This is a genomic window from Thalassococcus arenae (assembly GCF_019104745.1).
Taxonomy (GTDB): domain Bacteria; phylum Pseudomonadota; class Alphaproteobacteria; order Rhodobacterales; family Rhodobacteraceae; genus Thalassococcus_B; species Thalassococcus_B arenae.
In genome coordinates, this window is the sequence record NZ_JAHRWL010000001.1 from 950,878 (window position 1) to 1,007,657 (window position 56,780).

General features: G+C 66.0%; 50 protein-coding genes and 1 tRNA gene (2 of these 51 only partly in view). 33 read left to right on the forward strand and 18 right to left on the reverse strand.

The window, feature by feature from the left end; genetic code table 11:
* From KUH32_RS04805 to KUH32_RS04815, 3 genes are all read right to left on the reverse strand, one after another.
* Positions 1–1,363: the 5' portion of a peptidoglycan -binding protein gene (locus KUH32_RS04805; protein ID WP_217776920.1), read on the reverse strand. It extends 668 nt beyond the left edge of the window; only the first 1,363 of its 2,031 coding nucleotides appear in the window; its start codon is at positions 1,361–1,363; its stop codon lies off the left edge, out of view.
* A gap of 3 nt (positions 1,364–1,366) precedes the next feature.
* A complete protein-coding gene (locus KUH32_RS04810; RefSeq protein ID WP_217776921.1) occupies positions 1,367–2,587 on the reverse strand; it encodes a biopolymer transporter ExbB in 1,221 nt (406 codons plus the stop codon).
* A 66-nt stretch (positions 2,588–2,653) separates the two neighbouring features.
* On the reverse strand, positions 2,654–3,184 hold the full coding sequence (locus tag KUH32_RS04815; protein ID WP_217776922.1) for a gamma-glutamylcyclotransferase: 531 nt from the start codon (positions 3,182–3,184) through the stop codon (positions 2,654–2,656).
* Between the two features lie 66 nt (positions 3,185–3,250).
* Here KUH32_RS04815 and KUH32_RS04820 point away from each other — a divergent pair, with 66 nt between their 5' ends.
* On the forward strand, positions 3,251–4,228 hold the full coding sequence (locus tag KUH32_RS04820; RefSeq protein ID WP_217776923.1) for a DUF2125 domain-containing protein: 978 nt from the start codon (positions 3,251–3,253) through the stop codon (positions 4,226–4,228).
* A 195-nt stretch (positions 4,229–4,423) separates the two neighbouring features.
* On the opposite strand, the gene KUH32_RS04825 is transcribed toward KUH32_RS04820, so the two are convergent.
* Positions 4,424–7,312: a DNA/RNA non-specific endonuclease gene (locus KUH32_RS04825; protein WP_217776924.1), complete on the reverse strand. Its 2,889-nt coding sequence runs from the start codon at positions 7,310–7,312 to the stop codon at positions 4,424–4,426.
* 166 nt (positions 7,313–7,478) lie between these two features.
* On the opposite strand from KUH32_RS04825, the gene KUH32_RS04830 reads away from it, so the two are divergent.
* Together KUH32_RS04830 and KUH32_RS04835 are read left to right on the forward strand one after the other, a co-directional pair.
* Positions 7,479–8,753 carry an acetylornithine deacetylase/succinyl-diaminopimelate desuccinylase family protein gene (locus KUH32_RS04830; protein ID WP_217776925.1) on the forward strand — a complete coding sequence of 425 codons (1,275 nt, stop codon included), beginning with the start codon at positions 7,479–7,481 and terminating at the stop codon, positions 8,751–8,753.
* Between the two features lie 96 nt (positions 8,754–8,849).
* Complete coding sequence (locus KUH32_RS04835; protein WP_217776926.1) at positions 8,850–9,383, forward strand: hypothetical protein; 534 nt, start codon at positions 8,850–8,852, stop codon at positions 9,381–9,383.
* Between the two features lie 266 nt (positions 9,384–9,649).
* On the opposite strand, the gene panC is transcribed toward KUH32_RS04835, so the two are convergent.
* Complete coding sequence (gene panC, locus KUH32_RS04840; protein ID WP_217776927.1) at positions 9,650–10,492, reverse strand: pantoate--beta-alanine ligase; 843 nt, start codon at positions 10,490–10,492, stop codon at positions 9,650–9,652.
* The gene (gene panB / locus KUH32_RS04845; RefSeq protein ID WP_217776928.1) at positions 10,489–11,322 is read right to left on the reverse strand and encodes a 3-methyl-2-oxobutanoate hydroxymethyltransferase; all 834 of its coding nucleotides are present in this window, start codon (positions 11,320–11,322) and stop codon (positions 10,489–10,491) included. Before panB ends, panC begins: the two co-directional genes overlap by 4 nt.
* 132 nt (positions 11,323–11,454) lie before the next feature.
* On the opposite strand from panB, the gene KUH32_RS04850 reads away from it, so the two are divergent.
* The 11 genes from KUH32_RS04850 (at position 11,455) to KUH32_RS04900 (ending at position 23,495) form a co-directional block, all read left to right on the forward strand.
* Positions 11,455–12,924 carry an ABC transporter substrate-binding protein gene (locus KUH32_RS04850; RefSeq protein WP_217776929.1) on the forward strand — a complete coding sequence of 490 codons (1,470 nt, stop codon included), beginning with the start codon at positions 11,455–11,457 and terminating at the stop codon, positions 12,922–12,924.
* 761 nt (positions 12,925–13,685) lie between these two features.
* Positions 13,686–14,171, forward strand: coding sequence for a GNAT family N-acetyltransferase (locus KUH32_RS04855; protein WP_217776930.1), 486 nt, complete (start codon positions 13,686–13,688; stop codon positions 14,169–14,171).
* A gap of 529 nt (positions 14,172–14,700) precedes the next feature.
* Positions 14,701–15,645, forward strand: coding sequence for an ABC transporter permease (locus tag KUH32_RS04860; protein WP_217776931.1), 945 nt, complete (start codon positions 14,701–14,703; stop codon positions 15,643–15,645).
* A complete protein-coding gene (locus KUH32_RS04865; protein WP_217776932.1) occupies positions 15,642–16,457 on the forward strand; it encodes an ABC transporter permease in 816 nt (271 codons plus the stop codon). Before KUH32_RS04860 ends, KUH32_RS04865 begins: the two co-directional genes overlap by 4 nt.
* Positions 16,454–18,067, forward strand: a complete 1,614-nt coding sequence (locus tag KUH32_RS04870; protein WP_217776933.1) for an ABC transporter ATP-binding protein — start codon at positions 16,454–16,456, stop codon at positions 18,065–18,067. Before KUH32_RS04865 ends, KUH32_RS04870 begins: the two co-directional genes overlap by 4 nt.
* Complete coding sequence (locus tag KUH32_RS04875) at positions 18,045–19,487, forward strand: aldehyde dehydrogenase family protein (RefSeq protein ID WP_217776934.1); 1,443 nt, start codon at positions 18,045–18,047, stop codon at positions 19,485–19,487. The genes KUH32_RS04870 and KUH32_RS04875 overlap by 23 nt, the downstream gene beginning before the upstream one ends.
* Positions 19,488–19,491: 4 nt before the next feature.
* Entirely contained in the window at positions 19,492–20,358 is an 867-nt protein-coding gene (locus tag KUH32_RS04880) for an alpha/beta fold hydrolase (RefSeq protein WP_217776935.1), read from the forward strand.
* Positions 20,359–20,368: 10 nt separating this feature from the next.
* The gene (locus KUH32_RS04885; protein WP_217776936.1) at positions 20,369–21,058 is read left to right on the forward strand and encodes an SDR family oxidoreductase; all 690 of its coding nucleotides are present in this window, start codon (positions 20,369–20,371) and stop codon (positions 21,056–21,058) included.
* A gap of 54 nt (positions 21,059–21,112) precedes the next feature.
* Entirely contained in the window at positions 21,113–21,652 is a 540-nt protein-coding gene (locus KUH32_RS04890) for a hypothetical protein (RefSeq protein ID WP_217776937.1), read from the forward strand.
* Entirely contained in the window at positions 21,649–22,389 is a 741-nt protein-coding gene (locus KUH32_RS04895; protein WP_217776938.1) for an SDR family oxidoreductase, read from the forward strand. Before KUH32_RS04890 ends, KUH32_RS04895 begins: the two co-directional genes overlap by 4 nt.
* A gap of 98 nt (positions 22,390–22,487) precedes the next feature.
* A complete protein-coding gene (locus KUH32_RS04900) occupies positions 22,488–23,495 on the forward strand; it encodes a P1 family peptidase (protein ID WP_217776939.1) in 1,008 nt (335 codons plus the stop codon).
* A gap of 60 nt (positions 23,496–23,555) precedes the next feature.
* Here the strand turns inward: KUH32_RS04900 and KUH32_RS04905 are convergent, their stop codons facing one another.
* Positions 23,556–24,347 (reverse strand): SseB family protein, encoded by a 792-nt coding sequence (locus KUH32_RS04905; RefSeq protein ID WP_217776940.1) that lies wholly within the window; start codon positions 24,345–24,347, stop codon positions 23,556–23,558.
* Positions 24,340–24,930: a uracil-DNA glycosylase family protein gene (locus KUH32_RS04910; RefSeq protein ID WP_217776941.1), complete on the reverse strand. Its 591-nt coding sequence runs from the start codon at positions 24,928–24,930 to the stop codon at positions 24,340–24,342. Before KUH32_RS04910 ends, KUH32_RS04905 begins: the two co-directional genes overlap by 8 nt.
* A gap of 104 nt (positions 24,931–25,034) precedes the next feature.
* On the opposite strand from KUH32_RS04910, the gene KUH32_RS04915 reads away from it, so the two are divergent.
* From KUH32_RS04915 to KUH32_RS04930, 4 genes are all read left to right on the forward strand, one after another.
* On the forward strand, positions 25,035–25,373 hold the full coding sequence (locus KUH32_RS04915) for an ArsR/SmtB family transcription factor (protein WP_217776942.1): 339 nt from the start codon (positions 25,035–25,037) through the stop codon (positions 25,371–25,373).
* Complete coding sequence (locus tag KUH32_RS04920; protein ID WP_217776943.1) at positions 25,366–26,397, forward strand: permease; 1,032 nt, start codon at positions 25,366–25,368, stop codon at positions 26,395–26,397. Before KUH32_RS04915 ends, KUH32_RS04920 begins: the two co-directional genes overlap by 8 nt.
* 151 nt (positions 26,398–26,548) lie before the next feature.
* Entirely contained in the window at positions 26,549–27,208 is a 660-nt protein-coding gene (locus KUH32_RS04925) for an ABC transporter ATP-binding protein (RefSeq protein WP_217776944.1), read from the forward strand.
* Complete coding sequence (locus KUH32_RS04930; RefSeq protein ID WP_217776945.1) at positions 27,186–28,811, forward strand: KpsE/RkpR family capsule polysaccharide export protein; 1,626 nt, start codon at positions 27,186–27,188, stop codon at positions 28,809–28,811. Before KUH32_RS04925 ends, KUH32_RS04930 begins: the two co-directional genes overlap by 23 nt.
* 15 nt (positions 28,812–28,826) lie before the next feature.
* On the opposite strand, the gene KUH32_RS04935 is transcribed toward KUH32_RS04930, so the two are convergent.
* Complete coding sequence (locus tag KUH32_RS04935) at positions 28,827–30,074, reverse strand: lytic murein transglycosylase (RefSeq protein WP_217776946.1); 1,248 nt, start codon at positions 30,072–30,074, stop codon at positions 28,827–28,829.
* A 347-nt stretch (positions 30,075–30,421) separates the two neighbouring features.
* Between KUH32_RS04935 and xsc the strand changes: the two genes are divergently transcribed.
* Entirely contained in the window at positions 30,422–32,200 is a 1,779-nt protein-coding gene (gene xsc / locus KUH32_RS04940) for a sulfoacetaldehyde acetyltransferase (RefSeq protein ID WP_217776947.1), read from the forward strand.
* A gap of 4 nt (positions 32,201–32,204) precedes the next feature.
* Entirely contained in the window at positions 32,205–33,365 is a 1,161-nt protein-coding gene (locus KUH32_RS04945) for an acetate/propionate family kinase (protein ID WP_217776948.1), read from the forward strand.
* A 7-nt stretch (positions 33,366–33,372) separates the two neighbouring features.
* Here the strand turns inward: KUH32_RS04945 and KUH32_RS04950 are convergent, their stop codons facing one another.
* Positions 33,373–34,224, reverse strand: a complete 852-nt coding sequence (locus KUH32_RS04950; RefSeq protein ID WP_217776949.1) for a phosphate acyltransferase — start codon at positions 34,222–34,224, stop codon at positions 33,373–33,375.
* Positions 34,225–34,260: 36 nt separating this feature from the next.
* Between KUH32_RS04950 and KUH32_RS04955 the strand changes: the two genes are divergently transcribed.
* Together KUH32_RS04955 and KUH32_RS04960 are read left to right on the forward strand one after the other, a co-directional pair.
* Positions 34,261–35,394 (forward strand): citrate/2-methylcitrate synthase, encoded by a 1,134-nt coding sequence (locus tag KUH32_RS04955; RefSeq protein ID WP_217776950.1) that lies wholly within the window; start codon positions 34,261–34,263, stop codon positions 35,392–35,394.
* Positions 35,395–35,534: 140 nt separating this feature from the next.
* Entirely contained in the window at positions 35,535–35,939 is a 405-nt protein-coding gene (locus tag KUH32_RS04960) for an OsmC family protein (RefSeq protein ID WP_217776951.1), read from the forward strand.
* 45 nt (positions 35,940–35,984) lie between these two features.
* On the opposite strand, the gene KUH32_RS04965 is transcribed toward KUH32_RS04960, so the two are convergent.
* Positions 35,985–36,074, reverse strand: a tRNA-Ser gene (locus tag KUH32_RS04965).
* Positions 36,075–36,172: 98 nt separating this feature from the next.
* Positions 36,173–37,027, reverse strand: a complete 855-nt coding sequence (locus KUH32_RS04970; RefSeq protein WP_217776952.1) for a shikimate dehydrogenase family protein — start codon at positions 37,025–37,027, stop codon at positions 36,173–36,175.
* Between the two features lie 229 nt (positions 37,028–37,256).
* Here KUH32_RS04970 and KUH32_RS04975 point away from each other — a divergent pair, with 229 nt between their 5' ends.
* Positions 37,257–38,084: a CPBP family intramembrane glutamic endopeptidase gene (locus KUH32_RS04975; RefSeq protein ID WP_217776953.1), complete on the forward strand. Its 828-nt coding sequence runs from the start codon at positions 37,257–37,259 to the stop codon at positions 38,082–38,084.
* 17 nt (positions 38,085–38,101) lie between these two features.
* Here KUH32_RS04975 and KUH32_RS04980 read toward each other — a convergent pair whose 3' ends face one another.
* The gene (locus KUH32_RS04980; protein WP_217776954.1) at positions 38,102–38,776 is read right to left on the reverse strand and encodes a helix-turn-helix domain-containing protein; all 675 of its coding nucleotides are present in this window, start codon (positions 38,774–38,776) and stop codon (positions 38,102–38,104) included.
* A 183-nt stretch (positions 38,777–38,959) separates the two neighbouring features.
* Between KUH32_RS04980 and KUH32_RS04985 the strand changes: the two genes are divergently transcribed.
* A complete protein-coding gene (locus KUH32_RS04985) occupies positions 38,960–39,745 on the forward strand; it encodes a response regulator (RefSeq protein ID WP_217776955.1) in 786 nt (261 codons plus the stop codon).
* Here KUH32_RS04985 and KUH32_RS04990 read toward each other — a convergent pair.
* From KUH32_RS04990 to KUH32_RS05000, 3 genes are all read right to left on the reverse strand, one after another.
* A complete protein-coding gene (locus tag KUH32_RS04990; RefSeq protein ID WP_217776956.1) occupies positions 39,688–41,196 on the reverse strand; it encodes an ATP-binding protein in 1,509 nt (502 codons plus the stop codon). The genes KUH32_RS04985 and KUH32_RS04990 overlap by 58 nt on opposite strands.
* Before the next feature lie 42 nt (positions 41,197–41,238).
* A complete protein-coding gene (locus tag KUH32_RS04995; RefSeq protein ID WP_217776957.1) occupies positions 41,239–42,378 on the reverse strand; it encodes a CBS domain-containing protein in 1,140 nt (379 codons plus the stop codon).
* Positions 42,379–42,439: 61 nt separating this feature from the next.
* The gene (locus KUH32_RS05000) at positions 42,440–45,034 is read right to left on the reverse strand and encodes a cation-translocating P-type ATPase (protein ID WP_217776958.1); all 2,595 of its coding nucleotides are present in this window, start codon (positions 45,032–45,034) and stop codon (positions 42,440–42,442) included.
* Positions 45,035–45,158: 124 nt separating this feature from the next.
* Between KUH32_RS05000 and KUH32_RS05005 the strand changes: the two genes are divergently transcribed.
* From KUH32_RS05005 to KUH32_RS05035, 7 genes are all read left to right on the forward strand, one after another.
* Positions 45,159–45,506: a phasin family protein gene (locus KUH32_RS05005; RefSeq protein WP_217776959.1), complete on the forward strand. Its 348-nt coding sequence runs from the start codon at positions 45,159–45,161 to the stop codon at positions 45,504–45,506.
* A gap of 34 nt (positions 45,507–45,540) precedes the next feature.
* On the forward strand, positions 45,541–46,047 hold the full coding sequence (locus tag KUH32_RS05010; RefSeq protein WP_217776960.1) for a hydrolase: 507 nt from the start codon (positions 45,541–45,543) through the stop codon (positions 46,045–46,047).
* Positions 46,048–46,077: 30 nt separating this feature from the next.
* Positions 46,078–46,449 carry a hypothetical protein gene (locus KUH32_RS05015; protein ID WP_217776961.1) on the forward strand — a complete coding sequence of 124 codons (372 nt, stop codon included), beginning with the start codon at positions 46,078–46,080 and terminating at the stop codon, positions 46,447–46,449.
* Between the two features lie 93 nt (positions 46,450–46,542).
* Positions 46,543–47,571: a BMP family lipoprotein gene (locus KUH32_RS05020; RefSeq protein ID WP_217776962.1), complete on the forward strand. Its 1,029-nt coding sequence runs from the start codon at positions 46,543–46,545 to the stop codon at positions 47,569–47,571.
* A 9-nt stretch (positions 47,572–47,580) separates the two neighbouring features.
* Positions 47,581–49,089 carry an ABC transporter ATP-binding protein gene (locus KUH32_RS05025; RefSeq protein ID WP_217776963.1) on the forward strand — a complete coding sequence of 503 codons (1,509 nt, stop codon included), beginning with the start codon at positions 47,581–47,583 and terminating at the stop codon, positions 49,087–49,089.
* Positions 49,086–50,204 (forward strand): ABC transporter permease, encoded by a 1,119-nt coding sequence (locus KUH32_RS05030; protein WP_217776964.1) that lies wholly within the window; start codon positions 49,086–49,088, stop codon positions 50,202–50,204. Before KUH32_RS05025 ends, KUH32_RS05030 begins: the two co-directional genes overlap by 4 nt.
* Complete coding sequence (locus KUH32_RS05035; RefSeq protein ID WP_217776965.1) at positions 50,201–51,436, forward strand: ABC transporter permease; 1,236 nt, start codon at positions 50,201–50,203, stop codon at positions 51,434–51,436. The genes KUH32_RS05030 and KUH32_RS05035 overlap by 4 nt, the downstream gene beginning before the upstream one ends.
* A 72-nt stretch (positions 51,437–51,508) precedes the next feature.
* Here the strand turns inward: KUH32_RS05035 and KUH32_RS05040 are convergent, their stop codons facing one another.
* Together KUH32_RS05040 and ppsA are read right to left on the reverse strand one after the other, a co-directional pair.
* On the reverse strand, positions 51,509–52,192 hold the full coding sequence (locus tag KUH32_RS05040; RefSeq protein ID WP_217776966.1) for a phosphoribosyltransferase: 684 nt from the start codon (positions 52,190–52,192) through the stop codon (positions 51,509–51,511).
* 54 nt (positions 52,193–52,246) lie between these two features.
* Entirely contained in the window at positions 52,247–54,634 is a 2,388-nt protein-coding gene (ppsA, locus tag KUH32_RS05045; protein ID WP_217776967.1) for a phosphoenolpyruvate synthase, read from the reverse strand.
* A 160-nt stretch (positions 54,635–54,794) separates the two neighbouring features.
* On the opposite strand from ppsA, the gene KUH32_RS05050 reads away from it, so the two are divergent.
* Together KUH32_RS05050 and KUH32_RS05055 are read left to right on the forward strand one after the other, a co-directional pair.
* On the forward strand, positions 54,795–56,561 hold the full coding sequence (locus KUH32_RS05050) for an SLC13 family permease (protein ID WP_217776968.1): 1,767 nt from the start codon (positions 54,795–54,797) through the stop codon (positions 56,559–56,561).
* Positions 56,562–56,691: 130 nt separating this feature from the next.
* A protein-coding gene (locus tag KUH32_RS05055; protein ID WP_254899090.1) for a terminase gpA endonuclease subunit crosses the window boundary here: on the forward strand, positions 56,692–56,780 show its 5' portion. The gene runs 220 nt beyond the window's last position; only the first 89 of its 309 coding nucleotides appear in the window; its start codon is at positions 56,692–56,694; the stop codon falls past the right edge of the window.

Genomic DNA, 56,780 nt, shown 5'->3' on the forward strand with positions numbered 1-56,780 from the left:
GGTTCAGCAATTCGGTCTGCCTCTGCGCTGCGCTGGCGCGCTCTTCGCTTTGCGCCAGGTCGCTGCGCGCGCTGGCCAGAAGCGCCTCGCGCCGTGCGGCCTCGTCCAGCCGCTCCGCCAGGCCCGCCTCGGCGGCCCGCTGCGCCGCCAGCGCGGCGGCCAGCCGTTCGCGGGTCTCGGCGATGGTCGCCTCGGCACCGACCTTCTCGGCCAGCGCCGCCGCCAGCCGGTCCTCCAGGTCGCGGGCGTCGCCGCCACGTTCGGCAAGCCGCGCCTCGGCATCGGCCAGGGCCTGTCGCAAGGCGGCGATCTCGGCATCGCGGCCGGCGCCGCGATCCCGCGCCGCGTCCAGCTCGGCCTGCAACGCCTCGGCCTCGGTGATCCGCGTCAGCGCAGCGGCCAGTTGCGCCGACAGCGCCGAGGCCTCCGACCGCGCGGCCTCTCGCTCGCCGGCCAGCGCCTCTTCGGCGACCAGGGCCGCCGCAAGCCGTGCGTTCAGATCGCGTTCCGCCTCGCGCGCTGCGGCCAGCAGCGTCAGCGTGTCCTCGGCGCGCTGGCGCTCGGCTTCCAGCGCCAGGGTCATCGCGGTCAGCTCGGCATCCGCGTTTTCCAGCCGCGCGCGCAGCGCCGCGGCCGCCTCGGCCTCGGCCAGCCGCTGCGCTTCCTCGTCCGTCAATGCCGCCTGCAATCCCTCGAGCTCGGTCGACAGGGCGCCGATCCGGTCGGTGTTTTCGGCGTTCCGCGCCCGCAGGTCGGCGATCAGCGCCTCCAGCGCTTCGCGGCGGCTGGCGGCCAGCCGCGCCGCTTCGGCCTGGGCGTCGATCTCCTGCCGGGATTGCGCCAGCGCCAGGTTCAGCGCGTCACGCTCGCTGACCAACGCGTCGCGGGCCCGCTGCAAGTCCGCCTCGGTGGCGCGCAGTTGTGCCGCATCCGCGCGTGCCGTGTCGCGCTCCGACAGCAGCACCGCCACCTGGTCCTCGAACGATGCGATCCGCCCCTCGGCCTCGGCCAGTTGCTGCGCCTGCCGGTCGCGGGTGGCGGTCAGGGCGGCGATGATCGCGGTCTGCTCGGCCAGCCGGTCCTCGTTGTTCTGCAGCGTTGCCTGCAATTCGCCCAGCCGGGTGTTCAGCGCGGTGTTCCGCCGTTCCTGCACGCCCAGGGCCTGGGCCAGCGCGGCGATCTCGCCCGACAGGGTGTCCAGTTCGGTTTCCTGTCCGCTGATCGTTTCGCGCAGCACGTATTGCACGATCATGAAGATCGACAGCACGAAGGTCAGCACCAGCAGAAGCCCGGTCATCGCATCCACGAAACCCGGCCAGATCGAGGCCTGGAACCGGGTTCCGTTGCGGCGGGACAGCGCCATTGCCTAGCCCTCCGAGCCCTGGCTCTTGGGCGCCGGCTTGACCGGGCGCACGGTGATGTTCGACGCGGGCTTGGCGATCTGTTGCAGCGTCCGGGTCAGCGCCGACAGGTCGGTGCGCAGCTCGGCCATGCTTTCCTGCCGGCCGGCGGCGATTTCCTCGAGGATGCGCAGCATCTGCACATCGATCGACCGCAGCCGCATCCGGCTTTCGGCGTCCAGCCCCTCGGACGCCTCCTTGTTGGCAAGCACCTCGGCCAGCCTTTCCTGGCCCTCGGCGATGCGGGCAAAGGCGCTGGCGGACGGCGCGGTGGCCTCCATCCGCTCGGTCATCCGCTCGACGCTGTCGGCCAGCTGCGCCAGCCGGCCCTCGATCTCGGACCGGCCGCTTTCGCTTTCGGCAAAGATCAGCTCCAGCCGCTCCATCTGTTCGGCCATCCGGTCCAGCACGATGCCCGCCGCGCCCAGGTCGGGCCCGGCCTCGCCCTCGCCATGCGAGAAACCCAGCTTGGTGATCGAGGACAGCCATTCCTCGAGCTCGCGGTAGAACCGGTTCTGGCCGTGGCCCGCGAACAGCTCCAGCAGGCCCACGATCAGCGAACAGGCCAGCCCCAGCAGCGAACTGGCGAAGGCCACGCCCATGCCGCCCAGTTGCGCGTCAAGCCCGGTCATCAGCCGCGCGAAAACCTCGGTGCCGCTTTCGCCCTCCTGCGGGTTCAGGCTGCGGATCGTGTCGACCAGCGCCGGCACCGTGGTGGCCAGGCCATAGAAGGTGCCCAGCAGCCCCAGGAAGATCAGCAGCGACACGATATAGCGGGTGATCTCGCGCGCCTCGTCGATCCGGGTGGCGACGGAATCCAGGATCGACCGGGTCGAGGTGGTGGTGATCTGCATCCGCCGGTCGCGCCGCGCCAGCAGCGTCGCCAGCGGCGCCAGCAATTGCGGCGCGGCGGAATGGCGCGCGGCCTCGCGGTCGGCGGCAAAGCTCTCGATCCAGCGCACCGAGTTGATCAGCGACGCGACCTGCCAGAAACAGGCGACCACCCCGATCAGGAAGACGAACAGGATGAACCCGTTGAGCCAGGGATTGGACTCGAAGACCGGCAGCACCCGCGGCAGCGCGACGACGGCACCGGCCACCGACAATCCAAGCACCAGCAGCATCAGCAGAACCTGACGCACCGGCTGGCTGAAAAACGGCACTGCCTCGATCTCGCGACGGGCCATGACGCGGCGCCCCTGCGTGTTGTCGTTCGTGCGGACCCTAAGCCTTTGCCAGACCTTAGCCAAGGGCTATCGCCGCAGCGCCTCGACCCGGTCGGTCAGCCAGTGCAGGTCGTCGTCGGGAATGCCCAGCTCGGCCAGGTGGCGGGCGGTGTTGGCCAGGTATTCGTGGTTCGGCCCGCGCCCACCCACCGCCGTGGCGATGATCCGCGCCTGGTCCTCCAGCGCCAGCCCGCCGCAATACTGCACGTGATGCGGGTCGATCACGTAGGTCACGGCCTCGACGCGGCGGCCATCGTGCAGATCGACCGCCAGCATCTTTTCCAGATAGGCCGACGAGATCAGCTCGCGCTCGCGCAGATAGCGCAGCGTCGCGTCCTCCGAACCCGGCGCGGCCCGCAGCGCCAGCCCGTCGCAGACATGGCCCGGTGCGGCATCCAGCGCCAGCACCAGGCCGGGATCGGTTTCCGTGCCGCGGTGATGGATCGACCGCATGCAGAAACTGCGCGCCCAGCCGGTCAGCCGCGCATGCGCCTGCTCGGCCACCTCAAAACCGGGATCCCACAGCAGCGATCCGTATCCGAACACCCAAAGCGTCATGCAACTGGTCCTTTGTTCCGGGCGCCTGTAAACACCACCTCGTGCGCGAATTCAAAGGGGTCGTTGGTGAAACGTCTGGCCATCGTGATCATTCTCGCCGGGCTGGGATGGTCCGGTTACTGGTTCTGGCAATCCACGACCCTTCGGACCGAGATCGAGCGCTGGTTCGAAGACCGCCGGTCCGAAGGCTGGCAGGCCGAATACGGCGATCTGGCGATCCGCGGCTTTCCCAACCGGCTGGACATCACCCTGACCGACCCGGTGCTGGCCGATCCCGACACGAACCTGGTCTGGTCCGCGCCGTTCCTGCAGATCCTGTCGCTGGTCTACAAGCCCGGCCACCACATCCTCGCCTTCGCCGACAGCCAGACGGTGTCCGGGACCGACGGCGCCTGGCAGATCACCTCGGACGGGCTGCGCGCCTCGGTGATCTCGGAACCCGGCGGGCGGATCATGCGGCTGGGGCTGGAAGCGGCCGTGCTCAACCTCGACGGGCCGGACCAGGCGCTGGCGCTGGCCGGGCTGGCCGGCGCCCTGCACGAGGTCGAGACCCGGCCCCGCACCTACCGCGTCGCGCTCAGCGCCGACGCCGCCGCCGGCCGCCCAGGCACGCTGCCGCAGATCACCACGGGGCGCTTCGACGCGCTGGCGCTGGATGCGCAGGTGCGCTTCGACCAGGACTGGCAGCGCGCCAGCGTGCAGGACGGCCGGCCGCAACCGGAACGGATCGAGCTGCGGCTGGCGGAATACAGGTCGGGCGGGCTGGAACTGAAACTGGCGGGCGACCTGGATGTCGACGCGCGCGGCCGCGCCGACGGGTCGCTGTCGCTCAAGGCGGTGAACTGGCGCGAGATGCTGGCCCAGGCGCGCGACGCGGGCCGGATCGGCGACGGGCTGGCGCAGACGCTGGAACAGGGGCTGGGCCTGCTGGCCGGGCTGTCGGGCAATGCCCAGACGCTGGACCTGCCGCTGGGTTTCGACGAAGGCCGGGTGTCGCTGGGGCCGATCCCGCTGGGCAAGGCGCCGTTGCTGCGGTTGCCGTAGGGCGACACGAGCCGCGCCATCGCCGGGCCGCGGTGCGGCGATCACACCGCCGAACAGCGCGCTTCATGGTGCAATCGCGCGCCAGGCCGACTGCCGCGCGCATGGTGACAAATCGCCGTGCCGGGTGGCGGCCCGGCAATGGCACGGCGGCTGCGCCGCCATTCGCGCCCGGGGGGTCTTGGCCGCCCTCCCGCCTCAGAACCCGATATCCTCGGGCCCGCGCACGATCCGCACCGCGCCTGCCGCCTCGAACCCGCCGGCGGCCACGTCAAAGGGCTGTACCGTCTCGAACCCGATCCCGGTCAGCTGTTCGATGACATGGATCGGCACCCGGTGCGTGCGGTAATCGCCGAACGCCTCGTCCACCGTGGGGATCAGGTTCTTCTGCGTGTGCAGATAGCCCACCGCCCGCAGCCCCGCCGGCGTGTCGGCCACCGCGACCTTCCAGTAATCCGCCGGCACCTGCACGATGCCGCGATAGACCGGGTCGTCGGCGCGGAACACCGGTCCGGTAAAGATCGACACCCGGAACTGGTGCGCCTCGGCCCATTCCAGGATGTAATCCTCCAGCTCCAGCCAGATGCCCTGGTTCAGCCGCGCATGCTGCGGCGCGCAGACGGTATAGTGGAACGTGTCGGCCATGGCGGCGCGGGCCTCGGCCTCGGTCCCCCACATCGGCGCCACCCGCCGCACCAGGTGGCCGCGGTCATAGGCGTTGTCGACATAGGCGGCGTTGTCGACCTGCGCGTCGACGGGCAGGCGCGGGTCCAGCCGCCAGCGCCCCGACCGCCGCAGCCGCCGCAACTGGGCGCCGTCGGTGTTGCAGGCGGTCAGCATCGCCAGCCGCCGGTCGCGATGCATCACGACCGAGAAATGCTTGTAGGGCAGGTCGGGCCGGCCGCCGACCCGGCGCACGCCATCGCCTCCCGCGGGCAGCGGCAACGGAACCGGCCGCGACAGGAAATCCGGGTCATAGCCCTGTTCGCCCTCCCAGCGGTCGGGGCTGAAGGTCTCGTCGCTATGGGTGACGTCCAGGTCGGGCCCGGTGGGCGCCAGTCCCGGCATGAACCGGTCCTCCTTGGGCCGCAGCCGCCCGGCCGGTTCCGGCGCCGGCACCGGCACCGCCGCCGGTTCCGCCCCGATCAGCCGCAGGATCGTCACCGCGTCCAGGTCGCCCTCGGCCGCCGCGTCGCGCAGCACGCGGAAGATCTGGCTGATGCGGATGCCGCGGTTGGCGATCCAGCGCCCCTCGATCTCGGGATGCGGCACCGACCGGTGATGCAGCGCCACCGGCAGCCATTGGTCGTTCAGCACCGGCGCGCCGGAACTGCCGGGCTCGGTATCGGTGCTGTAATAGATGAAATCGCCCTTCACGCCGACGATGGTGCTGTCGCGCAAGGCGATGGATTTCCGGTCGCCGCGCGGATGCTGGATGATCGACACCGGTTCGCCCTTCACCGCCTTGCCCGATTCCTCGATCAGCGTGAAATGCCCGAACGGCTCGAGGCTCTCGCCGCGGTCGTTGTCCATCCGCACCGAGACAAAGGTGAAATCCAGCGCCGTCCGGTCCGAGGTGAAAAAGATCTCGGACGTGATGTCGAAGGTCTGCGTCGGCAGCGGCTGGAACTTGTCGTCGTCCTGGAAGTTGAAGATCGCCTTGGCCCGCGCCGCCGCGTCGCGGCTGGCCAGAACGTGGTTGTTGGTCAGCATCAGCCCCGGCCCCACCAGGAACCCCGACCCCGATCCGATGGGGATATCGCCCCGCACGAACAGCTGCACCTTGGCCACCGACTGCGCCTTGCGCGCGCCGCGCGACAGGAAATTGACCGGGAACAGGTTGGACTTGCCCAGGATGCGCTCAAACGCGTTGTCGTCGTCCTCGGGCACCATGTGGCGGCGCGCGCGCAGACGCTTGTTCTGCTCGGGTTCGCGCATCTCGGATTGCAACGCCTGGTATTCGTCCAGGATGCGCAGGTCCATCGCGCTCAGATGCGCGCCGCGCGCCTCTCCGATCACCGCGCCCGCCTCGGGCCCGATGATCGCCTCCTCTGGCACCGCCGCCTCGGCCCAGGCCAGGTCCTGCGGCGTCACCGGCTCGCCCGGCAATGCCAGTTCGTCGAACGGCATCGGCGGCACCGGCAGCGGCGGCGCGATCTCGTCGACGGCGCGGATCTGCGCCTCGAACTGTGCGGCGACGCGGCCATAGCCGGGATTGCGGGGATGCAGCTCGTCATACCAGGAATTCACGCTGGCCCCCACCCGCCCGCGGCAATCGACATGGTGCGCCCGGCCCGGAAACCGCGCCGCCAGCTGGTGCAGCCGTGCGTTCAGCAGGTCGATCAGATGGCCGACGATGATCGTCTGCAAGCCCTGCGGAATGCCCAGGCCCGCCATCGGCTTGCCCAGCCAGGTGCCGCCCTTGCGCGGCACCGGCCGGTCATAGCCGTGAAAGAACACCTGCAGCCCCGGCCGCACCGCCAGCGCCTCGCGGATCACGGTGTCGTAACCCTGTTCGATCCCCGCCAGCATCGCGCCCACCCGGTCGTGGCGCAGCACGTCGTCCAGCTCCATGCCCGGCTGATACCGGTTCAGCAGGTTGGCCAGGTCGCCACCGCCCAGGGCGTCGTTGCCGCTGGCCGAGAACAGGAAGACCCGCGCGCCGGTATCGGCGATCGCGGCGCGGTATTCCGCCATCGCCAGCATGTTGGCCAGCGTGTCGCCCGCCGCCCCCAGCGAGTTGATCGCGTAGGGCTCCATCAGGTGGTCGATCACGTCATGCAGCAGCCAGGGATACTGGAACCAGCTGTCGCCCTCGCTGACGATCACCGGCCCGGCATAGCCCGCGCGGATGCGCCGCCGGAACACCGCCAGCCGGTAGCTGCGCGCCCAGCCATTGGCGATGTTCATCGCCAGCGCCGATTCCTCCTCGCTGTCGACGACCTGTCCACGCAGACGGATATCGGGCTGGAACGGCAGGGCGGGCTGGCCACCCTCGGTGAAATGCTGACCCAGCGCCTCCAGCGCCTCCACGTCATCGGCCTCGGCCGCCGCGGCAACCTGGTCCAGGAACTCCTCGGGCGTCATCGCGCAACTCCTTGTCGTCACAATCCATCTGTGCCGGCCCTGCGGACCGGGCGCCGGAAATACGGCGCAAGGACAACCTTAGCACGAAAAACGGCGCCGATCATCCCTCAACGATCGCCTTGCCCTGCCCGCCAAATCGCCTGACAGTACCCCCCCGGAGGTTCCCATGTCCGACGCCCTCTTCGCCCGCATCGACGCCCGGCGCGACGCCCTGGTCGCGCTGACGCAAGAGCTGATCCGCATCCCCACCCTAAACCCGCCGGGCGAAAACTACCGCGCGATCTGCGACCTGCTGGCGCGGCGCCTGGAACACCGCGGGTTCGCCTGCGAGATGATCCGCGCCCATGGCGCGCCGGGCGACAGCGACCGCTTTCCGCGCTGGAACCTCGTGGCCCGCCGCGACGGCGCCGCGCCCGGGCCCTGCGTGCATTTCAACTCGCATACCGACGTGGTCGAGGTCGGTTCGGGCTGGACCCGCGACCCCTTCGGCGCCGAACAGGACGGCGACCGCATCTATGGCCGCGGCGCCTGCGACATGAAGGGCGGGCTGGCCGCCTCGATCATCGCGGCCGAGACGTTTCTCGAAGAATACAACACGTATACAGGCGCGATCGAGATCAGCGCCACCGCCGACGAGGAATCCGGCGGCTATGGCGGCGTCGCGCATCTGGCCGAACAGGGGTATTTCGACCCCGCCCGCGTGCAGCATGTCATCATCCCCGAACCGCTGGGCAAGGACCGCATCTGCCTGGGTCATCGCGGCGGCTGGTGGGCTGAGATCGAAACCAGGGGCGAGATCGCCCACGGTTCCATGCCCTTCCTCGGCGATTGCGCGGTGCGCCACATGGGCGCGGTTCTGGAAACCTTCGAGGCCCGGCTGTTCCCCGCCATGGCGCAGCGCCGCACCGACATGCCGGTGGTGCCCGACGGCGCGCGCCAATCGACGATGAACATCAATTCGATCCATGGCGGCCAGCCCGAACAGCCCGCCGATTACACCGGCCTGCCCGCCCATTGCGTGCCCGACAGCTGCCGCATCGTGATCGACCGCCGCTTTCTGATCGAGGAAGGCGTCGACGGCGTGCGCGACGAGATCCTGTCGCTGCTCGACCACCTCAAGGCCACCCGCCCCGGCTTCGACTACGCCATCCGCGAGATCAACCGCGTCATCCCCTCGATGACCGACCGCGACGCACCGGTCGTCACCACCGTCGCCCAGGCGATCCGCGACGTGATGGGCCGGGATGCCGCCTATGTCGCCTCGCCGGGCTCCTACGACCAGAAGCACATCGACCGCATCGGCAAGCTGCGCAACTGCATCGCCTACGGCCCCGGCGTGCTGGAACTGGCCCACAAGCCCGACGAATGGGTCGGCATCGCCGACATGCTCGACAGCGCCAAGGTCATGGGCCGGACGCTGGAACGCCTGTTGCTGGGCTGAACCGAAAGGACTTGCACAAAGCCGACATACCCCCGCTTGCAGCCCTCTCTCGACATTCGCAATGCAGACGCGGGCCGGATCCGCCAGCAGGTTTTCATGCCCCACACGAAAGACAACCAACCGCTCAGGGACGAACTCGTCCGGCTTCTCAAGGGCCTCGACCTCTACCGGGCCTGGCGGCTGTCCCGGCTCAAGCGCCAACATCCCGGCGTGGACGAAAGCGCCCTCGCCGATGAGGTCGTCCTGCCCGGTTCCCACTTCCTGCACCTGTTCGACACCGCCACCGACAAGAACCGCCTGTCCGTCCTCAGGGAGGTTCGCGCCTGGTACGCACATGGCGCAAGCGATCTGGCCAACATGGCAAGGCTGAGCGATGAAACCCGGCGCGAAGTGGATCGGTTTCTCGATGAATTCAGGGAAACGCTGGGGGTCGGCTTTCACAGCCAGGCGGGAACGCTGCGAAAAACCGCCGACCGCGTTTTGAAGCGCGGCAAGGTTCGCACCGAAGACGAATACCACCTTCTCAAGGAACTCGAGATCGATCTGTCGCAAACGGTTCTGGATGCCGACGCGCTGGAACGCCTCTCCGCGATGCTCCGTCTGTTCGAATGCACTGCGCAAGCGCGCTGAACGACGGCCCCGTCCCGCATGGCGGCCGTCCCGCAACGCAATACCCTGTCGATCCACCGCGATCCGCAACCGCATCCGGCACGTCGACAGCCGCCCCCTCGGCGGCTTCCGCATCCCCCCGTGCCCCCGATCGGGGGTGTCGCCGATCCGCCCCTTCATCTGGCCATAAATATCCCGGAGCGCGAGGCAGCGCCTCGCATGGGGTCTGGGGCAAGGCCCCAGCGGGAAAGAGCGCGCCGCAGGCGCACGATCGGCTCGGGCGCCGATCACACCGCGATGTTGTCGATCAGCCGCACACCGGCCAGCCAGGCCGCCGCCAGCAGCCGCGCCGGGCGCTCGGGGGTCTCCAGCGCGCTCAGGTCGTCCACCGCCCGCAGGTCGAGATAGTCGATATCGGTGAACCCCGCCGCCGCCAGCCGCGCCTCCGCCGCCGGGCGCAGTTCTCCTAGCGTCTGCCCGCCGCGCAGCCCCGCCGCGACCGCCTCCAGCGCCTCGATCAGCGCCGGCGCCCGGCCGCGCGCCTTGTCCGACAACAGCAGGTTGCGCGACGACAACGCCACCCCGTCGATGTCGCGGATCGTCGGGCAGCCCACCACCGTCACCCCCAGGTCCAGGTCGCGCGCCAGCCGTGTCACCACCTGCAACTGCTGGAAATCCTTCTCGCCGAAATACGCCCGGTCCGCCATCGTCTGGGTGAACAGCTTGGTCACCACCGTCGCCACGCCGTCGAAATGCCCCGGCCGGTGCGCGCCGCACAGCACATCGGTCAACCCCGCCACCGAGACCGTCGTGCAGAACCCGTCGGGATAGATCTCCTCGCCGCCGGGCACATAGACCGCGTCCACCGCAAAGCGTTCCAGCTTGCGCGCGTCCTCCTTCTCGGTGCGGGGGTAGTTGGCCAGGTCCTCGGGGCTGTTGAACTGCCGCGGATTGACGAAGATCGTCACGATCACCCGGTCGCATTGCGCCTTCGCCGCGGCGACCAGGCTCAGATGCCCCTCGTGCAGCGCGCCCATGGTCGGCACCACGCCGACCACCGCGCCCGCGCGCTTCCAGTCATCGACCCGCGCTTGCAGCTCTGCCTTGGTGCGGACAATCGGCGGCGTCATGCCTTGGTCTCCGGCGCGGCATCGCCAAAGACGTGCTCGGGCCCCGGAAAACGGCGCGCCCGCACGTCCTCGGCATAGGCCGCGATCGCCGCCCCGGCCTGCTCGCCCAGCGTCGCATAGCGTTTCACGAACTTCGCCTTGAACGCGGTGAACAGCCCCAGCATGTCGTCCACCACCAGGATCTGGCCGTCGCAGCCGGCCGAGGCGCCGATGCCGATCGTCGGGATCCCGACCGCCGCCGTCACCTTGTCGGCCAGGCTTTCCGGCACCTTCTCCAGCACCACCGCAAAGGCGCCCGCCCGCGCCACGGCCTGCGCATCGGCCATCAGCGCGGCACCGGCATCACCGCGGCCCTGCACCTTGTAGCCACCCAGCGTGTTGATCGATTGCGGGGTCAGGCCGATATGCGCCATCACCGGCACGCCGCGCGCCACCAGGAAGGCGATGGTGTCGGCCATCGCCACCCCGCCTTCCAGCTTGACCGCGCCCGCGCCGGTCTCGGCCATCAGCCGCGCGGCGTTGCGGAAGGCCTGCGCCGGGCTTTCCTCGTACGACCCGAAGGGCATGTCGATCACCATCATCGCCCGGCTCAGACCCCGCGCCACCGCCTGGCCGTGCAGGATCATCATCTCCATCGTGACCCCCAGCGTCGAGGGCAGGCCATGCAGCACCATGCCGACGCTGTCGCCCACCAGCACGAAATCGCAATGGTCGTCCATGATCTGCGCCATCGGCGTGGTGTAGGCGGTCAGGCTGACCAGCGGCACCCCACCCTTGCGGGCGCGGATGTCGTCGGCCATCGGGGCGGTCTTGCGGGCGGTCGCGCTCATCGGGCACTCCTGCTGTCACGGTCACTGGACAGCGCTCCTAGCATCGCGCCGCGCGTCGGCAAAGCCGGTTAATCCTTGATTACGTCCCGTCAAAGCGGAACACTCGGCCCAAAACCAACCGGGAGCCCCGCCATGACCCTCCGCCCCAGCCTTGCCGCGCTGCTGCTGACCGCCTCCGCCGCGCAGGCCCAGCAGACCGACCTGACCATCGCCCTGCAACTGGAACCGCCGCATCTCGACCCGACCTCGGCCGCGGCCGGCGCCATCGACAGCGTGCTCTATTCCAACGTGTTCGAGGGACTCACCCGCTTTACCGAAACCGGCGCCGTGGTGCCCGGCCTCGCATCGGGCTGGGACATCTCGGACGACGGGCTGACCTATACCTTCACGCTGCGCGACGGCGTCACCTTTCACGACGGCTCGACGATGGATTCGGCGGACGTGAAATTCAGCCTCGACCGCGCCCGCGCCGAAGACAGCGCCAACGCGCAAAAGGCGCTGTTCGCCGGGATCGCCGATGTCGCCACCCCCGATCCGCAAACCGTCGTGGTGACCCTGTCCCAGCCCGACGGCAATTTCCTGTTCAACATGGCCTGGGGCGACGCCGTGATCGTCGCGCCGGAATCGATCGACGCCATCAAGCAGACCCCCATCGGCACCGGCCCCTTCCGGTTCGTGGAATGGAAACAGGGCGACAGCATCACGCTGACGCAGAACTCGGCCTATTGGGGCGACAAGCCCGCGCTGACCGATGCCACCTTCAAGTTCATCTCCGATCCCACCGCCGCCTTCGCCGCGATGATGGCGCAGGATATCGACGCCTTCGCCGGCTACCCGGCGCCGGAAAACCTGCCGCAATTCGAGGGCGATCCGCGATTCAAGGTGCTGGTCGGCTCGACCGAGGGCGAAACCATCCTGTCGATCAACAACAAGATGCCGCCGCTCGACAATCCGCTGGTGCGCAAGGCCATCGCCCATGCCATCGACCGCCAGGCGATCATCGACGGCGCGATGTTCGGCCTGGGCACCCCGATCGGCACCCATTTCGCACCGCACAATCCCGACTATGTCGACCTGACCGGCAATTCCGTCCATGACCCCGAACTGGCGAAATCGCTTCTGGCCGAGGCCGGTCTGCCGGACGGCTTCACCACGACGCTGAAACTGCCGCCGCCGTCCTATGCGCGCCGCGGCGGCGAAATCATCGCCGCGCAACTGCGCGCCGTCGGCATCCAGACCGAGATCACCAACCTGGAATGGGCGCAATGGCTCGAAGAGGTGTTCCGCGGCAAGGATTTCGGCCTGACCATCGTCAGCCATACCGAACCTTTCGATATCGGCATCTATGCCCGGCCCGACTATTACTTCCAGTATGACAGCCCCGCCTTTCAGGCGCTGAACGGTCAGCTGACCGCGACGGCCAATCCCGAACAGCGCACCGCGCTGTTGCACCAGATGCAAGAGCTGATCGCCGGCGACTACGTCAACGGCTACCTGTTCCAGCTGGCTTTCCCCACCGTGGCCGATGCCCGGCTCGAAGGCCTCTGGCAGAACGCGCCGACCCAGGCCACCGACCTGACCGGCGTGCGCTGGACCGAGTGACCCGCGGGGCGGGGAACTCTCCGCCCTGCCGACCGCACCTGCCGCCTGGCGCGGGGTTCACCCCGCCGCACCCGACAGCAATCGCCGAAACCGGGAAAAGCCCGGCGAGAACGACCGTTTCGGCACAAAGGGGTGTGGCTCGGGGGTAGTGTCTGCTGTGCGGACGAAGGGGACGGTCGTTCAGAGCACCCAAGGCGCGGAATCAAGGGCCGCAGGCCCGCCGCGCCAGCGGTCATGCCAACGGCATGCCTGCGGCATGACCCGGCCCGATGGGCCGGCGCTTTGTCACCGTCTGCACCTTGCTCGGATCGAGGGCGGGATTGGCTGCGATAAAGCGCGGCAATTCGGCCCAAAGCTGCGCCGTCCCCCGGTCCGGCGCTGTCGCGGCTGAACCCGAACGTCCGCCAATGGCTCAGAGCCGACATCTGACGCTTTATGTCGGCCATGCGGGTCTCCAGAAGGCATCCAAGGTCGGCTTGGCGGACGAAGCGGACGTTCGGCCAAAGGCGTGCCTTGGCCCGGAATCAAGGGCGAAGCCCGCCGGGCCGCGCCCTCCCTCCCCCTTGGGAGGGCGCGGCCCTACTTTGCTCCGGCCCTTACCGTCCGCCAAGGGCTAAGAGCGGACATCTGACGCTTTATGTCGGCCATGCGGGTCTCCCGAAGGCATCCAAGGTCGGCTTGGCGGACGAAGCGGGAATTGATGCTGCCAAGCCGAAGGGCAGCTATTGATCGTGTCTCTGGCCTCTGCGAAGATTTCAATTATGAGTAATGAGCTTTCTTTAATGGAAATCGGCGCACTCTCCGACAAGCAGTTCACCGCACTTCGACAACTCCGAGTGTCGAAGCGACAAGAGGTCTTGGGAAAGTCATTCCTGGAGTCCATTGAAGACTGGGAGATTGCGCCGAGAGAGCAAGTCCTTGGTCTATGCTTCGTTATACACGAAAGCCCGGTCGGAATGGTCTTGTTTCGGCGGCAAGCAGCACCCGAAGATCAAAGGATTTCAGTACATGGCTTGAAGATCGCCCTGCCATGGCAGCAAAAAGGATACGGACATCAAGCGTTCAGACAAGCGATGCAATACGTCAGGGACGTATGGCCGGATACTGAACTGCTGAGTCTTGCAGTCGATGCTGAGAACAAGCCTGCGGTTGCAGTTTACCGAGAATACGGAATGTCGGACAGCGGCCCAATATTCGATGGACCGAACGGAAAGGAACACCACATGGAAGTCTCGCTCAGGACCTAACAGGTTTTGCAGCACGAGCAGACGGACATTGGTGCAGTCCGCAGCATTCGGTAATCTGGGCTCGAACCGGACGGTCTCCGCGCCGCAGCACAGGCCAGATCTCAACCGTGTCTGTCCCCGACCCAAGCGACCGTTTCCGTGACCCGCGCATGTCGGAAAGCCGGGACCTCGGTGGATCTGAGCGGCATCGGGATTTGATCTTCCCCTGCGGGCGTCTCGGGCACGTGTCCCGCAGACGCGCAACGCCCCCGTTAACGATGTTTCACTCCAGTTTTTTTGCCCGGCGCCTGCCACCGCCCCAATTCGTCCCGAAATCCGGCAAAACAGGACGGATTGCTGTTCCGGCCCGCGAAATCGGCCTGGAGCGCCCGCACCAATCCGTACCGGAATCGACGAAAACGGGACGGATTGCCGGCCCCGCCCAGCGCTCAACCCGGCGAAACACGCCACCGGGCGTTGCGTTAACCCCGCCGCGCGGCCCGTTAACCGGCCTCTGGACCGCCGCCCTGCGCCCCCCTAACGTGGCGCCATGTGGGCCTATATGCTGCGCCGTCTCACCTCGCTGATCGTCAGCCTGGCCGTCGCCTCGCTGGTCATCTTTCTCGTGGTCGAAGTCGCGCCGGGCGATCCTGCCAGCTATATGCTGGGGATCAACGCGCAGCCCGATACGGTCGCCGCCCTGCGCGCCGAACTTGGCCTCGATGCTCCGAAATATGTTCGATATTTCAACTGGATAGGTGGAATGCTGACGGGCGATCTCGGTATCTCCTACACCTATCGCAGCCCAGTGTCGGACATGGTGGCGGACCGGCTGTGGATTTCGCTGCCGCTGGCGCTCTACGCCCTCACGCTGTCGACGCTGATCGCCATCCCGGCGGGCCTGCTGGCCGCGGCGACGCGGGGAAGGTCCGGCGATATCGGTGTCATGGCCGCCACCCAGCTGGGCGTCGCGATCCCGAATTTCTGGTTCGCCATGCTGCTCGTCCTGCTCTTCGCCATCAACCTGCGCTGGTTTTCGGCGGGTGGATTTCCGGGCTGGGACGATCCTGCCAAGGCGTTGAAATCACTGACGCTTCCCGCCATCGCCCTGGCCCTGCCGCAGGCCGCGATCCTGACCCGCGTGATGCGCTCGGCGCTGATCGACATCCTGGGCGAGGATTTCATGCGCACCGCCCGCGCCAAGGGCCTGTCGCGTCGCCAGGCGCTGTGGCGCCACGGGTTGCGCAATGCCCTGATCCCGGTCCTGACCATCATCGGCCTGCAATTCTCGTTCCTTCTTGCCGGGGCGATCATCATCGAACAGGTGTTCTTCCTGCCCGGGCTGGGGCGGCTGATCTTCCAAAGCATCAGCCAGCGCGACCTGATCGTCGTGGAATCGGTGGTGATGCTGCTGGTCTTTGCCGTGATCGTTGTGAATTTCCTGGTCGATCTCGCCTATGCTTGGGTCGATCCGCGGCTGAGGAGCCGGACATGAGCCGGTCGCTGATTCTCGGCGGTGCGCTGTCTTTACTTTTCGTTGTGGCGGCGTTGCTATCGTTCGCATGGACGCCCCATGACGTCACCACCCTGAACATCGCGGCGCGCCTTCAATCTCCGAACGCGGACCACCTGCTGGGCACCGATCATTTCGGTCGCGACATCCTGTCGATGCTGATGGTCGGCGCGCGCACCTCCATCGCCGTCGCGCTGGTCGCGGTGGGCATCGGCATGGGTCTCGGCGTGCCCTTGGGCCTTGCCGCCGCAGCCCGCAAGGGCGGCTGGCTGGACGAGGTCATCATGCGCATGAACGACCTGATCTTCGCCTTTCCAAGCCTGGTCATCGCCATCCTCATCACCGCGGTTTTCGGCGCCGGCGCGGTGAATGCGATCATCGCCATCGGCATCTTCAACATCCCGGTCTTCGCCCGCCTGACCCGCGGCGCCGCGCTCAGCCTGTGGACCCGCGATTTCATCCTGGCTGCCCGCGTCGCGGGGAAATCCGCCACCCGCATCAGCGTCGAACATATCCTGCCCAACGTCGCCAACCTGTTGATCGTGCAGGGAACGATCCAGTTCTCGCTTGGCATCCTCGCCGAGGCGGGCCTGAGCTATGTCGGCCTCGGCGCGCAGCCGCCGACCCCCAGCTGGGGCCGGATGCTGGCGGATGCCCAGACCATGGTGGCGCTGGCGCCCCACGTGGCGATCATGCCCGGTCTCGCCATCGTCTTCACCGTGCTGGGCCTGAACCTGCTCGGCGACGGGATGCGCGACGCGCTCGATCCGCGGCTCAGGGTGATCCGCACATGACCTTGCTCGCGCTCGACACCCTGCGCCTGTCGATCCACGGCACGCCGATCCTCAAGGGCCTGTCGCTGGACATCGCGCCCGGCGAAATCGTGGCGCTGACCGGCGAAAGCGGGTCGGGCAAGTCGATGACCGCGCTGGCCACGATGCGGCTCGAACCGCAATCCGCCGAGATGACCGGGGCGGTCCGGTTCGAGGGCAACGACCTGCTGCGCCTGGCCGAGCCGCAGCTTTGCGATCTGCGCGGACGCGAGATCGGCATGATCTTCCAGGAACCGATGACCGCGCTGAACCCGGTGCAGACCATCGGCGCACAGGTGATGGAAACCATCCTGATCCACAAGGCGATGCCCCCCGGCAAGGCCGAAGAACGTGCCCGCTCGGTCCTGACCCGAGTCGGCTTGCCGCCCGACCGCTTTCCCCTCACTCGCTATCCGCACGAACTCAGCGGCGGGCAACGCCAGCGTGTCGGCATCGCCATGGCCATCGCGCTGCGGCCGAAATTGTTGATCGCGGACGAACCGACCACCGCGCTCGATGTCACGACGCAGGCGCAGATCCTCGACCTGCTCAAGGGTCTGGTGCGCGAAGAAAACATGGCCCTGATGATCATCACGCACGACCTTGCCGTGGTGGCCGACATGGCGCACCGGATCGCGGTGATGAAGTCCGGAGAGATCGTCGAACAGGGGCAGACGCGCCATGTGCTGACCCAGATGCGCCACCCCTATACCCGCGCCCTGTTCGAAGCCTCGCGCCACCGCGCGAACCTGGCCGCACGTCCGTCGCACGGTGTGCTTCTGGCAGTGCGCAACGCCACCCGGCGCTATGCCCTGCCGCGCCGCAACCCGTTCGCCGACCGGCCGCTTTTCAACGCCGTCAACGACGTTTCGCTGACCGTCGACAGGGGCGAACGCGTGGGTCTGGTGGGCGAATCCGGCTGCGGGAAATCCACGCTGACTCGCGCCATCCTGGGACTCGAGCCGCTTCAATCCGGCACGATCACGCTGGACGGCAGACCCGTCTTTCACCACGGCCATCCCGATCTCGCGGTTCGGCGCAAGATGCAGGTCGTGTTCCAGGACCCGTACGGCAGCTTCAACCCCCGCCACCGCGTCGATCGCCTGATCACCGAACCCTTCCACCTTTTGAACGATCCGCCGCAGGGCGCTGCGCGTGCGGATGCCGTTGCCGAGGCCCTGACCGCCGTCGGACTGTCACCGGACGACCGGCACAAGTACATCCACGCCTTTTCCGGTGGCCAGCGTCAGCGCATCGCGATCGCGCGGGCGCTGATCACCCGGCCGGAACTCATCGTCTTCGACGAGGCGGTCTCGGCGCTGGACGTCCGCGTGCGGGCCCAGATCCTCGACCTGATCGCCCGGCTCAGCCGCGAGATCGGCATGGCCTATCTCTTCATCAGTCATGACCTGAGCGTCGTGCGCGGCATCACCGACCGCGTACTGGTGATGCAGGCCGGCGAGATCGTCGAACAGGGCCCGACCGAAGAGGTTTTCGGAAATCCGGCCCATCCCTATACCCGCGCGCTGATCGCCGCCGCGCCGCACCTGCCCGAGATCGGAGAACGCCATGCTGCCCAACCTGCCGATTGACCCCGCCCGGATGTTCATCGGTGGCGGCTGGATTGACGGGCCCGGCACGCTGCCCTTGACCAACCCGTCAACCGGCGCGGAAATCGGGCGCATCGCCAAGGGCGGTCCAGCCCAGATCGACGCCGCGGTCCAGGCCGCCCAATCCGCGCGCGACGGCGCGTGGGGCAGGACGACCGCGGCCGAGCGCGGGCGCATCCTGATGCGTCTGGCAGGTTTGGTGCAACAGAACGAAGACCTGCTGACCGAACTGGAGGCGCTCGACGTCGGCAAGCCCGTCACCCAGGCGCGGGCGGATGCAAGGGCCCTGGCGCGCTATTGCGAATTCTACGGCGGCGCGGCGGACAAGGTGATGGGGCAGACCATTCCCTATCTCGATGGATACACTGTGTACACGTTGCGCGAGCCACATGGCGTGACCGGGCACATCGTCCCGTGGAACTACCCGATGCAGATCATCGGCAGATCGGTCGGTGCGGCCCTGGCGATGGGCAATGCCTGCGTTCTGAAACCGGCCGAGGATGCCTGTCTGACCGCGTTGATCTTCGCACATCTGGCACACGAGGCCGGGCTGCCCGCAGGGGCGCTGAACGTGGTGCCGGGACTGGGCGCCGAGGCGGGCGCGGCATTGTCGGCGCACCCGGGCATCCAGCATCTGAGCTTTACCGGTTCGGTCGCCACCGGCGCGGCGGTGCAGATCGCAGCCGGGGCCAACGTGGTGCCGGTGACGCTGGAACTGGGCGGCAAGTCGCCCCAGCTGGTGTTCGACGATGCCGATCTCGATGCCGCCCTGCCCTTTCTCGTGAATGCCGGGCTGCAGAATGCCGGGCAGACCTGTTCGGCATCCTCGCGCATCCTGGTGCAGCGCGGAGTTTACGATGCCGTTGCGCAACGCATGGCCGAAGCCTATCGCGCCAAACGCGTCGGCCCGGCATCGGACGACCCCGATATCGGCCCGCTGATCAACGCCACGCAAAAGGCGCGCGTGCTGGGTTTCCTCGACCGGGCCTCAGACCTGCCTTTGCTCGCGCAGGCCGCTCTGCCGGCCGACCTGCCGCCCGGCCACTACGTCCCACCCAGCCTGTTCGGGCCGGTGCCGCCCAGCCACCCGCTGGCGCAGGACGAAGTGTTCGGCCCGGTCCAGGTGCTGATCCCGTTCGACACCGAAGACGAAGCGCTGCACATCGCCAACGGCACCGATTACGGCCTGGTCGCCAGCGTCTGGACCCGCGATGGCGCGCGGCAGATGCGGCTTGCGCGCAAACTGCGCTCGGGTCAGGTCTTCATCAACAATTACGGCGCGGGCGGCGGGGTGGAACTGCCTTTCGGCGGCACGGGCAAATCCGGCCACGGACGGGAAAAGGGGTTTGAGGCGCTTTACGGTTTTTCCAGCCTCAAGACCGTGGCGGCCTATCACGGATGATCTCGTGTACCTGGTCCTGAACGGCACAAGGCACTTCATCGACATCGACGGCGCGGGCCTGGTCGCGCAGGGCCCCGCCATGGTGCCGCGCCCGACGATGATCCTGATCCATGGAGGCCCCGGCGCCGACCATTCGATCTACAAACCCCAGATGTCGGGCCTGACCGACCTGTGCCAGCTCGTCTACATCGACCTGCGCGGCAACGGGCGCAGCGACGACGGCGACCCTGCGGACTGGACGCTGGCGCAATGGGGCGATGATATCCGCGCGTTGTGCGACACGCTGGGCATCGTCCGCCCCATCGTCTACGGCGCCTCTTTCGGCGGGGTCGTGGCACAGGCCTATGCCACGCGCCACCCCGACCACCCCGGCGCTCTGCTCCTAGGCTCGACCACCGCGCGCACCGATTTCGAAGCGATCTACGCCGCTTTCGCCGCGCTCGACCCAAAGGCCGGCGAGGTGGCCCGCGCCTATTGGAGCGCCCCCACCCCCGAAAGCCGCCAGGCCTATTTCGAAACCTGCCTGCCGCTCTACGCGACACGGGGTTTGGACCCGGACATCATGGCTCGGATGATCGTCAAGAACCCTGTTGCGATGCACTACAACGGCCCCGACAACGAACAGGGCCGCTTCGATTTCCGTGCCGCACTGGCACAGGTAAGCTGCCCGGCGCTGGTCCTGTCGGGCGAATGCGACCCGATCATGCCGCCGGAATTCGGCCGTGCCTTGGCGCAGGCCTTGCCGAACAGCCGCTATGCCGAGATCGCCGGCGCCGCGCACATGATCGACCGTGACCGACCCAGGGCCTTTTTCGACGTGGTGCTGGACTTCGTCTCCGAGGTCGCGCCACTTTGCATCAGCAACGACTGAGGAATCCGCCATGTTCGAAAATCGCTTCAAGGGCCGCAAGGCCGTGGTCACCGGCGGTGCTTCGGGCATCGGCGCAGGCATCGCTGCCCGGCTGGCCGCCGAGGGCGCGGACGTCACGATCTGGGACCGCAGTCCGGGCGGACGGGTGATCGACGTCACCGACGCGGCTGCGGTCGACACGGCGATGACCGACGACGCCCCCGACATCGTCGTCTGTTCCGCCGGGATCACCGGGCCGAACCTGACCACCTGGGATTACCCGGTGGAGGATTGGCGCGCGGTGTTCGAACTGAACGTGCACGGGCTGTTCTATTGCAACCGCGCCGCCGCCCGGCATCTCAAGGATCGCGGCTGGGGCCGGATCATCAACATGGCCTCGGTCGCGGGCAAGGATGGCAATCCGAACGCGCCGGCCTATTCCGCGTCCAAGGCGGCGGTGATCGGGCTGACCAAGTCGCTGGGCAAGGAACTGGCGACCACCGGCGTCACCGTGAACGCCATCGCGCCCGCTGCCGTTCACACCGCGATCTTCGACCAGATGACCGAGGCACATATCGCCTTCATGAAATCCAAGATTCCCATGGGCCGGTTCGGCACCGTCGACGAGATTGCCTCGCTGGCCTGCTGGCTGGCGTCGGACGAAGCCAGCTTTTCCACCGGCGCGGTCTTCGACGCCACCGGCGGGCGCGCGACCTACTGACGCTGGACGCCGCGCGCGGCTTGCGCATAGGCTGAAGCCAAAGGGAGGGCCACCATGAGCAAACCCGTCGTCTTCATCCTGTTGCTCGGTCTGGCCGCCATCGCGGCGGGCCTGTTCGGCGCGCTGCACAACCAGCTCAGCTATTCCGTGGGCGCCAGCTATTTCTTCGATCTCAAGTTCGACCAGTTCGGCATCGCAGAAGACGCCCGCAACCGCCTTGGCGCCGCACTGGTCGGTTGGCGGGCGAGCTGGTGGATGGGCATGCTGCTCGGCTTGCCGGTTTTTCTTCTGGGTCTCTTGCTGATCCGCAAGCCCGGGCATCTGCTGGCCGCCGGGATCGGTGCGATGGGCGTGGTTCTTTTCGCGGCGCTGCTTTGCGCGATGGGCGGCCTGCTTCTGGGCATGCTTGCGCCGTCGCTGGCCGCCGGGATCGCGCTGCCACAGGGCCTGAGCGATCCAGAGGGCTTTCTGCGGGCCGCGTTGATGCACGAAGGCGCCTATCTGGGCGGTCTGATCGGCCTTGTCGCGGCGCTCTGGACGATCTGGCGCGCCGCGCGCACCGAACGGCACTGGCGCGAGGCGCGCCGATCATGAGGCTGGACGGCAAGACCGCGATCGTCACCGGGGCCGGGTCCGGGTTCGGCGCCGGGATCGCCCGGCGGTTTCTGGCCGAAGGCGCGCAGGTGATGATCGCCGACATCAACGGGGACGCGGCGCGCGCCGTGGCTGCGGAATACGGCGGTGTCGCGCAGCACGCGGATGTCTCGGATGGCGACAGCGTGGGCGCGATGATCGACCGCGCGACCGAGCTTTTCGGTTCGGTCGATATCCTGGTGAACAACGCCGGCACGACCCACTTGCCCGCCGCCATGGAGGATGTGAGCGAAGTCGATTTCGACCGGGTCTTCGCGGTCAACTGCAAGTCCGTCTACCTTGCCGCACGCGCGCTGGTGCCGCAGATGAAAGCGCGCAACTCCGGCGCCATTCTCAACATCGCCTCGACCGCCGGGGTCTCGCCCCGCCCGCGGTTGAACTGGTACAACGCGTCCAAGGGCTGGATGATCACCGCGACCAAGGCAATGGCCGTGGAACTTGCTCCGTTCGGCATCCGCGTGAATGCGCTTAACCCGGTGGCGGGCGAAACCCCGCTGCTGAAAAGCTTCCTCGGCGAAGACACCCCCGAGATGCGGGCCAAGTTCCTTGCCACCATTCCGCTGGGCCGGTTCTCGACTCCCGAGGACCTGGCCAATGCCGCGCTCTACCTGTGCTCGGACGAAGCCAGCATGATCACCGGCGTCTGCATGGAGGTCGATGGCGGCCGCTGCATCTGATCCGTTCATCTGGCCAGAAATATCCCGGGGAGCGTGAGGGGCTGGCCCCTCACCTTCTTTCAACAAACCTGCGCGGCGCAGCCGCACGATTGGATGACATGAAACCAGGCCCGAGAAACCTTATCACCGATATCGCCGGATTGCGGGTCGGCAATGCACAGGATGATCGGGTCAAGACCGGCGTCACCCTGCTCACCGGCGATGGGCCGTTCACGGCTTCTGTCGCCGTCATGGGTGGCGCACCGGGCACCCGCGAGACCGACCTTCTGGCCCCGGACAAGACTGCGCCCGGCGTCGATGCGCTGGTGTTGTCCGGCGGCAGCGCCTTCGGCCTTGCCGCGGCGCAGGGGGTCATGGACGCGCTGCATGAACAGGGCCGCGGTTTCGAGGTGTTCTCGGCCCGCGTGCCGATCGTGCCGGCGGCGATCCTCTTCGACCTTCTGAACGGCGGCGCGAAGGACTGGCGCGACAATCCCTATCCCGCCTTGGGCCGCGCCGCGCTGGACGCCGCGGCCGATGGTTTCGCGCTTGGTTCGGTGGGCGCCGGGGCGGGCGCGCAGACGGCGCAGCACAAGGGCGGGCTGGGGTCGTCGTCGTTGGTACTGGAGGACGGGATCACCGTGGGCGCTCTGGTGGCGGTCAACCCGATGGGCAGCGTCACCACGCCGTCGGGCCGGCATTTCTGGGCAGCGCCGTTCGAGATCGGCGCGGAATTCGGCGGCCTCGGCCCCGATCCGGCGCCCGGTCTGCAACCCCTGCCCGAAAGTCGCAAGGTTCACGCCATGGCCGCGCTTGGCAACACCACCATCGCCATCGTCGCCACCGATGCGGCATTGGACAAGGCACAGTGTCACCGGATGGCGGTTGCCGCGCATGACGGGATCGGCCGGGCGATCCATCCCGCACACAGCCCGATGGACGGCGACCTGGTCTTTGCCGCATCGACCGGCGCACGGCCGTTGGAGATGCCCGCGATGCAGCTTTCGGAGATCGGCCACGCCGCCAGCCTGTGTCTCGCACGCGCCATCGCCCGCGCCGTATGGGAAGCGTCCCCGGCACCGAACGACAGCCTGCCGGCTTTGCGGCAGGAGTTGGGGTTGCGCTGACGCCGGGCGCGGCGCGCGTGGCGCCGACGCGCCATGCGTATTTTCAATAGAGAAGAAGCGCTATTTCAGCTTTGGCGGGCGGTCCGGGTCCATGCCTGGGGCGGCGGGTCTGAACACGCGGTCCTGAGGTGGTTCGGGCAAATCGAAACGCAGCCCGACGCGCGCCAGCGAGGCAGAAAGCGGGTCGCTGGTGCGCAGGAAGACCACGTCGAGCGCGCCGGCGTCGAGACCGGAGAAGACCAGCGCCTCGTTGACCGCGCGGGCCAGGCTTGGCTCTGCGCCCGGGACCGCCGCGGCAAAACCCAGCAAATGCCCCTGCGTACCGCCCGCATAGCGTACCTTTGCCAACCAGGCGCTTCCCGCCAGTCCCGCGGCCAGCGCCAGCTTGGCATCGAGCGCCGCCAGCAAGCGCTCGGGCAGACCGGTCGGTGCAGAGACTTCTTCGATCGTTGCCTCGGTCTCGTCCGGACCGTGGTCGAGTGTTTCCGCCAACCAGTCGATCGCCTGCGCCGGCAACAGCGTGGCCGAAGGCGCAACGTCGAGGTTGATGCCCAGCCCCAGGCCCTGACCCGCCAGCAACCGCATGACGATCCGGCCCGACAGGGCGGCATAGGGCACGATGCCACCGGCGAATTGCGCGAGCCGATCCTCGCGGTCGAAGGCCAGTACGACCGGGCCGTCGCTCAACGAGAACACCGCCGGCTCCACCGCGTCCCCGTCGGCCTCGCGCGCCAGCATCAGGAACAGTTCACTGTCGGCCAACCGCTCGTAGAAGCGCAGCCGTGCCGCGTCATCGTCGGGCGTGGCGTCGGCGGCGGCAAAGGCGCGATCCAGCGCTGTGTCGTCAGTCATCCATGATCTCCCGGACGCGGGCCCGAAGCACTGGCAGAAGGTCGGATTCGAACCAGGCATTGCGTTTCAGCCAAGCGGTATTGCGCCAGGACGGGTGCGGCAAGGGCAGCGCGCCGGGCAGATGGTCGCGCCAGGCCCGCACGGTCTGGGTCACGCCGGCGCGGCTGCCCACGTGATAGCGATGCGCGTAGCCGCCGACATAGAGGCGCAGCCGCACCTCACCCAGGGCCTTCATCACCCGGTCGTGCCAGGTGTCGCGGCAGATCGGTGGTGGCGGCAGGTCGTTGCCCTTGGTGTCGTAGCCGGGAAAGCAGAAGGCCATGGGTACGATGGCAACGCGGGCCCGGTCGTAGAACGCCTTGCGGTCGAGACCAAGCCAGTCGCGCAACCGGTCGCCCGAAGGGTCGTCGAACGGGATTCCCGACCCGTGGACCCGCATTCCCGGCGCCTGTCCCGCGATCAGCAGGCGCGCACCGGGGCGGAACCAGACAACGGGGCGCGGGGCATGGGCGGTTTCGGTCGCCGCGAAGCGTTCGGCGCACAGGCGACAGGCCGCGATCTGGTTGCGCAGGGCATCGGACATGGCGTTAGAGCTAGCGCGTCGCAGTCCCCTGCGCCAGCGGCAGACACTTCGAGACTTGTCGAAATGATTTGCGCCCCGCTTTTCATTTCGATATTTCTAGAACCATGAAACACGATTCGCCCCAGGATATCGCCATCGAAATCGCCGCGTCGAGATTCGCCGCGCTTGGCTCGGAACAACGGCTTGCCGTTCTGAACGCGTTGGTGCGTGCGGGCAAGGACGGGCTGAGCATCGGCGAACTCGGCGCGCGCGCCGGGGTGACCGGTTCGACCCTGACCCATCACCTGAAGATACTCGCGCAGGCCGACCTGGTGACGCAAACGCGTCAGGGCCGCACCATCATCTGCGCCGCCGCCGACTATTCTCAGGTCGAAGACCTGTCCCGTTTCCTGCTGCGGCAATGCTGTGCCGACAGCCCTTCGAAGGATCACGATCATGGCTGACACCTCCGGCCTTTCGCCGCAACGGTTTCGCATGCCGAAAATCGACAAGGCGTGGCTGGCCACGCTGGCCATCCTCGGGCTGGTGGCGCTGCTGGACACGCCGCAATTCTGGCCGACCGTGACCTTTGCCCTCACCGCCCTGGGCAATACCGCGCCGTTCATCCTGTTCGCCGTTCTGGCGGTGGCCTATCTCAAGGCAACAGGGGCCGAAACGCTTTTGGCCAAGGCGTTCGAAGGCCGCGAATTGCGGATGATCGGCCTGGCGGCGCTGCTGGGCGGGCTGTCGCCGTTCTGTTCCTGCGAGGTCATCCCCTTTATCGCCGCGCTGCTGGCCGTCGGTGCTCCGCTCAGCGCGGTCATGGCGTTCTGGCTGGCCTCGCCGCTGATGGATCCGGCGATGTTCCTGATCACCTCGGGCACGTTGGGCTGGGATTTCGCCATCGCCAAGACGCTGGCGGCCGTCGGGTTGGGCCTGTTCGGCGGGCTGGGCACGATGGTTTTCGCCCAAAGCCCGGTCTTTCGTGATCCGTTGCGCGAAAAGCCCAAGGTCGGCGGTTGTTGCGGTGTGAAGAAACCCTTTCAGGGTCGGCCCGTTTGGCGCTTCTGGCCCGACGCCGCGCGCCGCACGGCGTTCCGCGACGCTGCTGTCGAAAACGGTGTCTTCCTGCTGAAATGGTTGCTGCTGGCCTATGTGATCGAAGCGGTGATGCTGCGCTATGTGCCCGCCGACATGATCGCGCAGATTCTGGGTGGACAGGGCGTCTGGCCGATCTTCCTGGGTGCTCTGGTCGGGGCGCCGGCCTATCTCAACGGCTATGCGGCGGTGCCCCTGGTCGACGCGCTGCTGGCCCAGGGCATGGCGGATGGCGCGGCCATGAGCTTTGTCATCGCCGGCGGGGTCAGCTGCATTCCCGCCGCCATCGCGGTCTGGGCGCTTGTCAAACCAAGGGTTTTCGCCGCCTATCTGGCCTTTGCCGTGACCGGCGCGGTGCTGGCCGGGCTGGCCTGGGGCGCGGTGGCCTGATCTGCCGCCGGGACCGCGCACCGTGCGTGGCCAATCAAGGCGCAGCGTTGTTATTGTTCCGCCAGCGGGTCATAATGTCGCCGGATTTGGCGCTTAGCGTTCTGTCAACGTCCGCAACAGCCGGGCGACCAGAACGCGCCGGGGCATCGAGATGCTGGAATTCGACAACGTGAGCAAGTCCTTCTGGACCGGGGAACGCCGCAAGGTGATCCTCGACCGCGTGTCCTTTCGCGTTCCGCTGGGCGAAAGCATTGGGATTCTGGCACCGAACGGCACGGGAAAGACGACCCTGATCCGCATGATGGCGGGGCTGGAAAAACCCGACGAAGGCGAGATCCGCCGTGGGTGCCGGATTTCTTTTCCGCTGGGCTACATGGGCGGTGTGGTGTCCAAGATCTCGGCGCGCGAGAACGCCCGTTACATCGCGCGGCTCTACGGGCTGGACCCCGACTATGTCGAAAGCTTCTGCCGCTGGCTGTGCAGCCTTGGCGAATATTTCGACCAGCCGATCGGCACCTATTCTTCGGGGATGCGGGCCCGCTTCACGTTTTCTTTGCTGCTGTCGCTCGATTTTGACATGTATCTCATCGACGAAGGCATGCCGAATTCCACGGACGCGGAATTCAACAGGAAGGCGGGCGATCTGCTGGCCGAACGGCTGCGCACGACGACGATCATCATCGTGTCGCACCAGCCGCAGGTGCTCGAGAAATTCGCTCGCAAGGCCGCCGTCATGATGGATGGCAAACTGCACATGTTCGAAACCTTGGAAGAGGCGAAAGCGCTTTATGACTACGAAACCCAAGGCTAAGAAATTTCGCATCCGCCGGTCGCCTTCACAGGACGCGCCGCAGGACGATGGTGTTCAGGAAACACCGCAGGTGCAGCGCCCGGAACCGGTCGCGCGGTCCGGAGAAGTGTCGTCGGCCGCGCAGGTCGCATCTGAAACCGACATGGACACCATCCGCCGCGAGGGGCTGACCGGCCGGCAACTGCGCATGGCCCGCCGCGTCGCTCAGAAGCACGGGCTCGCGCCGACCTCGGATTTCGATGCCGTCCGGCTGCTGCGCGCCCGCGGCATCGACCCGTTCCAGCGCGCCAACGTTCTGGAACTGGTGGTGCCCGCAGATGGCGGCGAAGCGCGCCCGGTCGAACCCGAAGACGACGCTGGCGACAAACGCCCCGAGCCCAAGGTGCAATTGCCGCAGACCATCGCCCCCAAGAAAACCCAACTCCCATCCACCGACACGATCAGCCCCGCCGACCGGCGTCAGATGGAAATCGCCCAGATCCAAAAGGACCTGGCCAAGCGTCGCCGCCGCAAGCTGATGGCCCTGCTGACGCGGCTGGCCGCCTTCGTGCTGCTGCCGACGCTGATCGCGGGCTACTACTATTACGGCGTCGCGACGCCGATGTACGCGACCAAGTCGGAATTCCTGATCCTCAAGGCCGAAAACGGCGGCGGTGGCGGATTGGGTTCGCTGTTTTCCGGCACGCAATTCGCCACCAACCAGGATGCCATCGCGGTCCAGAGCTATCTGCAATCCAAGGACGCGATGCTGAGGTTGGACCAGGATGTCGGTTTCAAGGCGCATTTCACCCAATCCTGGATCGACCCGATCCAGCGACTGGAGGAAAACCCGTCGAACGAAGACGCTTACAAGCTGTACAAGGACAATATCGAGATCGGGTACGATCCGACCGAAGGCGTCATCAAGATGGAGATCATCGCCGCCGATCCGGAAACCGCCGCCGAGTTCAGCCGCGCGCTGATCGGATATGCCGAGGAACGGGTCGACGATCTGAGCCGTCGCAAGCGATCCGATGCGGTCGCCGATGCCGAACAGGGGCTGATCGACGCCGACCTCGCCCGCCGCGAGGCGCAGGAAAAGCTGGTGCGGCTGCAGCAGGAAGGATCGATCCTGGACCCCGAAGGCCGGATCACCGCGCTGCGTGGACAGATCAACAATGTCGAGGTGCAGATCCAGGAAAAGCGTCTGCAATTGCAGGCCCTGCTGGACAACTCGCGCCCGAACCGCGCCAAGGTCGAAGGCGCGCAGGGCGATGTGCGCCGGCTCGAGGCGCTGCTGGCCGAACTGAACGCGCAGATGACATCCGCCACCACCGGTGAAGAATCGCTGGCCGAAAAGGCGGTGCAGATCCAGCTTGCGCAGGCCGACCTCGCGACGCGTGACCTGATGCTGCAGACCGCGCTGGAGCGGCTGGAACAGGCGCGGCGCGACGCCGACAGCCAGGCGCGTTACCTGACGACCTCGGTCGTTCCGGTTGCGTCCGAAGACCCCAGCTATCCGCGCGCGTTCGAGAACACGATCCTCGCCTTCCTGATCTTCGGCGGGGTCTATCTTATGATCTCGCTGACCGCATCGATCCTGCGCGAGCAGGTGACCTCGTGATCCCGTGCGGCGCGGTCAGCCGCGCCGCAGGCGTTCCAGCAGATCGCGCGACGGTGCACCAGTGACAGCCATGCCGCGCGACGTCTGGTAGGCGCGGATCGCCGCCTCGGTCTTCTTGCCGAACACCCCGTCCGCAGTGCCCGCGTCGAACCCAGCCTGCGTCAGCCGTGTCTGGATTTCGCGCCGCTCGGCGATGGTCAACCCGTATTGATCCGGCGGAAAGGCGCCGCGCAGGGGCCCGCCACCGCCCAGCCGGTCGGACAGGTAGCCGACACCGAGGCCGTAGTTTTCGGACCCGTTGTAGCGCAGGATCACGTCGAAGTTGCGGAACACCAGGAAGGCCGGGCCAGTCGCACCGGCGGGAACCAGCAGCGCCGCCGGCCCGTGATCGGCCATCCGGCCGGACGCAGCCTGAACGCCGAGCCCCGCCCACTCGGCCGCGGCACGGCGCTTTCCCCGACCGGCGAGGCCGGTGTCGAACCCCGAAGGCAGCCGCACCTCGTAGCCCCAGGGCTGGCCGCGCCGCCATCCGGACCGTGCCAGGTAATTCGCGGCAGAGGCCAGCCCGTCGGTGGGGTCCTCGGACCAGATGTCACGCCGGCCATCGCCGCGGAAATCGACGGCATAGGCCTCGTATGTCGTGGGGATGAATTGCGTGTGGCCCATCGCGCCGGCCCAGCTGCCCTTGAGGTTCGCCGGGGTCGTATCGCCGCGCTGCAGGATCTTCAGCGCCGAGACAAGCTGCGCCTCGAAGAAGGCGCCGCGCCGCCCGTCGAAAGCCAGCGTCGCCGTGGCCGAAATCACCGGGATATCGCCGCGCCGCGTGCCGAAATAGCTTTCCACCCCCCAGATCGCCGCCACCACGTTCGGCGGAACACCGTAACGGTCCTCTATCTGCGTCAGAAGGCTTTGGGTCGCAGCGTATTTCTGCCTGCCCAGAGCCACCTTTTCCTCGGGCGCGACGATGGCCAGGTAATCCTGCAGCGGCCGTCGGAATTCGGTCTGGTTGCGGTCGCGTTCGACGACGCCGGGCAGAAAGCCGACACCGCGCAGCCCTTCCGACACCGTCGTTTCCGACAGCCCCTTGGCGCGCGCTCGTCCGCGAAAGCTGTCGATCCACGCGTCAAAGGCCGGGTTCGGCGCTGGTCGCAAGGACGGGTCGGCGTCAGCGCGGGTCGACCGTGTCACCGGCATCGGCCCCCCGCATCCCGTAAGCATAGTTGCCGCCATGGCGGTTGCGAAAACCCGTCTGGAAATCATCATGTCCTGCCTGCCGCGTTCGTTTGCCACGCAGTGTGCGGCCATCCTGCGCCGCATACAAGCAATGCCTGATGCCGGCGGCGCCGCCTTGCCTGCAGTGTCCGATAGCGCCCTGAGCTTCGCGTCTGGATGCGAAAAACCCGCAACTAGCCATGCGGTATCGCCATCAACCCAGATCCGATTTATCAATTTTTGGCACCTCACTTCTCATTTTTCGGTAAAACGGGTCGAAAGGTGCGATTCCCGTGGCGTTTTTTCGTAATCTGCGACCGGAATCGCCTTACGGGGCAAAGCCGTCGATGCTAAGCGGCGCCCGTTCACGGACGGCGAGTGATTCAGGGAGAACCGCGATGAAGATGACCACCGAAGAAGCCTTTGTGAAGGTGCTTCAGAAACACGGGATCCGCCATGCCTTTGGCATTATCGGTTCCGCGATGATGCCGATCTCGGATCTGTTTCCGAAGGCCGGCATCCAGTTCTGGGACTGCGCCCATGAAGGCAGCGCCGGGATGATGGCCGACGGCTATACCCGCGCCACCGGCAAGATGTCGATGATGATCGCGCAGAACGGTCCCGGCATCACCAACTTCGTCACGGCCGTCAAGACCGCCTACTGGAACCACACGCCGCTGCTGCTGGTCACGCCGCAAGCCGCCAACAAGACCATCGGCCAGGGCGGCTTTCAGGAAGTCGAACAGATGAAGCTGTTCGAGGACATGGTGGCCTACCAGGAAGAGGTGCGCGACCCCACCCGCGTGGCCGAGGTTCTGACCCGCGTCATCGCCAAGGCCAAGCGCCTGTCCGGCCCCGCGCAGATCAACATCCCGCGCGATTTCTGGACCCAGGTGGTGGATATCGAGATTCCCGAGCCGATCGAATTCGAACAAAGCCCGGGCGGCGAAAACTCGATCAAGGCAGCGGCCAAGTTGCTGAGCGAGGCCAGGAACCCGGTCATCCTGAACGGCGCGGGCGTGGTGCTGAGCCGCGGCGGAATCAACGCGTCGATGCAACTGGCCGAGCGGCTGGATGCGCCGGTCTGCGTCGGCTACCAGCACAACGACGCGTTCCCGGGGTCGCACCCGCTGTTCGCCGGTCCGCTGGGATACAACGGCTCGAAGGCCGGTATGGAGCTGATCAAGGATGCCGACGTGGTGTTGTGCCTCGGCACCCGGCTGAACCCGTTTTCGACCCTGCCGGGATACGGCATGGACTATTGGCCCAAGGATGCCAAGATCATTCAGGTCGACATCAACCCCGACCGGATCGGCCTGACCAAGAAGGTTACGGTCGGCATCGTCGGCGACGCCGCCAAGGTGGCGCATGGCATCCTGAACAACCTGTCCGATGACGCGGGCGACGCGGGCCGGGCCGAACGCAAGGCGCGCATCGCCGAGACCAAGTCGAAATGGGCGCAGCAGCTGTCGTCGATGGATCACGAGGACGACGATCCCGGCACCAGCTGGAATGAACGCGCCCGCCAGGCCAAACCCGACTGGATGAGCCCGCGCATGGCATGGCGCGCGATCCAGTCCGCCCTGCCACGAGAGGCGATCATTTCTTCCGATATCGGGAACAACTGCGCCATCGGCAATGCCTACCCGTCTTTCGAGGAGGGCCGCAAATACCTGGCGCCGGGGCTTTTCGGCCCCTGCGGCTATGGTCTGCCCGCCATCGTCGGCGCCAAGATCGGCTGCCCCGACGTGCCTGTTGTCGGGTTCGCGGGCGATGGCGCTTTTGGCATTGCGGTCAACGAACTGACGGCGATCGGTCGGGGCGAGTGGCCGGCAATCACCCAGATCGTCTTTCGCAACTACCAGTGGGGCGCCGAAAAGCGGAACTCGACGCTGTGGTTCGACGACAATTTCGTCGGCACCGAACTGGACGAGCAGGTGAGCTATGCCGGTATCGCCAGGGCCTGCGGGCTGGAGGGCGTGGTCGCGCGCACGATGGACGAACTGACCGCGGCCTTGAACAAGGCGATCGAGGATCAGATGAAGCACGGAAAGACGACGCTGATCGAGGCGATGATCAACCAGGAACTGGGCGAGCCTTTCCGCCGCGACGCGATGAAAAAGCCGGTCGCGGTCGCCGGGATCGACGCCGCGGACATGGTCGAGCAGGCGGTCTGAAACGATGGGCGATCCGGCAAAGAGCGACCGCATCCTGGTCCTGAATGCCGGGTCGTCCTCGATCAAGTTTGCGGTTTTCGACAAGGACCTCACGGAAGAGATCGCCGGACTTGCGGCCGGGATCGGCGGTGCGTCGTTCCTGCAGATCGGTGGAGCCAGGAACGAACAGCCCTTCATCGACCACCGCGCGGCCTTGTCGGCGGTGCTGAACGCATTGCGGGACCACGGCATCAGGATCGACGATCTGCGCGCCGCCGCGCACAGGGTGGTGCATGGCGGGCGCAAGTTGACCGCACCGGTGCGATTGACGCCGGATGTGCGCGCGGAAATCGCGAACTGCACCCCGCTTGCCCCCCTGCACAACCCCCACAACCTGGCCGCCATAGACACCCTGGCCGAACTTGCGCCGGACTTGCCGCAATTCGCCAGCTTCGACACGTCGTTCCACGCCACGAACCCCGATGTCGCCACCCGCTACGCCATCCCCAAGATGATGGAGACCAAGGGTATCCGGCGCTATGGCTTTCACGGCCTGAGCTATGCGTCCCTGGTGCGACGGCTCCCCATCGTGTCCGAGGAAAAGCTGCCCTCGCGGCTGCTGGCCTTCCACCTGGGCAACGGCGCTTCGTTGTGCGCGATCCTGAACGGTCAGTCGGTGGCGACGACGATGGGCTATTCGCCACTGGACGGGTTGACCATGGGCACCCGGTCGGGCGGCATCGACGCCAACGCCGTGTTGCGGCTGGTCGAGGAACACGGGCTACAGCGGACCAAGGCGATCCTGAACCACGAAAGCGGATTGCTTGGGTTGTCCGGCGGCAAGTCCGACATGCGCAACCTGATGGTGGATCCAAGCGCCGACAGCGCGTTTGCCATCGAGCATTTCTGCTATTGGTCGCTGCGCCATGCCGGGTCGCTGATTGCCGCGATGGAAGGGCTGGACGCGATCGCCTTCACCGGCGGGATCGGCGAGAACGCGGTCGGCGTGCGCGCCCGTATCCTGCGCGGGCTGGAATGGCTGGGCGTGCGGATGAACCCCGACTTCAACCACCGCGGCGGCCCCCGCCTGCATGCCGACAGTTCAAAGGTCGCGGTCTGGGTCATTGGCGCGGAAGAAGAGCGGATGATAGCGATGGACGCCGCGGCCCTTTTGGAGGCCGCGTGAAGACCGATCAGGACATCGCCACCGTCACCACGGTGGACGCGACGATGTCGTCGATGCTGGCGCCACGCGACAGGTCGCAGACCGGACGGCGGAACCCCTGCAGGATCGGACCGATGGCCTGGGCGCCTGCCAATTCCTGGCACAGCTTGTACGCGATGTTGCCGGCGTCGAGATCGGGAAAGATCAGCGTGTTCGCATCGCCCCGCCCCAATCCCTTTTTTGCGGCGATTGCGGCATTCAACGCCGCATCCGCCTGGATCGGGCCGGGATACCCGCTGGCTTCGGCCGCGGCACGCACCAGATCGACGCTGTCGCCGCTGCCGCTGGTGCCGGTGGAAAACGACAGCATCGCCACGCGCGCCGCGCCAAGCAACGCGGTCGCCGACGCGGCGGATGCCCGCGCGATGCTGGCCAGCGCGGCGGCATCCGGGGCGACATTGACGGCGCAGTCGGCAAAAACCAATTCGCGCCCGTCGGGGAAGGCCATCAGAAAGAACGACGACGGCAGATCGACACCGTCGGCCAGACCGATGGCGATCGAAGCGGCCTCGATCACCCGGCGCGTCGGGCTGTCGGCGCCGGCGACCATCGCGTCGGCCTCGCCCGACGCAACCATGGCTGCCGCGCGAAACAGCGGCTTGGCCAGCATGCGGCGCGCAATGGTCTCTTTCATTCCGCGCGCCTCGACCAGCGCCGCCAATTGCGCTTCGGTAGGTTCGGCCAACCCGACTGGACGCGCCAGACCCTCGGCGGTCAGACGTTGGCAGGCGGCGGCCACACGCGGGTCGTCCAGTTCCGGGAACACCACACGAGCCGACTTTTCCCGGGCGCGGGCGAAAATTTTTTCTGATATCGGCATGTATGCCTCCGTATACGAACAAGGAAGGAGCCAGCGATGAGCGATGGCGTCAAGATCAACCGTGGCCTCAAGGACGTGTATTTCGAACGCTCCGGGGTCAGCCATATCGACGGCAAAGCCGGGGAGTTGCTGTACCGCGGCTATACGATCCACGATCTTGCCGAGCATTCGACCTTTGAAGAGGTCTGTTATCTGCTGATCCACGGCGAATTGCCGACCTCGGACCAATTGGCGGAATTCGATTCCGCACTGAAGGCGGCACGCGAATTGCCCGACGCGGTGTTCGACATCATCGCATCCTGCAAGGACGGGCATCCGATGGACGTGTTGCGCACCACGGTGTCCGCACTGGCGGCGCTGGAACCCGGCAGTGCCGAAAAGGGGCGCGTCGGGTTCCTGAAGAACGGCATCCGGCTGACCAGCCAGGTGCCGATGATCGTCGCCGCCCATGACCGGATCCGCAACGGCAAAGACCCGGTCGCCGCAGACAAGACGCTGACCCATGCCGCAAACTGGCTGTGGATGCTTGGTGGCGAAATACCGTCCGAGGCCGCGGCGCGACTGGCCGATGTGGATTTCATCCTGCACGCCGAACACGGCGCCAACGCGTCCAGTTTCGCCGCCCGTGTCACCGTGTCGACCGAGGCGAACCTGCACGGCGCTATCGTGACCGCCTTGTCGACCCTGGCCGGCCCCGCCCATGGCGGCGCGGCCGAGGACGTGATGAAGATGGTGCACGAGATCGGCAAACCCGAGAACGCGGCCGACTACGTCAAGGCCAAAAGGGCGAACCGCGAGGCCGTCACCGGTTTTGGCCATCGCGTCTATCGCGCCGAGGATCCGCGGGCGCGGCACATGCGCGAGGGCGTGCGCAAGCTGGGCGAGGAAAAGGGCGCGCCGGAATGGTACGAGATCCTGCAGGCCGTGGTCGAAGCGATGAAGCCCTACAGCCGACACGGGCTGAACGTGAACGTCGATTTCTACTCTGGCGTGGTCTACCAGCTGCATGGCATCCCGATGGATCTGTACGTGCCGATCTTCGCCATCGGCCGTATGCCCGGCTGGCTGGTGCAGTGTCTCGAACAGGAAGAACGCAACATATTGCTGCGGCCTCTCACCCTGTATGACGGCCCCGAAAAGCGCGCCTACGTGCCGATCGGCGAACGGTGATCGGGCATGTCGCGGAGCGAAAGCCGCGAAGCGGCATGAGCCGAGCCCGGGTATGATAAGCCGAACACCGCCCGGTTTGCTGTCTTGACAGAACCACGATCTGACCGGGAACCTCTGATGACCCGATCGGGAGCGTCGCCATGAAAGTCGAAGTGAAGTTCCACAACCTGCCCGGAACCGAAGCTGCGGTCGGCTGGACAGGCTCTCACACGATCATTGCGGACAGGCCCGAAGGCAAGGCCGGCGGTCGCGGTCTTGGGTTCAACGGCGCCCAACTGCTCGCGCTGGCTCTGGGGGGGTGCTTTTGCAACGACTTGCGGTATGCCGCTGAAAAGCTCGGTGTTGAAATCGGCGAAATCGCGGTGGACGTGATGCTCGAACTGGCGGGTGAGCCCTTGGTGGCCACACGCGCGACCATGTCGGTTCTTTGCAAATCAAAGGATGGTTCGGACGCCCTAGATGTCGTGAACAGTGCCAGGTCGAGCTGTATGGTCGGCAATTCATTGGCTGCCGGTTTTCCAGTTGAGATATCGATGTCGACCTAACCATCGGCCTCGTGCATCGGGTCGATCCGGTTCGTGATTGGGTTGTGGCGGAGAGGAAGGGATTCGAACCCTCGAGACGGTTTCCCGCCTACACACTTTCCAGGCGTGCGCCTTCGACCACTCGGCCACCTCTCCGCCGACGTCTGTAACGTGACTGTCCTCGGCAGTGCAAGGGGGCAGGCGGTTTTAGAGCGGCGACACCAAGGCCAGGAGAGCTGTTATCGTGGTCCGGGTCACGATGACGTTTCCGCATCGCCCGCGAGCGCTATGCGAAGCGCGGTCTGGTCCAGCGGCAGGTCGGTGAAATGCGCCCAGGCATGAACGCCCTGGAAGAAGAACAACTCGTATCCAGAGATGAGCGATAGGCCGGTTGCAAGCGCATCGGTCAGAAAGACAGTGTCAACGGGCGTGTAGACCGCATCGAACGCCCATTCCGCCCCGGACATCGCCGCGCGCGGCAACGGCGTGCCAGCGTGACCGACCATCCCCACCGGCGTGCCGTTCAGCAACCCGGACGACCCTGCCGCTGCCGCGGTCGCGTCGGAGAAGACGGCGATCCGCGACGCATGATCGGCGGCGCGCAGATCCCGCGCTAGCGAAGACGCCTTGGCCGCGTCCATGTCGACCAGCCGGATTTCCGACGCACCAAGGGCAAGCAGGCCGAAAGCCAAGGCCCGACCGACGCCTCCGGTTCCGACCAGACAGCACACGCCGGGTGGGCTTTCGCCCCGCGCGGCACGGTAGGCCGCGATGAAACCTGTGTAATCGGTGTTGAACCCCCGCGGGCCATCCGGTTGGAACAGCACCGTATTGACCGCTCCGATGGCCCGGACGCGCGGATCGTCGACCGCCACCTTCGCCGCCGCCCGCTCCTTGTAGGGATAGGTCACGTTGATGCCGCGGTAGCCCTGTTCGGCGCATGCGGCGAAAAGCGTGTCGAAATCCTGGCCGAGATCGCGGGGAACCAGCCGGTCGTATTGCACCGATACCCCGTTCTGGCGTCCGGCAAGGCTGTGCAACCGCGGCGCACTGGACTGCGCGATGTTATCGCCGATGAGGCCCAGCTTGATTTCGGGTGCGTCGGACATGGGCCTGTGTCGGTGCTCCTGATCACCATGCATGCTGCCCGCAACGGCGGCTGGTGGCGCGGTGCGGTTCGTCGAGTGTTAGGGTTTTGTCCGCACGGCGTCCATCGCAAGGATTCGACCCGGACTTGGTGCGGACGATTTCCGGAGCAGGGGTCTCCGGTCGCCCCGGTTGCGGGTTCGCCCGGATCGGAACGAGTATGGGAAAACAAGAGACAACAAAGCGCGCGGCATGAACAAGCACCCGAAAAGCCCCCCTGGACTCGCGCGGTTCTTCGCGATCACCTTCGGGATCTCTTGGGGCTTTTGGGCGCTTGCCGGTGTCCTGCCTTCATCGGCTCGGGTTCTGCTGGTCGCGGGGACATTCGGGCCGGCGGTCGCTGCGCTGGTCGTGACCTGGCCGAACCCGGCCGCCCGCCGCGCTTTGATGCGTCGGCTCGTGCGCTGGCGCATCCCGGTCTGGGTCTATCTCTATTCCATCGGGCTGCCGATCGGGGGTGTCCTGCTGGCACTGGTCGTGGCGCGGGGGCTGACCGGTGCCGGGCCGATCTGGCCCCAACCCATGGCGCCGATCGTGCCCGTCGCCGTCTTCGCCTATGTGCTGGTGTTCAGCGTGGCGGGAGAGGAGTTGGGCTGGCGGGGATACGCGCTGCCCGCTCTGCTGCCCCGCTACGGTCCTGTGGCGGCCAGCCTTGGCCTTGGCGTAGTCTGGGCGGTCTGGCACGCACCGTTGTTCCTGATGCCGGGGAATTTCCACAGCGCGATCCCGCCGATGCTGTTCGCAGCGCAGATCGTCGCATCGAGCCTTGTCTACACGCATCTGCATCTGGCCGCCGGCGCATCGCTGCTGCCCGCGCATCTGTTTCACACGGCGTTCAATACGGCGGTCGGTCTTTTTCCTGTGCTGCCCCAGTCACGCGGTGGCGACATCACCGCATTGACCGTGGCGGTTGCCCTGCTTTGCGGCGTGGCTGCGATCACCGCCCTGCGCATCCGGACGCGTGTCGGCCTGGATCCGCGGGCGGACGCCGGCGGATACCGCGACAGGCATGACGGGTGATCACGCGGACCGGCGCCTCATTCTTCGGCGTGCGATGCAAGGCTGCGCAGTTCGTCGGGACGTACCACGATCACCGAATAGATGCCGTCCAAGGCGATCACGCCCAGACGCCGCAACTGGCTCAGGGTGCGACTGACCGTTTCGGTGGTGAGGCCCAGGTAGTCTCCGATGTCCTTCCGGCTCATGGGCAGATCGACATGGCTGAGTTGCCCGACCTTTACGCCGGTGCGTTCGTCGAGCATCAACAGAAACGCCGCGACCTTTTCCACAGCCGACCGGCGCCCCATGAGCAACAGGTGGTCCTGCATCGCGGCGATTTCGCGCAACGCGGCTTCGAGATAGCGGCAACGCAGTTCCCGGTCACCGGTGTCGGCCGATATCTGAGAAACGCGGAACGGTTGCAGGCGTGTCGCCGTCAAGGCCTGGCAATCGGTGTGGTGCTGGCCCGAACACGGGAACCCGACGAGGTCGCCCGGGAACCCGAAGGCGACAAGCTGTTGCCCGCCATCCTCGAAAACCCGCGTCAGCCGTACCGCGCCGGACAGTACCTGATAGACGTGGCGAACGGGATCGCCCTGGCGAAACACGAAAGCGTCTTCGGTCACCCTGGATTCCGGCAGTCTCAGCGTGCGAGACGGGGCACTGATGGGTTGCGGATTGTCGAAATATGCTTCGGTCGATGTCACATACATGGCATTCCCCCCAGAATGGTGCACCGAAGGGGATATCCGGACTGTGTCGGGTCTCTACGCGGTGATTTGTAATGAATTGTATCGGATTGTCCGCGTTCGCACGACTTGGTTGCGTCTTAGGGCCGGTTTCGCTTGTATTGGTTCCAAATTGGATACGATCCGATCCTGACACCGAAGGGCGCGATGGCCGATCATTGCATACTGGTCGTCGATGACGATCCCGACATTCGCGGCGTGCTTCGCGAAGCCCTGCATTCCGGCGGATACAACGTTTGCGAGGCCGCAACCGCCAGGGAAACCCACGACCATCTCGCCAAGGCGCACCCGGTTTTGGTCATGCTCGACCTCAGCCTTGGACATGACAACGGCCTGGATGTCGTGCGCGACATAAGAAAGATGTCCAGGGTCCCCATCATCATCGTGTCCGGCCGGGACGAAGTCGTGGACCGCGTGGTCGGGTTGGAACTGGGCGCCGACGACTACATCACCAAGCCCTTTCATTTGCACGAGGTTCTGGCACGTGTCCGCGCATTGCTGCGGCGCACCCAAGACGACACCGTGCCCGACCCTGCGCCTTCGACCATCCAGGAAACCGAGGATTCTGCGGCTTTCCGGTTCGACGACATGGTCATCGTGCCCGACCGGTTCGAATTGTATGACCGCGCTGGTGCGCTCTGCGACATCACCGCCACGGATTTCAAACTGCTGACCGTGTTCATGCAGAACGCCAAACGCGTGATGTCACGGGACCGCCTGATGGACCTGACCGGCGGCACGGATTGGAGCCCGCTCGACCGGACGATCGACAACCAGGTCGCCCGGCTGCGCAAAACGATCGAACGTAACCCGGCTGACCCGCGAATCATCAAGACGGTTCGCGGCGTCGGCTATACCTTCGCCAGCGAAGTGGATCAGGTGCGAAAGGCTGGGGGCAACAACGCCGCCAGCCGTTCGGCCAATTCACGCTGACGGTAGGGCTTGTGCAGCACCTCTGACCAGTCCCCGTTCCGCAACGCCCTGCGGACCACGTCGCTGGCATAGCCGGACGTCAACAGCACCGCCACCTTCGGAAAGTCCTTGCGGATCTTCGCGGCAAGGTCGTAGCCGCTGAACTCTCCCGGCATCACGATATCGGAAAACACGATGTCGATGTCGCTGCGATCGGACAGAACGCGAAGCGCTTCTTCGCCGTTTGCCGCTGCGACGGTCCGATAGTCCAGCGCGTGCAACCGCTCGAGCGCATTGCGCCGGACCTTCGCGTTGTCCTCGACAACGAGCACGCAGGCGCCCCGGCCTGACGGAAGGTCCAGCGGCACAGGGCCGGTGCTTTCAGGCTTGCTGTCCGGTTCGGCGTTGCTCAGCGGAAAATACAGACCAAAGCTCGTTCCCATGCCGGGTTCGCTGTACAACGTGACCTGGCCGCCCGATTGCCTGACGAAGCCATGCACCATCGCCAGACCCAGACCTGTGCCTTCCCTGGCCGCCTTGGTGGTAAAAAACGGTTCGAAGGCGTGGCGCTGTGTCTCGGGGGTCATGCCTTCGCCGTCATCGCTGACAAGAAGACGCAGGTATTTCCCGGGCACGACGTCTGTTTCCTGCGCCATGTATGTGTCGTCGATATCGATTTCGGCCAGCTTGAACAGCAGGTTGCCGCCGTCCGGCATGGCATCGCGCGCATTGATGGCAAGGTTGACCAACGCGGTCTCCATCTGCACCGGATCGACCATGACCCGCCCCAGGCCGATTGGGCAATCGAGTCTGATCGAAACCCTCGGTCCCAGCATGCGCTTGAGCAAGTCATGCGCCTTTCTGCACACACGGCCAAGATCCGTGGGTTCGGGCTGCAGGGCACTGCGGCGGGCGAACATCAAAAGACGCGCGATCAGCCCTGCCCCGGTTTCGGCGGCATCCAGCGCGTTGTGAACGAACACCCGCGTCTTTTCGTCGGCGATACGCATCTCGGCCAGTTCCAGATTGCCGATGATGATCGTCAGCATGTTGTTGAAATCGTGTGACAGCCCACCCGCCATCTGACCGATGGCGTCCAGACGCAGCGTTCGTTCGAAGGCCGGGTCCCGATCCGGTTGCCTGCGCGGTTCGGTAAGCAGCACGATTCCGGCGGGTTTGCCGTCAAGACTTGTGGAGCGGATCGTCACATGAAGCCGGACCGGTGCGCCTGCCGGCTGCTGGAAATCGAACTGTGTCCGTCCGGTGTCCGCGGCGGATGAAACCGGCACGTCGCCCACTGCCAGATCATCGATGCGGTGCCCGGCAAGGTCGTCCGACCTTCGGCCCAGAAGACGCGCGGCGGTGGCATTGGCCAGCAGAATTCTCTGCGTTTCGTCCACGATCAGAACACCCTGCTCCATCACCTGAAGAAGGGCATCCAAGATCGCAACCGATGTCATGTCATGCGTCATGTTCCGAACCTGCCTGCCTGGTCAGTGTGACAACCCGGATGGTCACGACGCAAGGGTCCGCTTGGACGCGCGGTTCGCCGGGGCATCACGAATGGCTCCGGCAAACAGATCGGCCAAGGTGACCACGCCGATCAACCGACGGCCTTCGGCCACCAGAAACTTGTGCTGACCGGTTTCCGCGACCAGCGCGAGCAAGCTTCGCAGGCTGGTGCCGGGCGACAGCACACGGTCATGCGCGAGGTCGACATAGACGTCGGAAATCCGGGTGTTCGCCCAGTTGTCGCGATCGATCCGTGCCAGGACATGCCGGTCGATCATACCCAGCAAATCGCCCTTTTCCACGACCGGGAAGAAGCTCAGGTCGTGCTTCAATACGAACTGGTTGACGAGATGCGCCAGGGTCATGTCCGGCGATACCGTGACCGGGTTCACGGTCATCACATCGGCAATGACGCAGCGGGGTTTCGCGTCGGGTTTTCCTTCCGATTGGGTCAGAACCACCGGGGCGACGATGAACCAACGCCCCAGCAGAAACGCCAGCAACCCGGTGAATACGTGACCCAGGGCCATGGCGATGCACCCGATCATCGCAAGCGCCGTGCCCAGGGGCACGCCGCTTTGTCCGTCAGGCGCGGTCGCACCGGACGACGCACGGAACACGGCATCCAGCAGGCGTGCTCCGTCCAGCCCCGGGGCGGGCAAAAGATTGAACAACGCCACGATCGCCGCCAGCGTCGCCTGCATCAGCAGAACCTGCGCAACGGTTTCTTGAAACGCCGACCAGCGCCAGACCGCCGCGGCGGTGACCAGGAGGCCCGATAGCAAAAACACGGCCGCCGGACCCGCCAAGCCAAGGACGACATCCTGAACCGGTCGACGTGAAGGCCCTTGAGGTTCCGACCGACCACCAAACGGGAACAGCACCAGTGCCCTGATGTCATGCGACGCCCAACGCGCGGCGACCGCATGTGCCAGGGTATGGACAGCCACCGCCGCGACCAGCCCGGCGAAAGACAGACAAGCCATCATCAGGCGCGTCGGCGCGGAAATGTCCGTCCAGGCCCCTGGCCCGTATCCGGACGCAAGCCCGCCCGGCACAAGCAGCGCGACGAAGACCCAGCTTGGATCGAGCCGGATCGCGACGCCGCGAAAATCCAATGGCTGACCAGTGAGGAATCCCATCGCAAGTTCCTTTGCACGACTTGCAGGATATGCGTCCGCAGGCAGCTTAGATTGATCCGTCTCAATCCCGGGTCATCACGCGATGCGCGATACCGCGGCGCGCCGACTTGACCACTTCGGGTACGACCAAAAGCGGAAGTGCGAAAGCCGCGATCAGCAACCAGGCCTCGGGCCCGATCGGCACGGTGTGCAACAGCAGCTGCAAGGGTGGCCAATAGACCGCGGCGACCTGCGCCGCCAACGTCAGGCTCAACGCCGCAAGAAGCAAGGGATTGGAAAGCCAGCCGATACGCCAGCAAGGCAAGTGCAGCGAGCGGAAGGCGAAAACGCTGATCTTTTCGAACACGACCATGGCCGTGAAGGCCGTCGTCCGAGCCGTGTCCACACCGGCGGGCATCATGGCAGAAAAGATCCACAGGCTGGCGAGCCCGGTGTAGAGGCCGAACAGGACGACGGTCGCGAAACCCGCGCGCCCCAGGATCGGGTCGCGTGACTTGCGCGGCGGACGATCCATGTGATCGGGTTCGGATTTCTCGAGGCCAAGTGCGACCGCCGTCGCGCCATCCGTTACCAGGTTCATCCAGAGTATCTGCGTGGCCAGAAATATCAGCGGACCGCCGATGGCGATGTTCACGATCAAGGCGACGACTTCGCCGGCGTTCGAGGAAAGAAGGTATCGCACGAACTTTCGGATATTGGCGAATTGCCGACGCCCCTCGCTGATCGCTCCGATAATCGTCGCGAAATTGTCGTCCAGCAAAACGAGGTCCGACGCTTCGCGCGCCACGTCGGTGCCGCGGATGCCCATCGCGACGCCGATATCGGCCTGTTTGAGCGCGGGCGCATCGTTCACACCGTCGCCCGTCATCGCGACGATCTGGCCGGCGGATTGCAGCACCGAAACGATCCGCATCTTGTCGGCGGGGCGGGTCCGGGCAAACACGGCGTTGCCCTTCAGGACCCGGCCCAGTTCGTCGTCCGTCAGCGCGTGCAGGTCGTCGCCCGTCAACACGGCCTGCGCATCCAACCCGATTTGTCTGGCGATGGCCTCGGCCGTGAAGGGGCTGTCGCCAGTGATCATGATCACCCGCAGACCGGCCGACCGGGCCAGCGAAAGCGCCGGTGTCACTTCGGCCCGTGGTGGGTCGATCAGCCCGACCAGTCCAAGAAAGACCATGCCGCTTTCATCGATCGTCTGGCTGTCCATCCTGCGCTCGGCCAACGCGATGACCCGCAATCCATCCCGTGCCATCGACTGGTAGACGTTGCGAATGTCCACGCGCATCCCGTCGTCGAGTTCGCCGATGCGATCGTCTGTGCGGATCCGGTCGCAAATCGCCAGGATCGCTTCGGGCGCGCCCTTGGTCAGTTGCCACGATTCGCCGAAACCGTCCTCGGGCGCCACGAACAGAACGCTCATTCGTTTGCGTTCGCTGGTGAACGGCAGTTCTGCGGCGATCGCGTTGTCGCGAAGCTGAGGCAACCATCCCTTGTAGGCCAGCGTGACAAGGGCGCCTTCGGTCGGTGCACCAATCATCACCCAGTCCGACCCGCGTCTTTCGATGCGGGCATGATTGCAGACCAGCGCGCAACGCAAGAGGTGGTGCAGTCCGGCATCGTCCTGCGCGCGCACGCGCGCCGCCCCATGCGCGATATGTCCGGCCGGGTCATAACCGGTTCCGGTCACGTCGTAGCCCCGGGCCGCTGTCCACAGGCGCGTCGCTGTCATCTTGTTTTCGGTCAGGGTACCGGTCTTGTCGGTGCAGATCACCGACGCGGCGCCCAGCGTCTCGACCGCCTGCAAGCGACGAACCAGGGCGTTGCGTCGCGCCATTGCGGCGGTGCCCAAGGCCAGGGTGATCGTCACCACCGCGGGCAGGCCTTCGGGAACGATGGCGACCGCCAGCGACAAGCTGGTCATGAGCATCTCGGGAACGTCGCGTCCCAATATGATGCCGAGCCCGGCAAGTCCGGCCGCGATCAGCAAAGCCGCGGCCCCCAATTGCCTTGCCAGATATCCGAGTTGGCGCTGCAAGTGGGTCGTCTTGGTGCCAACCGCGCCTGTCAAAGCGGCGACCTGGCCGAATTCGGTTTCCGCGCCGATGGCCAAGACCTCGGCCTCGGCATGGCCGGACACCACGGACGTTCCCGTGAACAGTTTGGACGTTGTCATGTCCTTGTCGACCGGAACGGATTCGCCGGTCAGCACGCTTTCGTCGACCCGCAGACCGACGCTTTCCAGCAGTTGCGCATCGGCAGGAACACTGTCGCCCGTGCGCAGGACGATGACGTCTCCGGGCACGAGTTCGCGGGCGGGAATCACGGATTCGGTTCCGTCGCGCACGACCGTGGCACGCGGCGCCAGCAGTCCGCGCAAGGCGGCGAGGGCCGTTTCGGCGCGCCATTCCTGCACGAACCCGAGAACCGCGTTCAAGGCGATGACCAGCCCGATCGCCAGAGCGTCGATCCTTTCCCCCAGCAACAGAGCGACACACGCCGCCCCGACCAGGATCGCGATCAGGAAACTGGAAAACTGCCGAAGGAAAATGGCGAACGGTCCGGCGACACGCGTCCGTGGCAATTCGTTCCAACCGAAACGCGACCGTAGTTCGGCAACGTCGTGTTCAGTCAGCCCGCGAGCGGTTTTTGAGGTCACGCCATGGCTCCTGACGGTTCAGAGCCAAGCTAGCACCTCGGTGGTCGGACTGGGATTGATCCGCATCAAGAGGCACGACCGAAGTCCTGCCAGAATAGCGCATCACGCCAAGATGGAGGACGCCATGACCAGCAAGCAAAGTCGCGAAGACAAGGCCCCGAGCGCCGGTTCGCCGGGTGCTTTTGCAGATCTCCAAAACGCCGGGTTCGGAACGATGATGGGGGTGCATGCCGCCTGGCTGGAGAGCCTTGGCGACATGAGCGCCGAAGTGGCCGGCTTCATCGCCGATCGCATCAAGGAAGACGTCAAGACACAGCACGAAATCCTGCATTGCCGCGACATGGAAGAAATGCAGCGGATTCAAAGCCGCTTCATCGAAACGGCGCTCGAACAATACCAGGCCGAAACCGGCAAGCTGGTCGAGATGAGCCTGGCGCTTTTCACCAAGGGGCAGGCGCCGGACAGATCCTGATTGGGGCCTGGATCGGCAGGAAAGGACATTCGGGATGGATATCAACGTACTGCCGCCGATGAACATGTCCGACAATCCGACGGGGTGCTGTCCCCGGTTCGATCCGCAAGGATGGGACGGGCGGCACCTGCATTTCAGGGAAAAGCCGTTCGTGCGGGCGACAACGCATGGCCTTATGCATGTGCCGCTGGACATGGGACGGGTCTTTACCCGGGTGCAGACCCGTATCGAAGAAGCGGGCGCACAGCCCGACGAAGGCTATCTCGTTCTCAGCCGCGATCTGTCCGGCACCGAAGCCGAGCATTACTTCGCCGTCACCGGTCCGGTGCCCGACGAAGAGATGGTGACGCTGAGCGGCACGTTTCTGACACGCGTTTTCGAAGGACCGTATCGCAAGGCCCGGGACTGGGTGCACGACATGGAGGTCGCGGCCACGGTCGACGGTCACGAGGCCAAGCGCGTCTTTCTGTTCTACACCACCTGCCCGCGTTGCGCGCAGAGCTATGGCAAGAACTACGTGGTCGGGCTGGTCGAGATCTGAAACCACCGACCTAGGCCCAGGGAGGCTCCGATGAAAGACACCGAATTGCAGCTGCTGATCGACACGCTGGAAGGCCGCGATGCGCTGAGCGACGCGGATTACGATGGTGTGCATCACGCGCTGGTCTATGCGCTGCCCGACGGATCCAGCAACACCCTGCCCGAGCCGCAGCATCTGGACACGACCGATGGCGCCATACTGGTCGTCGACCGGGCCTACCCCGATTGGACAATCGGCATCCACGGCCGGGCGAACGACAAGGACGGCCACTGGCGCTGCACGCTGCGGCAAAGCGATGTGCGGGACAACGACCTGGCGATCGGCGTCGGGCGCGCCCCTGTGCTTTCACGCGCGATCCTTGCCGCCGTTCTGCGCCTGTCGGCGACGCTGAAAAAGCTCTGACCGAAACGCCGCACGGCCTGCGCGGCGTCAATCGTTGCCGCAGGTCCGGCCGTATCATCGCGCACAGTGTTCTACAAAAAGGGGGGGAGAACCATGCGGTACCTGTTTCCAGGATCGCGTCTTGCCGCGGCTGCTCTGGCAGCCTTCGTTGCGACGGGGGGCATGGCACAGGCCTTTACAGCCTGCCAGGTCACCGATACCGGCGGCATCGACGACAACAGCTTCAATCAAACGGCATGGAAAGGCGTCGAAGATGCCACGGCGGCCTTCGGCATCGACGGCCGGTTCCTCGAAAGTCAGGCCGAGACGGACTACGAGGCCAACATCAATTCGCTGATCGAAGGCGACTGCGACATCATCATCACGGTCGGTTTCCTGTTGGGCGACGCCACGGCCAAGGCCGCGCGCAGCAATCCCGACCAGAAATTCTCGATCGTCGACTTCGCCTACGACCCGGTCATTCCCAACGTCCTGGGACAGGTTTATGCCACCGACCAGGCGGCATTCCTGGCCGGCTACCTGGCCGCGGGCATGACCAAGACCAAGATCCTCGGCACATTCGGCGGCATCAACATCCCGCCGGTCACGATCTTCATGGATGGCTTCGTGCGCGGCGCCAATTACTGGAACGCCGTAAAAGGCGACAGCGTGACCGTTCTGGGTTGGGACCTGGACAGCCGCGAAGGTCTGTTCACCAACAATTTCGACAATCTCGACGATGGCCGGGCCTTTGCCCAGAACCTGTTTGACGAAGGGGCCGATATCGTTCTGCCCGTGGCCGGCCCGGTTGGACTGGGATCGGCGGCATTGGCGGACGAGCTTGGCACCGACCGGCTCAAGATCATCGGCGTGGATGCCGACCTGTACCTGACCGACCCTCAGCGCGGCCATGTCTACCTGACCTCGGTGACCAAGCGCATGGATGCCACCGTCTACAACGTGATCGAGATGGCGATGCAGGGAACGTTCGCCGGCGGGGTTCTGGTTGGCACGCTGGAAAACGGCGGTGTCGGCCTGGCACCGTTCCACGACATGGACTCGCTTGTCCCGGAGATGCTGAAGACCGAACTCGACGCACTTCGCCAGGCAATCGTGGACGGCAGCATCCCAGTATCCGAGTAGGCGACGGCCATGCAAGTCGCGCTGCGCAGCATCACCAAGCGGTTCGGACCGGTCGTCGCGAACAAGGATGTCGACCTGACCATCCGCCCGGGCGAGGTGCTGGGTCTTCTGGGCGAGAACGGCGCCGGGAAATCGACACTGATGAACGTGCTTTGCGGTCTCTACAGTCCGACTTCGGGTGAGATCGTGATCGACGGTGCGCCAGTGCAATTCGCCGGGCCCGGCGATGCGATCCGCGCAGGCATCGGCATGGTTCACCAGCATTTCATGCTGATACCGGTCTTTACCGTTGCCGAAAACGTCGTGCTGGGGATCGAACCGACCGGACGGCTGGACCATCTCGACTTGGCGACCGCGCGCGCCGAGGTCCGACGACTGAGCCAGGAACACGGGCTGGCCGTCGACCCCGATGCCCGCATCGAGGACCTGCCGGTCGGTGTGCAGCAGCGCGTCGAAATCCTCAAGGTGCTGTTCCGTTCGGCCGACGTGCTGATCCTGGACGAACCGACCGCCGTGCTGACCCCGCAGGAGGTCGACGAGTTCTTTCAGATCGTGCGGTCGCTGCGCGACGCCGGAAAAGCCATCGTCTTCATCACCCACAAACTGAACGAAATCCTGGACATCGCGGACCGGATCAGCGTGATCCGTCGCGGCGAGATCGCCGGCGAAGGCGTCCCGCGCGACCTGACCCCGGCCAAACTGGCCGAGATGATGGTCGGCCGGCCCGTCGCGTTCGATGTGCCGCGCGGTGCCTTCGCACCGGGCGACGTGGTGCTGGACGTCACCGATCTTGTTGTGATCCGCGACGACGCGGTTGTGGTCGACGGCGTATCGCTGCAGGTGCGCAGCGGCGAAGTGATGGGTATCGCGGGTGTTCAGGGCAATGGTCAGTCCGCGCTGATCGAGGCGTTGGCGGGCCTGCGCCCCACGGTCGGCGGCACTGTGCGCTTTGACGGTCGCGACATCACCCGCGCCTCGCCGCGCGCCCGGCACCGCATGGGAATTGCGCATATCCCCGAAGATCGCCAGCGCGCCGGACTGGTGGGCAGCTTCACCGTGGCCGAGAACATGGTACTCGACACCTACTACGACGATCGTTTCTCGCGCGGGGCGGCGATCGACTGGAACAAGGTCATCGCCGAGGCCGAGACCGTCGCGCAGGCCTATGACGTGCGCACGCCGTCGGTGCATACCGCCGCCAATCACCTGTCCGGTGGCAATCAGCAGAAGTTGGTGGTCGCCCGAGAATTGTCGCGCGACACGCGGATGGTGATTGCCGGGCAACCGACGCGCGGGCTGGATGTCGGATCGATCGCCTATATCCACGAACGGCTCATGGCGGCCCGCGACGAGGGTGACGCGGTGCTGATCGTGTCCTCGGAACTGGACGAGATCATGGCGGTGTCCGACCGCATCCTGGTGATGTTCAAGGGCCGGATCGTGGCCGAGTTTCATCCACATGAACGCGCCGTGGACAAAGGCGAGATCGGACTGGCCATGGCGGGAGCGGCGGCATGAGCGCGACCACGACTCTGACCGATCGGCTGCAGGGACGCGCCACCGTCGAGGACCTGGTCATCGTGCCGCTGTTTTCGGTGGCCGCCGCCCTGATCCTCGGCGCGTTGATCATGCTGGCCACGGGGGTCGATCCCGGCACGATCGGGCGGTCGTTCCTCGCGTTGCTGCGTGGTTCGGTGGGATCGTTGCACGCGGTTTCGGAGACCCTGACCGCGGCGGCGCCTCTGGTGCTGGCGGGGCTCGGGCTGGCATTGGGGTTTCGCGCAGGCCTGTTCAACATCGGCGCCGAAGGCCAGGTCGTGATGGGCGGTCTTGCGGCGGTGGTCGCGGGCTTCAGCCTGACCGGGACGCCCGCGATCATCGCCCTGCCCGCGTCGCTGCTGGCCGGTGCGCTGGCCGGTGCGCTTTACGCCAGTATCGCCGGCTGGCTGCGGGCCGCGACCGGCGCGCACGAGGTGATCTCGACGATCATGCTGAACCTGATTTCGTACCGGCTGCTCGACTACCTCCTGCGCACCCCCTTCATTCAAAAGGAAGGCCGCGACGATCCGATCTCCAAATCCGTTCCGGACGCAGCCGAGCTGCCGCGGTTGCTGAGCTTCATCGACCCGAACCTGCGGGTCCATGCCGGCATCTTCGTGGTCCTGCTGATGGTCGCGCTGGCCTATTGGGTTCTGTTCCGCAGCAAGATCGGGTTCGAGTTCCGCGCCGCCGGCGAAAACCCCGTCGCCGCACGGTTCGCCGGGATGAACGCCAGCCTCACCATCATCCTGGCGATGGGGTTTGCCGGCGCGCTGGCGGGACTGGCCGGCGCAAACCAGGTGCTGGGCGTGCTTGATCGCGCCACGCCGGGCTTTTCCGCCGGGATAGGGTTCGACGCCATCGCGGTTGCTCTGTTGGGCAGGTCCCACCCCGTGGGCGTGCTGTTCGCCGGATTGCTGTTCGGCGCGCTCGAGGCCGGAGGGCGCCAGATGCAGGTCGATGCCGGGGTCAGTATCGACCTGATCGGCATCATCCAGGCGCTGATCATCGTCTTCATCGCCGCGCCGTTGCTTGTCCGCGCGCTGTTCCCGATCGGCTTCGAACGCCGCAAGCCCGGGGGGCCGGCGCCATGAGAAGCGCGCGCGACAAGGCCGCCCATACCCGTGTGACCGGCGTCATCCTGCTGGCACTGGCCGTCTTCGTGGCGTTCTTCCTGGTGCCCGGACCGGGTCAGCTGGCCACCTTCCGGCTGTCCCGACCGACGGACACCTGGGCCATCGGCGACCTTGTCGTACCGGGCGGGCCTTTCGTCTATGCGGCGGCGGCGCTTCTCGCATTTCTGGGCGCGCGTCAGTTCCTGCGCGGCGGCGCGCGGTGGCGCTCCCTGTCGCTGGGCATCGGTCTGGCCGTCGCGGTCGCGGCCTTCCTGGTCTGGGCCACCGCGGGCAAGGCGTTTTCGCTGACCGGCATGCTGCAGGCAACGATGGTGCGCGCGGTGCCCATCGCGTTGGGCGGGCTGGCGGGGGTCCTGTCGGAACGGGTGGCCGTGGTCAATATCGGCATCGAAGGCATGTTGCTGGCCGGAGCCTTCACCGGTGCGCTGGTCGGATCGGTGCTGGGCGGCGTGCCCGGGCTGGTGGCGGCGGTGGCGGTTGGCGGCGCCTTCGGCTTCATCCTGGCCGCGCTGGTGGTGACCTACCGGATGGACCAGATCATCGCCGGGGTGGTCATCAACCTGTTCGTGCTGGGCCTGACAAGCTATGTCAGCAGCCAGGTCTTCCAGCTGCACCGCGACCTGAACAACGCGCCGGTCTTCCGCGCGATCAAGGTGCCCGTTCTTGGGGACATCCCGGTTGTCGGGCCGATGCTGTTTCACCAGAACATCTTTGTCTATGGCGCGCTGATCATGGCGGGCGTGGCCACGTATTACCTGTTCCATACCCGCATGGGCCTGCGTGCCCGCGCCGTCGGCGAACACCCCCGGGCCGCCGACACGCTGGGGATCGACGTCTACCGCACGCGCTATGTCAACGTCACGGTGGCGGGCATGGTGGCCGGGTTCGGCGGCGCCTGGTTCACGCTGGGATCGGTCGGGCGGTTCGACGAGGGCATGACCGGCGGGCGCGGCTTCATCGGGCTTGCCGCGATGATCTTTGGTCGCTGGCACCCGGTCGGCGCATTGTCGGCCGCGCTGGTCTTTGGCTTCGCGGATTCGTTGCAGCAGAAACTGGCGCTCTTGCAAACCCCGATCCCGTCCGAATTCCTGGCGATGGCGCCTTACATCGCAACGATCATCGTCGTGGCCGGGCTGGTGGGTCGCGCGCGCGCCCCGGCGGCAGATGGCAAACCCTATGTCAAGGAATAGCCGCTGCCCGCGCATGCGCGGCGGGGTCCCGTCTTTGTGGCACACCGCTTCGCCACTGGGTGATGCGCCGCATCAATCGCTATCCCCACCTTCCGAACCGGCGGGCTGGAAACGGGTCAGAATTCCGCGCACCGTGTCGTCATCGACCTGATCGAAGCGGCGATAGGCCCCGCCGACCGAACCGATCCCCGAAAGATCGCGAAGGCAGATCACCTCGTCGGCCAGACCCTGCAATTGCCGATGCAGATCACGCGGCCCGACCGGCATCGCGACAAGGATGCGTTCGGGATTCCGCGCGCGCAGCGCCTTGATCGCCGCGATCAGCGTGGCGCCGGTAGCGACGCCGTCGTCGACGACGACCACGGTCTTGCCGGTCACATCCAATGGACGCCGGTTGGCGAGGTAGAGCGCGCGGCGTCGTTCTATCTCGGGCAAGAGGCGTCGCCCCCGGTCCTCAGCCTGTTGCGGCGACAGGCCGAAGGCACGCGCAACGTCGCGGTTGATCGTGAAGACGGGATCGTCGCCGTCGGCCACGGCGCCGATCGCCAGTTCCGGCTGACCGGGCGCGCCGATCTTGCGGACCAGAACAAGATCGAGCGGCAACGCCCGGGCGGCGCAGATTTCGGCCGCGACCGGCACCCCGCCTCGTGGCAAGGCCGTGACCACGGTGTCTTCCCGGCTCAGCGCCGGAAGCGCGGCCGCCAGTTGGCGCCCGGCATCGGCCCGGTCGACGAAAATCGCGATCCTCGATGCCATGTCGCTCCTTTCCGGCAGAATCCCTTTGGCTTCGTTCCGACTGCGCGGGGCGCTTCAATCGTGCCGGCGCCGCTCGGCCTGCGCGACGTTGCGCAGGACAGAGACAAAGCTGTCGGGTGTGACCGAAACGCTGTCGATCCCGAAATCCACCAAGCGCTGAGCATAGGCCGGATCGTTGCTGGGGGCCTGTCCGCAGAACCCTACCTTGCAGCCCGCCGCGTGCGCCTTGGCGATCACCGTTTCGATCATCCACAAGACCGCCGGGTCATCTTCGCGAAACAGATCGGCCAGGGCATCGGAATCCCGGTCGATCCCCAAGGTCAACTGCGTCAGATCGTTCGATCCGATCGAAAACCCATCGAAGCGCGAGGCGAAATCCTCGGCCCGGACGACGTTTGTCGGGATCTCGCACATCATGTAGACCTGCAGCCCGTCCTGCCCGCGCGTCAGGCCATGCTCGGCCATGACCGCCAGAACGCGGTCTGCTTCCTCGGGGGTGCGGCAGAACGGGATCATGACGACGACATTGTCGAAGCCCAGCGTTTCGCGCAGGCGTCTGATCGCGCGACATTCCAGCGCGAACCCGTCGCGGTAGCGGTCGGAGTAGTAGCGAGAGGCGCCGCGGAATCCGATCATCGGGTTTTCCTCGGGCGGCTCGAAATCCTCGCCGCCCAGAAGGCTGGCATATTCGTTGGTCTTGAAATCGCTCATCCGGATGATGACCGGCCGCGGGTAACACAGTGCCGCGATCCGCGACAGACCGCGCGCCAGATGTTCGACGAAATAGGCCTCGGGGCTGTCGGATTGCGCGGTCAGCGCCACGATCCGTTCCCGTGTTTCGGCGTCGGTGACGCGTTCGGGATGCGCCAGAGCCATCGGGTGAACCTTGACCGCATTGCTGACCACGAATTCCATCCGCGCCAAGCCGACACCCGCCAATGGCAGGCGCCACCAGCGCAACGCCGCACTGGGGTTGGCGAGGTTCAGCATCACCTGTGTCCGGGTTTCGGGCAGGCTGTCCAACGCGTCTTCGGTCACCGTGATGTCGGAAATGCCATCGGTCACAACACCCACTTCGCCGCCCGCGCAGGACACGGTGACATCCTGGCCATCATGCAGAACATGGGTGGCGTCGCCGCAACCGACGATCGCCGGCAGCCCCAGTTCGCGGCTGACGATAGCGGCATGCGATGTGCGTCCGCCGTGGTCGGTGACAATGGCTGCCGCGCGCTTCATGATCGGTACCCAATCGGGATTGGTGGTCCCGGTGACCAGCACCGAACCGTCGACGAAACGATCGATATCGGCGGGGCTCTCGATGATCGACACCCTGCCGCCGACCGCCGCGTTGCCGATGCTGAGACCACTGACCAGGGTCTTGCCCGGCGACTCGACGGCATAGGTCTTGAGCCGGCCCGTATCGGCGCGTGCCTGGACGGTCTCGGGCCGCGCCTGCACGATGTAAAGCGCACCGCCAGCACCATCGCGCGCCCATTCCATATCCATCGGCACGCCGTAGTGATCCTCGATGATCCGGGCCTGCCGCGCGAGATCGAGGATCTCGGCATCGCTGAGAACGAAGGCCGCACGTTCGGCCTTGGACGTCGGGACGTTGCGCGGACTGCCATCGCGGTTCTGGATCATCTTGATCGACTTTGCGCCCAGGCGTTTTTCCACGATCGGCTCGATTCCGGGCCGCGACAGGAACGGCTTGTAGACCTGGTATTCGTCCGGATCGACCGCGCCCTGCACGACGTTTTCGCCCAAACCCCAGGCGGCGTTGATCAGAACGACATCGGCAAACCCGCTTTCGGTGTCGATGGAAAACATCACGCCGGACCCGCCGGTTTCGGCGCGCACCATGCGCTGGACGCCGATCGACAGCGCGACCTGATCATGCGCGAACCCCTGCACCTGGCGGTAGGCGATCGCCCGGTCGGTATAGAGCGAGGCGAAACACCTCTTGCAGGCTGCAAGCAGGGCGTCTTCGCCCTTCACGTCCAAGAACGTTTCCTGTTGCCCGGCGAAACTGGCCTCGGGCAGGTCTTCGGCCGTGGCGCTGGACCGGACGGCGACCAGCGGTTCTGCCTCTCCGGCGTCCCGCCCAAGCGCGCGATAGCGGTTCCGGATCGCATCCGCCAAGGCCACTGGCCAGTCACCATCGAGAATCAAGCCGCGGATCTTTCGACCCACGGTTTGAAGGCTGTCCTTGCCACTATCCAGCGCGGCCAGTTCACGGGCGATGGCATCGGGCAAGCCGTTTTCCGCCAGATAGGTGCGGAACGCGCCCGCCGTCGTGGCGAAACCGGGCGGCACCCTTATGCCCTTCGGGCCAAGGGCCGCGATCATTTCGCCCAGCGACGCGTTCTTGCCTCCAACGATACCGACATCGGAACGGCGCATCTGGGCGAGGTCGAGAACGAGTTCGTCGGATAAGCTCATCGTGCAACTCCTGCGCTTGCTGCCAGAGACAGCATGCCCTTTCGCCGGTCGACCGAATTGACCCAGGTCAGACCGGTGGCACAAAGCCCGTGCAAAGCTGGCACATGGCGCGTGTACCGCGTGCATCGCCGGCGGCCCGGCTGCTCGGAAAGGCACCATCATGACACTGGAAATCGCCATCGTCCTCGGGGTGCTGTTATGCGCCGTGATACTGATCGCTAGCGAAGTTCTTTCGATCGACCTGGTCGCCGTTCTGATGATCGTCGTCATGGTGGCGGCCGGTATCCTGTCGCCCGAACAGGCGTTTTCGGGATTTGCAAGCGATGTCGTCGTCGCCCTGGCCGCGATCTTCGTCATCGCGGGAACGATCGCGCGCGCGGGACTGACCGAGTCCATTGCGGTAGCGATGCTGGCAGGCAGCCGCGGCAGTGAACGCGCCGGGCTTGGTCTGGTCATGGCTGTTTCGGTGGGCTTATCCACGGTGTTCAGCAATACCAGCACGGCCTCGGTGCTGACGCCGGTCGTTCTGAGCTATGCACGGCGGGCGGGTCTGGGCGCCGGGCGCTTGCTGATGCCGATGGCCTTCGCGTCGATGATGGGGGGCACGATGACCCTGATCGGGACATCGACCAACCTGTCGGCAAGCGGCATGGTAACCGCGCTTGGCATGGCGCCCTTCGCGTTTTTCGAGTTCACGGCCATAGGGGCCATCCTGGCTGTGGCCGGTCTGCTTTTCATGATCGGACCGGGCCGCTTGCTGGTTCCCGATCGACGCCCGCCGGATCTTGTCGCGGATTACGGCGTAACGGACTACCTCACCGAAATCGAAATCGCCCCCGGGTCATCCGTGGCCGGTTTGGATGTGGCCGGGTTGGAACTTGAACGGGCGGCAATAGAGCCACTTGCGATCCTGAGGCAGGGAACGCGCTTGTCGGCCAACCCGTTGCGCATCGTGTTGCCCGGCGACCGAATGATCGTGACGGGGGGCCTCGACGCATTGTTGCGGCTACGGCAGGACAAGCGTTTCGCATTGGTTCCCGAAGGCGAAACCGCGGCCGATACGGCGCGATCCGACCTGGTCGGACTGGCCGAGGCCGTGGTGCTTCCACAGTCGCTACTGGTCGGCCGCCGGCTGGGCGGCACGGCGTTTTTCAGACGGCGGCGGTTGAAGGTCCTGGGCCTGCACCGGGCCGGCAGCCCGTTTGCCACCCGTCTCGACAACATGACCCTGCGGGTGGGCGACGTTCTGCTGTTGCAGGGTGCTACCGACGATCTCGAATCGCTGAAAGGCAACCCCGATCTTCGCGGGCTTGCCGAAGTCGACCCGCTGCCGCCGTCGAAACCGGCCGGACTGGCCGCACTCGGGCTGTTGACGGCGGCGGTCGGCTGCGCGGTCGCGGGGCTTGTGCCGCTGCCCATAGGCTTGTTGGGTGTGGTCGCCATTCTCGGTGTCTTCGGCATCACGCCGCTTCACGAAGCCTATCGCATGATCGACTGGCGCCTTCTGGTGACGGTCGCAGGCATGACGGCATTCGGGCTGGCGATGTACCAGACCGGAGCCGCCGATTTCCTTGCCGTGGCGATCTTGCGCGTCTCGGTTCCGTTCGGCGTGCCCGCTGGTCTGTTCGTTCTCGGCCTGCTGACCGTGCTTTTGACGCAGCCGATGTCGAACGCCGCCGCCGCAATCACGATGCTCCCGGTGGCGGTGGCGTCGGCCGACCTGATGCAGATCGACCCACGCCCTGCAGTGGTGCTGGTCACGTTGTCGGCGTCGTTGTCCTTTGTGGCGCCACTGGAACCCGCCTTGTTGATTGTCTACGGCCCCGGCCGCTACCGTTTCGTGGATTTCATCCGTGCCGGCGGTCCACTAACCTTGGTTACCTTGGGTCTGCTCGTCGTGCTTGTACCGCGCTTCTGGCCGCTGTAGCCCGACAAGGGTGTGCGGTCTGTCTGCCATCGCGACGACATTGGAACGACCCTGCCCTTTGCAGGGGCCGCGTGTAACGACCCTTGCGGGGGTTGGATATCTGAACTGACGACCTTCAGGTTACGCCCGCCTGCGCCTCACCGAACCCGGCCCCGGCGCGATCAACTTCCCCCGCCGCCTCGACGTCGACTACTTCCGCCAGCTGACCGCCGAGCGCGT

Excerpts from the sequence above, each read along its gene's own strand:
- KUH32_RS04935 (WP_217776946.1), bottom strand. The coding sequence starts at position 30,074 with ATGATGATTTCCAGACGGGTTTTCGCAACCGCCATGGCGGCAACTATG.
- KUH32_RS04930 (WP_217776945.1), top strand. The coding sequence starts at position 27,186 with ATGACTACGAAACCCAAGGCTAAGAAATTTCGCATCCGCCGGTCGCCT.
- KUH32_RS04950 (WP_217776949.1), bottom strand. The coding sequence starts at position 34,224 with ATGCCGATATCAGAAAAAATTTTCGCCCGCGCCCGGGAAAAGTCGGCT.
- KUH32_RS04895 (WP_217776938.1), top strand. The coding sequence starts at position 21,649 with ATGAGGCTGGACGGCAAGACCGCGATCGTCACCGGGGCCGGGTCCGGG.
- KUH32_RS04905 (WP_217776940.1), bottom strand. The coding sequence starts at position 24,347 with ATGACTGACGACACAGCGCTGGATCGCGCCTTTGCCGCCGCCGACGCC.
- KUH32_RS05030 (WP_217776964.1), top strand. The coding sequence starts at position 49,086 with ATGAGCGCGACCACGACTCTGACCGATCGGCTGCAGGGACGCGCCACC.
- KUH32_RS04850 (WP_217776929.1), top strand. The coding sequence starts at position 11,455 with ATGACCCTCCGCCCCAGCCTTGCCGCGCTGCTGCTGACCGCCTCCGCC.
- panC (WP_217776927.1), bottom strand. The coding sequence starts at position 10,492 with ATGACGCCGCCGATTGTCCGCACCAAGGCAGAGCTGCAAGCGCGGGTC.
- KUH32_RS04995 (WP_217776957.1), bottom strand. The coding sequence starts at position 42,378 with ATGGGATTCCTCACTGGTCAGCCATTGGATTTTCGCGGCGTCGCGATC.
- KUH32_RS04875 (WP_217776934.1), top strand. The coding sequence starts at position 18,045 with ATGCTGCCCAACCTGCCGATTGACCCCGCCCGGATGTTCATCGGTGGC.
- KUH32_RS04945 (WP_217776948.1), top strand. The coding sequence starts at position 32,205 with ATGGGCGATCCGGCAAAGAGCGACCGCATCCTGGTCCTGAATGCCGGG.
- KUH32_RS05020 (WP_217776962.1), top strand. The coding sequence starts at position 46,543 with ATGCGGTACCTGTTTCCAGGATCGCGTCTTGCCGCGGCTGCTCTGGCA.
- KUH32_RS04980 (WP_217776954.1), bottom strand. The coding sequence starts at position 38,776 with ATGTATGTGACATCGACCGAAGCATATTTCGACAATCCGCAACCCATC.
- KUH32_RS05010 (WP_217776960.1), top strand. The coding sequence starts at position 45,541 with ATGGATATCAACGTACTGCCGCCGATGAACATGTCCGACAATCCGACG.
- KUH32_RS04885 (WP_217776936.1), top strand. The coding sequence starts at position 20,369 with ATGTTCGAAAATCGCTTCAAGGGCCGCAAGGCCGTGGTCACCGGCGGT.
- ppsA (WP_217776967.1), bottom strand. The coding sequence starts at position 54,634 with ATGAGCTTATCCGACGAACTCGTTCTCGACCTCGCCCAGATGCGCCGT.
- KUH32_RS04870 (WP_217776933.1), top strand. The coding sequence starts at position 16,454 with ATGACCTTGCTCGCGCTCGACACCCTGCGCCTGTCGATCCACGGCACG.
- xsc (WP_217776947.1), top strand. The coding sequence starts at position 30,422 with ATGAAGATGACCACCGAAGAAGCCTTTGTGAAGGTGCTTCAGAAACAC.
- KUH32_RS04825 (WP_217776924.1), bottom strand. The coding sequence starts at position 7,312 with ATGACGCCCGAGGAGTTCCTGGACCAGGTTGCCGCGGCGGCCGAGGCC.
- KUH32_RS04990 (WP_217776956.1), bottom strand. The coding sequence starts at position 41,196 with ATGACGCATGACATGACATCGGTTGCGATCTTGGATGCCCTTCTTCAG.
- KUH32_RS04920 (WP_217776943.1), top strand. The coding sequence starts at position 25,366 with ATGGCTGACACCTCCGGCCTTTCGCCGCAACGGTTTCGCATGCCGAAA.
- KUH32_RS04910 (WP_217776941.1), bottom strand. The coding sequence starts at position 24,930 with ATGTCCGATGCCCTGCGCAACCAGATCGCGGCCTGTCGCCTGTGCGCC.
- KUH32_RS04865 (WP_217776932.1), top strand. The coding sequence starts at position 15,642 with ATGAGCCGGTCGCTGATTCTCGGCGGTGCGCTGTCTTTACTTTTCGTT.
- KUH32_RS04900 (WP_217776939.1), top strand. The coding sequence starts at position 22,488 with ATGAAACCAGGCCCGAGAAACCTTATCACCGATATCGCCGGATTGCGG.
- KUH32_RS04915 (WP_217776942.1), top strand. The coding sequence starts at position 25,035 with ATGAAACACGATTCGCCCCAGGATATCGCCATCGAAATCGCCGCGTCG.
- panB (WP_217776928.1), bottom strand. The coding sequence starts at position 11,322 with ATGAGCGCGACCGCCCGCAAGACCGCCCCGATGGCCGACGACATCCGC.
- KUH32_RS05005 (WP_217776959.1), top strand. The coding sequence starts at position 45,159 with ATGACCAGCAAGCAAAGTCGCGAAGACAAGGCCCCGAGCGCCGGTTCG.
- KUH32_RS04810 (WP_217776921.1), bottom strand. The coding sequence starts at position 2,587 with ATGGCCCGTCGCGAGATCGAGGCAGTGCCGTTTTTCAGCCAGCCGGTG.
- KUH32_RS04830 (WP_217776925.1), top strand. The coding sequence starts at position 7,479 with ATGTCCGACGCCCTCTTCGCCCGCATCGACGCCCGGCGCGACGCCCTG.
- KUH32_RS04925 (WP_217776944.1), top strand. The coding sequence starts at position 26,549 with ATGCTGGAATTCGACAACGTGAGCAAGTCCTTCTGGACCGGGGAACGC.
- KUH32_RS04955 (WP_217776950.1), top strand. The coding sequence starts at position 34,261 with ATGAGCGATGGCGTCAAGATCAACCGTGGCCTCAAGGACGTGTATTTC.
- KUH32_RS05050 (WP_217776968.1), top strand. The coding sequence starts at position 54,795 with ATGACACTGGAAATCGCCATCGTCCTCGGGGTGCTGTTATGCGCCGTG.
- KUH32_RS04890 (WP_217776937.1), top strand. The coding sequence starts at position 21,113 with ATGAGCAAACCCGTCGTCTTCATCCTGTTGCTCGGTCTGGCCGCCATC.
- KUH32_RS04960 (WP_217776951.1), top strand. The coding sequence starts at position 35,535 with ATGAAAGTCGAAGTGAAGTTCCACAACCTGCCCGGAACCGAAGCTGCG.
- KUH32_RS05040 (WP_217776966.1), bottom strand. The coding sequence starts at position 52,192 with ATGGCATCGAGGATCGCGATTTTCGTCGACCGGGCCGATGCCGGGCGC.
- KUH32_RS04860 (WP_217776931.1), top strand. The coding sequence starts at position 14,701 with ATGTGGGCCTATATGCTGCGCCGTCTCACCTCGCTGATCGTCAGCCTG.
- KUH32_RS05015 (WP_217776961.1), top strand. The coding sequence starts at position 46,078 with ATGAAAGACACCGAATTGCAGCTGCTGATCGACACGCTGGAAGGCCGC.
- KUH32_RS04985 (WP_217776955.1), top strand. The coding sequence starts at position 38,960 with ATGGCCGATCATTGCATACTGGTCGTCGATGACGATCCCGACATTCGC.
- KUH32_RS04835 (WP_217776926.1), top strand. The coding sequence starts at position 8,850 with ATGCCCCACACGAAAGACAACCAACCGCTCAGGGACGAACTCGTCCGG.
- KUH32_RS04815 (WP_217776922.1), bottom strand. The coding sequence starts at position 3,184 with ATGACGCTTTGGGTGTTCGGATACGGATCGCTGCTGTGGGATCCCGGT.
- KUH32_RS05035 (WP_217776965.1), top strand. The coding sequence starts at position 50,201 with ATGAGAAGCGCGCGCGACAAGGCCGCCCATACCCGTGTGACCGGCGTC.
- KUH32_RS05025 (WP_217776963.1), top strand. The coding sequence starts at position 47,581 with ATGCAAGTCGCGCTGCGCAGCATCACCAAGCGGTTCGGACCGGTCGTC.
- KUH32_RS04855 (WP_217776930.1), top strand. The coding sequence starts at position 13,686 with ATGAGTAATGAGCTTTCTTTAATGGAAATCGGCGCACTCTCCGACAAG.
- KUH32_RS04975 (WP_217776953.1), top strand. The coding sequence starts at position 37,257 with ATGAACAAGCACCCGAAAAGCCCCCCTGGACTCGCGCGGTTCTTCGCG.
- KUH32_RS04970 (WP_217776952.1), bottom strand. The coding sequence starts at position 37,027 with ATGTCCGACGCACCCGAAATCAAGCTGGGCCTCATCGGCGATAACATC.